The organism is Bacillus safensis FO-36b, assembly GCF_000691165.1.
GTDB lineage: Bacteria > Bacillota > Bacilli > Bacillales > Bacillaceae > Bacillus > Bacillus safensis.
This window is the reverse complement of record NZ_ASJD01000007.1, coordinates 1-57,039: the sequence shown is the minus strand read 5'-3', so window position 1 is coordinate 57,039 and position 57,039 is coordinate 1. Positions and strand designations below refer to the sequence as shown.

Genomic DNA, 57,039 nt, shown 5'->3' with positions numbered 1-57,039 from the left:
TTCAGCCTGCTGAAAACTGGCTGCATCAAAAGCATGATGAGTCATAGACCATTCATTCTGAAAAAGCCTCTTTCCAATTTGCTGATAGACATCTGTCATTTTTCCGCCCAGCGTATATGAAATAAATCTTGTTTTATGACTATGCATTCTGTAGCCATGAATCGTTTTGGGCGGGATATGAATATAATCAAAGGCTGTGGCCATGTATTTTTTACCGTCCAGCATCACTTCAAGCTTTCCTTCCAGCACAAAAATAGTTTCAAATAAGTGCTCATGACAGTGCAGCGGGAAATAAGCTCCTTTCCCCCCTGTGATTAAGGCAAGCTCAAACAGCTGATTCGTTTGATTTGCTTCTGCCAGCATATGAACAAGCTGATTCTCCAGCCCATACAGCTTTCCGGAACCAGACACGGTATAAAAAGAGGTACCTTCGGATTGCTTCATCGATTGCGGTTGCTCCGACATCCCATCACTCCTCGTGACAAATTGACTATCTATATTATATAGACCAATTGATATAATAGATAGACAATATGCGAGAGATTTTACTCATCTCGCATAAATATATGTCTAAGGTAACTTTTTACGTGTTCTAAAGGGGTCGTTTGTTTGAGTGCAGTGGTCATCGATAAACCCCCGATGACCATTGAGTGAAGGAGAGAAGCCAGCTCATCCGCTTTGTTTTCTTCATACCCGCTGTTCATTAGCTTTTCTTTTACAAGCTCCTGCCAGCGGATCATTTCTTGTTTGCATGCAGCATGAAGCTGCGCGTTTTCAGGCTTGGACTCTGCCGCCAGCAAGACAATTGGAATCCCTCTTTCACTTTCTTTCTCCATAAATCCTCGAATGATCTTTGTCATAAAACGATCGATGGCGATATATGGGTCATCCGAATAGGCAAAGCCTTCTTCAATTTGATTAATGACCTTTTGACTAATGTGTTCAACAGATGCAATAGCCAGCTCTTCTTTTCCATTTGGAAAGTAATAATAAAGAGAGCCTTTAGGTGTGCCGCTCACTCTGATAATTTGATTCAATCCTGTCGCATGGTATCCCTGTTTACGTAAAAGAAGTGCTGCCGTTTGAATGATTTTGTCCTTCGTACTCACGTGTGACACTCTTTTCCCTCCATAGACCAAAGTCGCTGATCATGCGTTATCGATTTAATTGACTAGTTCCTTTCCAAATCGAGGATGTCTCCATTTCCGCCGCAAGCCTGAGCAGCCAGTCCTCTTTTCCTTTAGGTGCTGTCACCTGTACCCCTAAAGGCATGCCCGCGCTAGTCAGATGAACAGGAACACTCATTGATGGCTGACCTGTTAAGTTGGCAAGCTGTGTAAATGGGGTGTAGGTCAAGCTCTTGAGGAACATGTCATAAATAAGATCCTGCTGTGCTTGCATTGAAAGGGATGACACACGTAAAAGTGCGGCTGTTTCCTGATCTGAATGCATAAGCTCACCTACCTTTGGAGCTGAATAGGCAGTAGCTGGTGTCACATAGAGATCGTAGGTTTGATGAAATGATGCCATTTGTGCAGCAGCCCGATCCCACGCATCAAGACTTTCTGTATAAGCAGCAGCGGTCACATTCTTGCCAGCCTCCGCCAGCACCCATGCCACGATGTCCGTTTCCTCCGGCTTTACTGGACGCCCTAACGAACGAGCCAAGGAAGTGAATAACGCAGACATTTCTCCGCTGTTCATCACGTAATATTGCTGCATGAGATGAACCCCATCAATTTCTGGCTTGGCTTCTTCTACTTGATGACCCTGCTCACTCAACCATTTCACTGTCTGCTGAACCGCCCGCTTCGCCTCCTCACTGACCTTCGTGCCAACTGGAGATTCTACGCTGTAAGCAATTCGCATAGAAGATGTACGTTTCGCCAGATCCTCTTGGTAACTGCCATCGTATAACGGAGTTTGGAAAGCAGCTTCAGGTTGAATGACTTGAAGTAGATCAAGAAGGGCTGCACTGTCCCGTACTGTTTTTGTGAGTGTAAAGTCGATGGAAGCCCCTTGCCACTGCCTTCCTGCACCTGGGCCTACCGGCGTTCTTCCCCGCGTGGGCTTAAGGCCGAACAAACCGGTAAAGGATGCTGGGATCCGGATGGAACCACCGCCATCACTTGCTCCGCCAGCAGGTACAATGCCGCTTGCAACAGCTGCTGCTGTCCCGCCGCTTGAGCCGCCCGGAGAATAGTCCGTATTCCAAGGATTTCTCGTTGGACCATGTAAAGCAGGCTCTGTCACATTTCTTAAACCGAATTCCGGTGTATTTGTATGTCCAATCATGAGAAAACCAGCCTGCTTCAACCGATCAACAAAGTGCGAATCCGAATTTGCTTTTACATCCTTTAACAGCAAAGCTCCTGCTGTCAGCGGTTCATTTTTAATCCCTTGCGATATATTTTTCAGCACAAACGGAACACCAGCAAATGGCTGATACTCATGTAACTCCTTGATGTCTTTTAAAACTTGTTCTTGTCTCGTCCGTATCACAGCGTTTAGTTCTGGATTGACCTCATTCAATCTATCAAATGCAGCCTGCATAAGCTCCTCGGGCTTTACCTGCTTATTCTGCACAAGTGCTGCCAAGCCAGCCGCATCATACGTCATATACTCTTTTACGTTCATCAGCATGTCCTTCTTTCTCTTATCATGATGTCTCTATTGTCTACTAGAATTCTATGAATTTCAATTTCAGGTTACTTGTAAAAATAACTTTCTGAACAAGACGACAATTCTACTATCCCATCCCTCTGCTTTCTTCGATATAATAGAGAAAAAAGACCGAGGTCATCGGATGAGAGGAGCCACGCATTGAAAAAGAAATTACTTATCGTCATTGCGTTTCTTCTTGCGTTGACAACTGCTTTGCCCTTCCATTCGCAGGCAGCTGCACCGCCAAAAGAAACAGATGTCATCATCGTCTATAAAAATCAAAAAGGAAAACAAACAGCGATTGAGGAAAGTGAGAAAGTGAACGCACAGTACATACATCTTCCCGCTGTCGCTGTGACAGCAGATGAACAAGCGGTCACCTCACTCAAAAAAGACCCAAACATCGCTTACGTCTCAAAAAACGTAAAGGTTAAACTCGCGGCTTCTACTGTGAAGAAAACAGCCGCTGCTACTAATCAGGATGCATTGGTACAAAAATCTTACAATCTGCAAAAACTAAATATCAAGCAAGCAATTAAAGAAGGCGTCACTGGTAAAAATGTAAAAGTAGCCGTATTAGATACTGGCATTTTCTCACACGAGGATTTAAAGGTATCAGGCGGTAAATCATTCGTGAACTACACATCCTCTTATAAAGATGATGAAGGACATGGCACACATGTCGCCGGCACGATTGGTGCGCTTAATAACGATTATGGAACAGTCGGCGTTGCTTCTGGTGTGAAGCTGTATGCTGTGAAAGTGTTAGATAAAAAGGGAGAAGGCGACCTGTATAGTCTGCTTCGAGGCATCGATTGGGCGATTACCAACAAGATGGACATTATTAATTTAAGTTTAGGCTTTGAAGACAATATCCCCATCTTGCGTTCAGCAGTAGATGAAGCCTATAAAAAAGGACTGCTCGTGGTTGCTGCAAGCGGAAATGATGGAAAAAAGAATCATATTAGCTACCCTGCCGCTTACAATAGTGTCATTGCCGTTTCTGCAACGACTGACAAAGACAAACTTGCGTCTATCTCGAATACAGGGAAAGGGATTGAATTTTCTGCCCCTGGCGAGAACGTCATCAGCACTTATTTAAAAAATGAATATTGGTATGCAACGGGGACATCACAAGCTGCACCGCATGTCACAGGAATGCTGGCACTGTTAAAACAGCTTCATCCGAAGAAAACAAATGCACAGCTTCGCACTTTATTGCGCAGCTATACAGTGGATCTTGGTGCAAAAGGGAAGGATCCGCAATTCGGCTATGGCCGCGTGCAATATGTGCCGCAATCCACCTTTTTAAAGGCTGCGGCAAGTGCTGTCAAAAAAGCCGAAACATCTAAAAAGCAGGCAGATGTCAATCAAGCCAAAACGAGAATTGGCCGGCTCACTGCAAGCAAGCAAAAAACAGCACTCACAGAACGGGTGAAGAAAGTCCAAGCAGCCATTGATATCCGCTCGGCACGTGCAAAGGTCAAAGCAGCCGAAAAGAACAAAACACAGAGCGCTATTAAAAGTGCTCAAACGGCCATCAAAAAACTAAACAAAGGCAAAGAAAAAACAAGCCTGCAAAACCGGCTTGACAAAGTAAAAAAACAAGTCGCTTATCAAAAGAAAGTGACAGATGCTAAACAAAAGGTCAAAAAAGCGGAATCCAAACGAACAAAGAAAACAAAAGCAGCGGCTCAAAGCGCTGTCAAACAGCTAAAAGCCTCCAAAACAAAAACCAATTTACAAAAACGATTAAACCGTATTAAGGTCTAACAGAAAAAAACGATTCCTTTCAGCGAGGAATCGTTTTTTCTATCTCAACATCGGCTCAAACAAGCTGTGATGATATTTCCCTTCGGCATCTGCCCTCACTTGATCGAGAATGCTTTCTAACGAAGCCGTCACGCCTTCTAATGCCCGCCGTACTGCGCCGTTCTCAAAATCCGCTAAACTCTCCGGCAATTCATCTTCATCCAGTACATAGACTTCACCAGTCGGAAGAACGAGAAGATCAATAATGAGGTCTTCAAACATGACCAGCTGCCCGTTGAACTGTGTATCTCCCACCATATTCAAATAAGATCCTAGTTCCTTTCCTTGATCATCTCTCCAGAAATATATGTTATAAGGACGATCCTTCCAATAATAGGCGGTCGTATAGCTCCCTTTTGGAATGGTCAGAAAACCAGCACCTGCCCTCATCGTAAATGGGTCTTCAATCTTGTGAAACAGCACAGCCTGCTGTCCCTGTGCATCTAACAGCTGACAGGTATGTTCCACAACTTTCTGATCGTATTTGATTTTTCTCTCGATGACTTCATCCCAACGATTCGCATGCAGCGAAAACAACATGTCACAACTCCCTCTAAACATCTCGTTTCTTTCCAGTATACACCGATTTTTTCTGAAGAAATAAAGGATTGCCTCATTTACTTATGGAAGCCCTATGATAAGGTGAAAGAAATGAACGGAATCACGGTTCTTGAAAACTTTACACAGCTTGGACAAATCATCCTCATGATTTGCGGCTATGTCCTTTATTGGCAGCTGGTGAAAACGAAGAGAGAACGAAAGCTGTCTCCTGACGAGCGCATGTTAAAATTCTTTGTCATGTTCGGTTTCATCTCGTGGGTGGTATCCTATTGGGCGCTGGCACTGTGGGCGTAAATTGAAAAAAGGAAGAGCTTCCCGTGCAGGACTTGCTCTTCCTTTTATTACGCGTGATTTGATGAACCTGCCGGCTGTTCTTTCTTGATCACATATTGATAGCTCTTGACATGTGTACCATTTTGGTTCACAAATTCTTTATCAAGCGCACGCTCAAAGCCCATTCGTTCATATAAGCGAATGGCGGCCTGCATTTTATCAGATGTATGAAGATACAGGACATTTTCGCCCCATGATTGCGTCAGTTCAATACTTTTACGTAGCAATGACTCTGCAATGCCTTTTCCCCTCACATCGGGATCTACTCCTAAAAACCGGACGATGGCTGATGTAATGCCCATTTCGGGTTTATCATACGCTTGCTCTGATGAGCGGAACATTTGAAGCGTCCCTACGACTTTGCCGCCAAGCTCCGCCACAAGCATCAGCTCCATGTTCGGATTATCTACAGCTGCTGCAAGCGCGGCAGAATAATTTTGCCAGCCTTCCTCTGTAAATTGAGGCTCATACTGTGCATAGGATTTGATCAGAACGCGTGTGATAGCCTCATGATCTTCTTTGACTGCTTGACGAATGATCAGCTCTTGCTGCTTCATGTCAGCACCTCCTGCTCTCTATTAATGGATATACGTATCATGCAATCACTGCATGCGATCACCTTACTCTTTTCTCTACTCATTCAATGTAAAGAGTCTCATTCGAAAGATCAATCATTTTGCACGAAATCATCTTTGAAAAATTTTCATTGAAAAGGAACGCTTGATTCATTATGCTGTGTTGAGGAAGTATACGAGGAGTGTTGTCATCATATGAGTTCTTTATCTTATCCCCAAAAATCGAAAAAAAATCGATTTCTCCTTGCCGCATTGCTCGGATCTTTAACCGCCCTTGCTCCGCTGGCAATGGATATGTATTTACCTGCTTTACCTAATATCGCCCGTGACTTTGAAGCAAGCACGGCGTTGTCTCAATTAAGTCTGATGGCTTGTCTCATTGGACTGGCGCTTGGCCAGCTGATTGCAGGTCCGATCAGCGATACGATCGGCAGACGAAAACCGCTGATGATTGGGTTGATCATCTTTATTGCGGCATCCCTTCTTTGTACAGTGGTCACATCGATTTGGACGTTCATTCTTCTTAGATTGATTCAAGGACTTGCTGGATCAGCAGGCATTGTCATTGCACGAGCCATCGTACGAGATCATTATGAAGGATCAGAAATGACGAAATTCTTTGCATTGCTGATGTTAGTCAACGGGGTTGCTCCGGCAGCGGCACCTATCGTGGGCGGACAAATGTTACGGTTCACGACGTGGCAGGGTGTGTTTGTTCTTCTAGGAATCCTCGGAGCGCTAATGCTCCTAAGATCAATGTTTTCATTGAAAGAAAGCTTACCTGCGGAACGCAGACAGACTGGGGGCTTCAAACAGATCCTAGGTGCGATGAAAATTCTAGCGAGCGATCGTCTCTTTGTTGGATATGCCCTATCACAAGGTCTTGTTTTCGCAGCGATGTTTGCCTATATTTCTGGTTCACCGTTTGTGCTTCAAGATATTTTCAACCTTTCTCCACAAGGATTTAGTGCGGCCTTTGCGGTAAATAGTCTTGGGATCATCACGGCTGGACAAGTATTTGCCCGAGTTGCTGCGAAAATTGGTGAAGAGAAAGTCCTTCGCATTGGATTGCTGACAGCTGCATTAGGGGGAGTCACTTTATTTTTCATGATCTCAATTGATGCAGGATTGTACGGTATTCTGATTCCGCTGTTTTTTGTTGTCTCAAGCGTTGGAATTGTCGGCACCTCTGCCCCGTCTCTTGCGATGCAGCATCACGGAGCGCATGCAGGAAGTGCAGCTGCACTGATCGGTGTGGCGCAAATGCTGCTAGGCGCCTGCATGACACCTCTTGTCGGACTAGCCGGAAGCCAAACAGCCTTTCCAATGGGTCTGATCATTATGCTTTGTGATCTAGGCGCACTTTGCTGTTATTTCTTCTTTGTGGCCCGAGCGAAAAAAAGACCCGCATAAGCGGGTTTCAGACTGTTGACAAAGGGCTAAAATGATCTTGATTTTAGCTCTTTGTCTTCTTTTCAGCGTGATAGAAAACCTTTGCAGCCCTAGGAAGGACAAGCATCGGAGCGGAGCGAATTTGACATTCGTGAGCACCGGAGCGCAGAACTGACAAAGAATGCGAAACACTATATATCATATACGGATACTGAGTTTCTACTGGCAAATCAATAGCTATCTCGCTAATTTAGGTCTCAATTTAAAATTGCGTCTGAAGAAAGAATATAGCGAGTTTTGATCTCCATTTTGCAGCTGTGAAGTTTAAAAGTCTCCTTTTACTTCTCTTTAAAGAAATATCATGGTATTTAACGATACACCCTAACATGTCTAAGTACTTCATAAATATGTCTTTTTTTACATCGCTCTTTCTCTTTCCACAACTCTTCTGAATCATTACAAATTATATTCCCCACATAATTTTTGTAACCTCTACACCTTTTACTAGTGATTTAGAATTATTCTCTTAAAAGCAAATACTATTAATAATGTCGATTGTACGGACAATAATTAGGTGTTATTACTCATTTTTGCAAAAATACCAAATAAGGAAGGTAAATATAATATTTACATATAAATAGTTAAATGCAACAAAAATATTAAATAGGAGGCAATTTTTATGTCTAAGAAGAAAAAATCATTCTTGCAATTAATATTGATTTTTTCCCTGATTTGTTTTAGTTTTTCTTCAACTGCAGGGATTTCTGCGAAAGAAGGTGATTCTTCAATTGTTCCAATCAAGGGAGATGCTGCCACTGAAATGGTCAATATAGCGCTTGATACTATAGAGAACGGGGAAGTTAAAGCTGTAGCACCTGTAGATACATACGGATTGAAAAAATCCAGTGTTTATAAAGTGGGTGGTGGAGTTACAGCTGTTACAGTTCCTATAAATGGAGATTACAGCCTTCCTAGTAATATCACTCTTTTCATTGATGAGGATCATACCGTCTTACAGGCAAATGAAATGTTGGTGACAAAGAATGATAAGGGTAATTTCAAGGTTGAGACTTATGTGGATGGTTCTCTTGTAAAGTCAGTTGATACTGAGCTATCTTATATGTCAGATGAAGAATTACTTGCAGAAAATCCTCCTGAAATTCAAACACAGGGCGTAAAAGCAAAAGCAGCTTGCATTGCATCAGTGCTTGGAATTGGTAGTGGTGCGGCTTATTTAATTGCGGTTGGTTGTGCTGGTTCATGTGCAGCTCCAACGCCGGTTACTGCTCCAATATGTGCAGCATGTATTGGCGCATATGCAGTTCTTGGAGCTGGTGGGATGGGTGCAGTAGTTGCTTGTTTCAAATTGTGAGTCTGAGGGTGTTTCTATGAATAAATTATTAGCGATGTCAATATTAGGATTAGGAATTAGTGGTGCGGCTTTAGTTCTCTCGGTCTCTTTGTTATTCAAAGACCCAAACGAAAACTTTGTGCTGATGTTTGCTGCTGGTTCAGCTGGCGCATTCACAGTTTTCACTGTCTCATCCCTAGTTCTTCGAAAACGTTTGAATCACTTAAGTGATAAAAAGTAAATCCTCTCTAAGGGATAAATATACCTTTATAAAAACAGCCAGTTGTCGAAAATCTTTCGATGTCAGGCTGTTTAGTTTCAATTGAATTCAGGTATTGTACAGGGACCTGTATTTCAATAACATTTTTACAATAAAAAAGACACAAGAGGGATCATTCAACGGTAACACATTATCCTACCTCCCCCTTCTCTTTTAAAGTTTTTTGCTTTCTTATATCATGTTCACCGGGTCAAATGGTCATATTAAAGCATACTGTCCAAGATAGAGGGAACAAAGAATATTTGAAAAGGATGAGTAACAAGAAACATCTAAAGAGAGGATTGAAGACAATGGCCAGACAAACCGAAAAATACATGACCAAAAAACAGGCAGCAGCTCTTGTTGCACTTTCTAAAAAAAATAAAATTATTAAGAAGGCAAAATAAAAAAGAGCTTATGCAAGCTCTTTTTTGTTATCTTCATATTCTATAATTTCACTTTACAAGATCCATCATGAACACAGATTTGTTCACCTTATATGCATTGGCAATCTTGCCGGGGTTTGTCTACACGCTGAGACCCGCATAAGCGGGTTTTTTCATTTATTATGGCTTGCTCCAATTGATGGTGCGGAACACGTTACTCTGGTCATTGTTGTAATATGCATCTAAATCAAAGCCTGATAGTCCAAAACCAATTGTCATGACAATTCCTCCGGCAACGGTGAAGATGATTCCCCATTTGATGCATTGCTTTTTTAAATCATTCACGTTCATACTCTCACGACCTTCTTTTTAAACATTCCCATGAATGCCTTAGTGGTTTGAATAGTCATTTGCACAAATAGCTTTGTCAAATACGCCGTGGCTATGCCGCTTAATAATCCGACACCTAATAGAAGAATACCAACGCCAATCTGCGTCACCACCACATGCAAACCGTCCTGAAAAATAAATGGAGAACCAATGATGCTCCAAAAACCGCCGAGCAGACCAGTAAGCGTCAATGCACCTGTCACGAGTGGAATGCACCAAATCACCATATACACAGAAAGAATCAGCAGGAAGACTGTTGCTAGAATACTGCCCCATAACGGAAAGCCTAAAATGAGAATGGAGAGTCTCGTCGCTTTTTCTCCAAACGTCGGCACCTGAACGGTTTTTATACCTTGTTCCTTCATAATCCCTTCAGCGATCAAAGCAGGCTGCCCGACTTGCTGAACCGCTTCCTGTTCACTATAGCCATCTTCCTGATAATCCTCAATCATTTCATCGTAGTATTCGATAAACCGATCACTGTCTTTTTCGCCTAGAAGATGCAGATGCTTCTTTAGGCTGCTCAAAAATTCTTTTTTATTCATTGCCCTGTCCTCCAGAAATAAAGTCGTAAATCGCCATCACCTGATCCCATTCCTCTAAAAACTGCGCCATATGCTCCCGCCCGCTTTCTGTCATGCGGTAGTATTTTCTTAATCGACTGTTATGTTCCTGAGAATAGGTCTCCACATAATTGTTTTGCTCTAAACGCTTTAAAATCGGATATAATGTCGATTCTGAAATCTCAATACAATGGGACATATCTTTAATGATTTGATAACCATAGGAATCGCCTTTCTTTAATACCGCCAGTACACAAAATTCCAGTAATCCTTTTTTTAATTGTGCATTCATGTTTACAACTCCTAACTCTTTATACTATACATTACATAGTATTGTGTGACAAGAGGTATAGAGAATAAAAAAAAGACCCTTTTTCGGGTCTTTTCATTTTTATATATTCACAAATCCTTCTCCGAACACATCGCGTACGTCATGGACAACAACGAATGCGTCTCGATCTATTTTCTTAATAATTTTCTTAAGGCGCATGAGCTCCTGCTTTTGAATGACCGCGTAAAGAATTTCCTTCGATTCCTTTGAATAATGACCGCGTCCGTTTAAAATCGTTACGCCTCGATCTAAGGTGTGATTGATTTCTTCCGCAATATCATCTTTGCATGAAGAAATAATCGTCACTGCCTTTTTCGTGTTAAGTCCTTCTATCACGAAGTCCATCACCTTTGTCGCCACGTACAGCATCACAATGGTAAACATTAATTTTTCCGCACCAATAATAAAATAGGAAGCAAATACAACGATCAGATCAAAGAACAAGATGGCATAGCTCACGTTCCAGTCTAAATACTTGTTGGCAATTCTTCCGAGAATGGCAGAACCCGCCGTTGTTCCACCTGCTCTGAGCACAAGACCAATCCCAATTCCGATGATAATTCCTGCAAAAATCGCTCCAATGATCAATTCATGAACATTCACGACCCATGTTGTGGTCAGGTGCAAAAATAGAGAGTTACTTGCGACGGCAACCACAGTATAAATCGTGGTCTTCTTGTCTAAATACTTATAGCCGACAAGCAGTAAGATGGCATTAAACACGAGGTTCGTCAGCCACGGTGCAATCTCAAACAAATAATAAAAAATAATGGACAGCCCTGTTACGCCGCCTTCACCAAATTCAAGCGGAATGACAAACATGTTCACTGCTGCGGCAAATAAAAAAGAACCAACTAGAATCATCGCTATATCTTTTACACATTTTTTCAATTTCTTCTTTCCTCCTTTTTTAAGCATATAAAAAACCCTCTTTCTGCACGAAAGAAGACAGTCGTTGGACAACATAAAAATCAAAAGACGGCGCCTTTTGATGAAGCTTTCTGAAATCAATCTTTCCATAATATATATCTCTTTTCAGAGGCTGTCAATGACTTGGTTTTCTATTATTTTGACTGCATTTTTATGCATCAAAACCCGCATGTTTTCCGGGTTTTTCCGCCCTATGATGCTTTTTCCTCTCCTTGACAAAAACACTTTAGTCATTTAAACTACTGCCTCATATCATATCCATCATTTCCGATCTAAAAAGGAGGCTGTTTGATTCCGATGAATCCTATTCAAAGCCGTTTACAGGCTCACGCACCTTTGATTTTAGACGGTGCATTAGCAACAGAGCTTGAACGAAAGGGCTGTAACTTAAACGATCGTTTATGGTCAGCCAAAATACTTATTGAACAGCCACAATTGATTCAGCAAGTACACTTGGACTACTTCCAAGCAGGTGCTGACTGCGCAACTACCGCCAGCTACCAAACAACGATTGAAGGCTTTGCTGAAAAAGGCTATACAAAAGAAGAAGCGATTGAACTCATGAAACGCTCTGTCACTCTTGCGAAAGAGGCACGCGATCTTTTTTGGCAGGATGAAGCGCGTCGTGAAGGACGGACAAAACCATTTGTCGCTGGATCTGTGGGGCCATTCGGCGCTTATTTATCTGATGGTTCAGAATATAAAGGAAATTATGGACTCTCAGAGCAGGCTCTTATTGATTTTCACAGACCAAGAATTCAGGCATTAGTAGAAGCGGGTGCAGATATTCTTGCATGCGAAACGATTCCTTGTCTGATTGAAGCAACTGCCATTGCAAAGCTGCTGCAGGATGAATTCAGCGGGGTATCTGCTTGGATCACATTCAGCGCAAAGGATGGCCTGCGCATTAGTGAAGGTGATTCCATTCGAGAATGTGTACAGGCGCTTGAGCCTTATGAACAAATCGCTGCCGTCGGCGTGAACTGTACGCCGCCGCAATTTATTACTTCTCTTATTCAAGAAATGAAAAAGGGAACGAGCAAACCGATTGTGGTATATCCAAACTCAGGTGAAATATATGATCCTGAAGAAAAAGTATGGAACGGAGATACGTCTCATCTTACTTTTGGGGAATGTGCGCATCAATGGTACAAAGACGGCGCGCATATCATCGGCGGCTGCTGCCGGACGACCCCAGAAGATATCAATGACATCTTAAAACGAACCACATCGTAGCATCATGAATCATCACACATACTTCTAAGCAAAAGGGCGGGAAGACATGGAACAAGCAAAAGATCAGTCACAACAATATCAACGAAAAATGACGAGCCGGCACCTGTTCATGCTTTCTCTAGGCGGCGTCATTGGAACAGGGCTCTTTTTAAGCTCGGGGTATACCATCAATCAGGCCGGACCTGCGGGGACCATTCTTGCCTATCTTGTCGGGGCTTTAATTGTCTACCTCGTGATGCTTTGTTTAGGTGAGCTGTCTGTCGCAATGCCGGTCACAGGGGCTTTTCATACGTATGCAACAAAATACATTGGACCTGGTACAGGCTATACGGTTGCTTGGCTATACTGGCTGACATGGACAGTGGCACTCGGTTCGGAATTTACAGCCGCAGGACTATTAATGCAGCGCTGGTTTCCAGACACTTCAGTTTGGATGTGGAGTGGTGTTTTTGCTCTTCTCATCTTTTTACTGAATGCATTTACAGTCAAGTTTTTTGCAGAATCAGAGTTTTGGTTTTCCAGTATTAAAGTGATGGCTATTATTCTCTTTATTATTCTTGGCGGAGCTGCCATGTTTGGTTTGATCCCATTAAAGGGCGGTGAGGTCGCTCCGTTCTTTTCTAATTTCACCGGGGAAGGCGGTCTTTTCCCAAACGGCTTTTTACCAATTTTAATGACGATGCTTGCCGTCAATTTCGCTTTTTCAGGTACGGAGTTGATTGGGATTGCTGCGGGTGAAAGCGTCAATCCTGACGAGACCATTCCAAGAGCAATTCGCACAACCGTCCTGCGTCTCGTCCTGTTTTTCGTTGGAACGATCGTTGTGTTGGCTGGCTTGATTCCAGTAGAAGAAGCCGGGGTGATCAAAAGCCCATTTGTCGTGGTATTTGATCGTATCGGGATTCCTTATGCCGCAGATTTCATGAATTTTGTCATCCTGACCGCGATCTTATCTGCCGCAAACTCAGGATTATACGCATCATCTCGTATGCTTTGGTCGCTTTCTGAGGAACGGACACTTCCTAAAAAACTGGCGAAGCTGACGTCAAAAGGCATTCCTTTGAATGCACTCATTTTAAGTATGATCGGTGGGATTCTTTCTTTGCTATCGAGCGTGATCGCACCAGAAACGGTATACCTTGTCCTAGTGTCAATCTCTGGACTGGCCGTTGTGGTTGTATGGATGGGGATTGCTGCCTCACAATTTATGTTTCGGAAAAGATTTTTACAGGAAGGCGGACAGCTTCATGATTTATCCTTTCGAACACCGCTCTATCCAGTAGTTCCGATTGCAGCCTTCCTCCTATGTCTTGCATCTGTCATTGGCATTGCCTTTGATCCAAATCAGCGGATTGCCCTCATCTGCGGCATTCCTTTCATTGCGCTCTGCTATGCTGCCTATTACGTGACAGCTTGGATTCAGAAAAAGCGAGAAAAACCTGGTGTATAAACATCAGGGTTTTTTCATCTGACAAAAAAGGATATCGCTAGTAAAAGAAGCACACTTTGGTATATGATAGGAATCTATGATTTCAGGATGAACCAAGGGAGTTGTCGTGAATATGGAAATGACCATTACAAGAGCATTAAGTGAACTGAAAATGTTAGATAAAAGAATCAACCGAACCGTTGATGAAGCCGTACTCGGTGGATTGATGATCGGGAAACATATACAGCACGGATTTCAGAATCAAGAAGAGATTGAAAAAAAGGCAAAGGCTGATGATCAATCGATTCGAGCTTTAATCAAACGCCGGAATGCCATCAAATCAGCCATCGTTGTATCAAATGCAACCACAATGATTGATGTGGCGGGTGTCCGTATGACGGTGGCAGAGGCGATTGAACGAAAGACGTCGATAGACTACGATATTCGTTATTTACGGAAAATGAAACAGGTGTACAAAGAGCTGGTCGACAAAGCTGAACAAACGAATGAAGATGTGAAAATGAGACTTGATCAGCATTTAGAGACCTTGTTTGGGAAAGATGGAAAGACACAAGCAGCTGCCAACCAAGAGATCGTGAAGTCTTTTCTAGCTGAAAATGAGGCGGTGATCATCGATCCGCTTCGCCTTCGAGTGAAAATTGAACAGCTTTCGAAAGAAATTGAAGATTTCCAAATGGAAGTTGATTTTTCCTTGTCTGAAAGCAATACACTAACGAAAATACAGATTGATTAATTGATTTTGTTAGTGAGCCGAAAATCGATAGGACTAAACACCTCCGAGGGAAAGGTCATTCCCTCCTCATCTGATGATCATCTTAGGATGATCCTTGATAAAAGCTCAAAGCTGAATGTTCAAGGATCAAAGTTCAAGTGTGAAAGTTCTTATCTATCAAAGCTCAAGATGAAAAGTTAAATGCTCGATCAAATCTGGGAATAACGGCTGATGAGTGTTTGTTTATCGACTCATTCGGTTGCCGCCCAGCAGGTTTGCTAACAAAAAGAAAAGGATGTCACCTGATGACATCCTTTTTTTCTATGAGATTAATAACGTGATGTATATGCCAAATGGTACACACTTGTGACATTTGAAGATAGTTTGATGTCGTTTGACGTGAACGTCACTGGAACGATATCGTAGTAATGTGTTGACCAGCCTGCATTATTGTATGATTGGTAGCCTGCACCTGCAGGAACTTGAAACGTCAGTGAAAACTGTCCATTCTCGTCTGTTGTGCCTGTCGCTGTTTGAGCATAAGATTTGATGGCTGCTTCAAAATAAAGCTTGATCGGCTGATTAGGCATGAGGTTTCCGCTTGCATCTTTGAGTGTCCCTTTAAACGTAGCTGGATAATAAGAACCCACGCGATATTTACTGCCATAGCCGTAATTCACTATTCCACTATCGGCTGCTGTGACACTTGTTACTTCTACAGATGCTGGTACTGCTCCAGTTTCCTCTGCATGTGCAAAGGTTGGGAATACGAGAAGCAATGATAGAACGAAAGCAAACATGATTTTTTTCATCGATAAATCCTCCTTTTTTTTCCTACTATTTTACTATCGACATTAATTGGTATTTTTCCAGTTAAAAACAAAAAAACTTCCCTTTTTTAGAAAGGGAAGTCCTTTTTTTATTTTTTCACAACCACTTTTACCGCTTTGCTTTCTCTTTTTCTCACATCTGATGCGGTCACATACAAAACTGTTTTGGCTTTTTGCGGCTTGATTTGGGCAGTAAATGCGCCCTTGCTATTGGTTTTGACTGTTTTGATGACTTTCTTTGATTTGTTTTTCACTTTAATGGTCAAGCCTGCACCCGCAGTCCCTTTGACCGCTTTACTTTTAATGGTTACTTTGCTCACTTTCGGCTTAGCTGGTGCTTTGCCTTTTTTCACGACGGTTTTGAGCGTCGTAGCGGCCTTTCCTTTTGACATTTTAATGTGAAGGACCTTGTTTTTGTTCTGATGCTTAATCTTCACACTAAAGGTTCCTTTTTTGCCTGCTGTGCCTTTTCCAAGCAGCGTTTTGCCTCTATACACAGAAATAGCAGCACCGGCTTTTGCTTTACCTGTCACCTTTTGATGCTGATCTTCCACTTTGTTCACTGATGCATTCAATTCGACAGCACTTAATGCAGCAAATGCATTCAGTCTGCCATGTCCTGTCATCCAATCAATTCCTGGGATTTTCGGATCGACAATTGGCTCCTCGTTTTCATCATAGAAAACGTCGTCTTTTCCATCAATCGATTTAAATGAGATGTCATCTGCTGTACTTTGCAAAAGATTTCTCACTTGATTTGGCTTTAAGGATGGATTTTTAGAAAGCAGTAACCCTGCTGCTGCTGCCACATATGGTGTCGCCATTGATGTCCCGCTCAGGTATGAGACATTCCCATCAGGCATGAGGCTCGGAATATCCGACCCTGGTGCTGACATGCTCAGTCCTTTGCCATAGCTTGAAAACTCAGCGGCAATATCCATACGGTTGCTTGCGCCAACCGCCATTGCGTATTTTGACGTCGCAGGGTAGCCCATTTCTGGTACGCCATCATTTCCACTTGCCACGACCACTAGTACATTTCTTTGTGCAGCATAATTCATTGCATATTCAATCACTCTGCTGTAATAGCCGCCAAGGCTCATGTTGATCACCTTTGCGCCTTTGTCCACTGCATGTTTGATACCAAGTGCAATATGCTCTGTATCGCCAAAGCCATAGGCATCCAGCACCTTCACCGGAATGATGCCCGTATGTTGGTTAAGGCCTGCCATTGAGTAATGATTATCGGATTTTGCGGCAATGATGCCTGCCACATGCGTACCGTGTCCATTGTCGTCAATCGCATCTTTGTTTCGTCCAATGAGATTCGCACCTAAGTCTGTACGAACAGTCCCGTTTAAATCTGTCAAACGGCTGTCTACACCTGTATCCACAACAGCAATTAATGTCTGCTTCATTTTGCTTGTGCCAATCAGTGTATTCATTTGTTCAAATTTGACGTCAGCGCCTTTTTTCCCGCTGTTTTGCGCACTGTTTTTCAGCGGCCACTGATAACTATACTGCGCGTCGCTGCTTAGCGCACGATAGGTTTGAACAGGCTCTGCAAATTCAACATTCGGCATGCTGGAAAGCTTTCTTGCCGTGCTTTTGATGACCGCTTTGCCTGCTTTTAGTGTCTTTCTAGCTGATTCTTGCCCTGCTGGCACATCATAGACATACATTCCTTTGAATAAAGGACTAACTGACTGAGATGTCACACGGTTTTCTTGGATGCCGTAGCTTTTCATTTTCTTTTTCGCAGATTGAAGTGTTTGGCCATCCTTTAATTTAAAAATGATCTTATTCGTTTTAACCTTCTCTTCTTTTACAAGCTTTTGTTTCTCTAATACATAACCAACTGACTTTCCTTCAAGCTGATCGATGCCCATTTTTTGACTGACGGCTTCTAATTCCTTTTTTAAATATGCCGGACTTGCTTCTTTGAGCATATCAAAAAGAGACCCGATCGCCTGTTGTTCTTTTTCTGTTACGATATGACCGCTAAATGCACCATTTTTCTCTACGTCACTTAGCAGTGTTTTTAATGTGAGCAGATGGTTGTATACCTTTTGCTGCTCTTTTTGATGTTTGATGAGCTTCGATTTGAGAAACGGCTTTGTCTTTTGGAGCAGACGTGAAAGCTTTTGACCTTCTGCCGTTTCATTGAATCGTTTATCTTCGATTGTACGAATCGATTGAAGAATTTCACGCCCGTACTTTTTCTCAATAATGATGATTTCAGGCTCATCTTCTTCAGGAAAAACAGGTTCAGAAGGCGGAAGGTTAGCTCCTTTATATCCGATTGTATATGCCGCATCCTCTTCCTCATCACGGCTGTCTTCCTCCGACCCTAAGTAGAGCACTTTGACATAATAGGGACCTGACCATGCATGCGGGAAGTTGATCTCTGTCTCTCCGCTTGCTGTGTCCACGCGATATCTTGAATATGTGTCATCCTTCATCGCTCTGTCCTTGCTTGGATAGACCGATACGGACAGCACTTGTTTACTTTTCACAGAAATTTGCATGTGGGTATGTTTTGCCACCTCTTGTGCAGATGGCGTGATTTGATACCACGACTCTTCCTTTTCATTCTGTAATGTACCTGAGATGACTTCACCATTTTTTAACCCAATGGCTTCATTGACACTTGTTCCATGAGTGGCAGCTGCTGCCTCGTATCCAGGTAATGCTGCCATACATAGAATGATGGCCATGAGTACGATCACACAGGATTTGACCTGCTTTTTGAACATGAAAAGACCCCCTTATCTTTTATGATACCTTGGAAGAATATCACAGAAATACATTTAGTAGAATCTGTTTTTTACATAATTAAACTCGTTTTAAGCTAGGATTTGAGATATTCAGTCAGCAAGACGGATAGCTTCATAAACTTTTTGCCATTTCAAACGGAAAATGATGCTATTTAACCATGCGGAAAAGTACATTACAATCAACTTGTAAGCGCTTAACAAACAAGAGAGAAGGGATCAGCTTGTTCCAAAAAGATCATGTTTTCACACAAGTAAACGGACGATCAAAGAATGAGGTTTTACAATACATTTCCGAGAAAGCTGAAGACCTTCAGATTACAAACAATCAGGCGGGGCTATTAGCAGATTTGTTGACACGCGAAGACGAAGTCTCAACAGGACTTCAGCAAGGCTTCGCCATTCCACATACAAAAAGCTCCGCTGTACAAACGGCTTCACTTCTTTTTTTAGAACTTGAACAACCCATTGAATGGGGAAGCTTCGACGATTTGCCCACAAGCTATTTATTTACACTGCTCGTTCCACTAGAAGAAGCAAATGTCACACATCTGAAATTACTGTCAGGTATTGCGACCAGTCTAATGGAACCTGCTTTTATCGAGAAGATTCAACCAGGTCAAACAGCTGATTACTATTACGACGTCATTGAACAACAATTGAAAGAGGGGATTACACAATGAAAATTGTCGGTGTCACTTCATGTCCAGCAGGGTTAGCTCATACTCCAATGGCAGCCAAAGCGTTAGAAAATGCAGGTAAACAGCTCGGACACGAGATCAAAATCGAACAGCAGGGGATTATGGGACAGGTGAACGGCATTACAGCAGAGGAAGCGCAGCAGGCAGACCTCTGCATCATTGCCTCAAATCAGCATATCAACGATGCGGAACGCTTCTCAGGCATACCCACTGTACGTGTCGAGATCGGACGTGCCTTAAAAAATGCCGAGCAAATTATCACCAAAGCTGTAGCACTTGTTGAAAAGAAAAAGTCTGAATCTCAATAAACATGAGCAATGCCATATAGAAAGGAGCAAAGCAAAATGAAAGCAAAATTAAAAGTCATTGAAGGCCATCTTATGACCGGTATTTCTTATATTCTTCCTGTAATCATCGGCGCCTCACTAATCGTTGGTTTAGCAAAACTGGTCGGATTAGGGTTTGGCGTTTCAGATTTAAACCCCTATAAGGATGCTGGCGGCATACTGCACGGCGCCTATTTAATGGAGCAGGTCGGCTGGACAGGTATTGGCTTAATGAACGTCCTGCTTGCTGGATTTATCGCCTATTCCATAGCGGATAAATCAGGCCTTGCAGCCGGTTTTATCGGCGGTGCCCTCGCCAGCTCAACCAATGCTGGATTTATTGGTGCCGTCATTGCAGGCTTCTTCGCAGGATATGTTGCTCTTTTTGTAAAAAGAAAAATTCAAATTCAAGACTCTGCAGCCGGGCTCGTCCCTCTGCTCATCCTGCCGCTCATTACCGTTGGCTTAACCGGACTTCTTATGTCAGTTCTGCTGGGCGGACCATTAGGCGCTTTGAACACGGCATTAATTGAATGGATTAAAGGTATGGTCGCTGATGGAACAAGCACACTCGCGCTCGCTCTCATTTTAGGGGCGATGATTGGATTCGATCTTGGCGGACCGGTGAATAAATCAGCGTGGATGGCTGGTAACGCCCTCTTCCTATCAGGTGTCTACCTCCCTGCCATTCTCGTCAATATTGCGATTGTCATTCCACCGCTTGGATACGGGCTTGCGACATTGATTCGAAAACGCAACTTCTCCCCAACCTTTAGAGAAGCCGGACGAGGCGGCCTTGTCATGGGGATTATCGGTATTACGGAAGGGGCGATCCCTTTTACCCTCGTCAATCCTTTGAAATTGATTACGCTCAATGTTGTCGCATGTGCTGCTGGAAGCGGGGTCGCTGCATTATTAGGAGTTCATGACATCATGCCGCCAATTGGCGGGCTATACGGCTTCTTCTCAGTCGGAAACTGGTGGGCTTATTTAATCGGAGCCCTTACTGGCGCACTTGTCATCGGTATTGGCGCCAACCTGCTTGTGAATTTCTCTGAGAAAAAAGAGCCAAAAACGCCGGAACATGATCAGAAGCAGAAAGAAGAAGACGATTTTGACCTTGTGCTAGAAGGATAATTTGAACGAAGAAAGGTGTCGTTGATCAATGACTGTCAATGTACATGTAATTCCACATACTCACTGGGACCGGGAATGGTATTTCACCACCTCCCGCTCCCGTATTTACTTAATGAAAAGCGTAATGGACATCTTAGATACCCTTGAAACAGATGAAAGGTTCCATTACTTCATGCTCGATGCCCAAGCTTCCTTATTAGATGATTATTTGAAATGGCGTCCAGAGGATGAGAATCGAATCAAAAAGCTTGTCACAGCGAAACGTCTCATCATCGGCCCATGGTATACCCAAACCGACCAGCTCGTCATTTCAGGTGAATCGATTGTGCGGAACCTGCAATATGGGATTGAACGCTGTCAGCAGTTCGGCCACGTGATGAAAGTCGGCTATGTCCCTGATTCCTTCGGTCAATCCGCACAAATGCCTCAAATTTATCGCGGCTTCGGCATTGTCGATACGGCATTTTGGCGCGGCGTTTCTGACCATATGACGAACCATACTGAATTCAATTGGCGCGGTGCTGACGGCAGTGAAGTCTTTGCTGTGAATCTGCCATTCGGCTACTACTACGGTGGAAATATCCCTGAGAAAGATGAGGACTTACAAGCCTTTTTATCTGAAAAGATTGGTGCGCTGCAAGCAAAGGCAACCACAAAGAATGTCTATTTCCCGAATGGCTTTGACCAAGCACCGATTCGCAAAAACCTGCCTGACTTATTAGAAAAAGCCAATGAACTTGACGAGCATCACTATGAAATCAGCAGTTTAGAAGATTATATTGCAGCCGTGAAAAAAGAGCGGACATCTTTTGAGACATTACACGGAGAGCTCATTCATGCGAAGCATATGCGGATTCATAAATCTATTTTTTCAACACGAGCGGATTTAAAAATCTTAAACAATCAAATTGAAAACTATCTCGTGAATGTGATGGAGCCCATCCTCACGATCAGCTATTCTCTCGGACACGACTATCCGCATGATACGGTTCGCGATATTTGGTACCTCATGTTTGAAAATGCAGCGCATGACAGCATTGGCGGCTGTAATAGTGACACGACGAATCAAGACGTCTTCTTCCGCTACAAACAGGCAAAGGAAATCGCCGAGAATCTTGTGGACTTGCACATGCGTCTCATCGCTATTCGACTGCAAACAGAGCAAGAAATCACATTCACGTTGTTCAATACACTGCCTTCAAAACGTTCTGAAGTCATTGAAGTCGAAACCTTTATCACGGAACGTCCATTTACGCTAAAGGATGCAAATGGACGAACGCTTCAGTACACAGTGAAAAGCAAAACCGATGTCACAGATTATGTGCTGGCACAGCAAATTTCTCTTAACCCAAGTAAAGAAGTGTACATGCCAAAGCAAGTATGGAAAGCCATTCTGCTGATTGAAGCCATCAACTTACCGTCAGTTGGTTATACACAGGTCATCATGGTCTTCGATGAATCAAGCGAATCGGCATGGGAACAAACTGAAGGACGAGTGATTGAAAATACGTATTACCGCATTGCGGCAAATGACAACGGATCACTGGACATCACAGATAAGCAAACTGGCCGGACATTCTCTGAGCAAATGATCTTTGAAGACAACGGAGATGATGGGGATTCCTACAACTATTCACCCCCTCGTGAGGACCTGTATGTGTCATCCAAGGATCTTTCATCAGCAGACATCTCAGTGGCTAAAAGCGGCCTGCAGCAAGAGCTGACCATCAAGCTTCAGCTCACTGTCCCTTACGACCTAGAGGCGCGCGCTCAGCAATCGGCTGCGACTTCACTTCCGATCACAGCGAAGGTGGCATTAAATAAAGACGATGCTGTCATCCGTTTTCATGTAAATGTCGATAACCATGCATTGGACCATCGCCTGCGCGTTCTTTTTGATACAGGCATCGCATCAAACGTATCACTGAGCGATCAACAGTTTGGTACCATTGAACGCCCAACAGAGCTGACGCAAGAGCTTGAATGGTGGAACAATGAACATTGGGAAGAAAAACCGATCACCATTGAACCGATGCAATCCTTTGCTGCACTTCGTGATGAAGCATATGGTGCCGCTCTGTTGACCGACTGCGTGAGAGAATATCAGATCACAGGAGAAGGCTATACAACGATTGCATATACGCTCTTCCGCTGTTTCGGGAAAATGGGGAAAGAAAACCTTCTTTACCGTCCAGGACGCGCATCTGGGGAAAAAATTGTGGATACGCCTGACGCTCAGCTGCAAGGTGCACTGTCATTCACATTTGGTATGCACTATAGCAAGGATGCAGTCAGCGAGGGACACCTAGCGCAGCTTGCCAAACGGTATACCACACCTGTTCAATGCTACGAGCGGGCAGACTTTTTAAACGGTCGTTTAATTTTCTCTTTCCGAGATGAAAAAGAAGACTTACAATCTACTTATAGCCTGCTTGACATCGAGACAGATGGAGCCATTCTAAGCGCTCTGAAAAAAGAAGAGCACGGAACAGGCATTGTCATTCGTCTCTTCAATCCATATTTAACGCGTCAAACAGCCGCTTCAATCAATAGTTCATCTCTACAACACGGAGAAACAGCGAATTTAGGAGAAACACCTGAAGGACATATACTCAAAGCACAACATGGATCATTACACATTGAACCGCTTACACCTTGTCAGGTACAAACCTACATTGTAAAGAAAAAATGAACATGTAGGGGCGGGATCCAATGGATTCCGCCCCTCTTTAATGGAGGGCATTGATCATGCGAATTGGAGGCATTGAAGCAGGCGGAACGAAATTTGTCTGCGGCTACGGAACTACAGACGGAACGATTGAACACATGACTTCCTTTGCAACAGGGAATCCAGATGAAACATGCCGGCAAGTGATCGATTACTTTACAAAGCATCGTGTCGATGCCATTGGAATTGGGGCATTCGGGCCTGTCGATGTGAAAGAGCAAAGCCCAAGCTACGGGACGATTTTAGACACACCAAAAACAGCCTGGCGCCAATTCCCTTTCCTCTCTACCTTAAAACAAGCCCTCGGGCTCCCGATGAAGCTTGATACCGATGTAAACTGTGCAGCACTCGGAGAAGCCCGTTTTTCAACTGAAGCAGAAAAGCCTGCCTCCTTGGTCTATATTACTGTTGGGACTGGAATAGGCGGCGGTGCCTATATTGAACATCGCCTGATTCACGGATTGCTGCATCCAGAAATGGGTCATATCACCGTTCAGCGGCATCCTCATGACGCTTACGGAGGCTGCTGCCCTATACATCATGACTGTTTAGAGGGACTGGCATCTGGGCCTGCCATAGAAGGACGCTATCATACACTGGCACCCATGCTGCCAGAGGATCATCCTGCTTGGTCACTTCATGCTTACTATCTCGGGCAAATGATTGCTAACCTGCTGCTCACCCTTTCACCAGAACGCATCATTCTAGGTGGAGGCGTGATGAAACAGCCGGCTATGCTGCCGCTTATTCTTGATGAAACAGACAAGCGGCTTCGCGGCTATTTGCAGCTGCCAAAGCCTTTACATGAAATTATCACAAAACCATCCTTTGATGGATTATCTGGTTTAATGGGCGCCATCGCTCTTGGAACTGATGCCTTACAGGCGCAAGGAGCCGCGCAATGATGATGACGGCAGATCCTCGAACCTATCAGCTGATTCAGCGGCTTTTTGAAACGAAGGGGTTCGTGAAGCTGGAGGAGCTCACTGCCTCTTTTCGCTTATCTGACCGCTCTATCCGCAATTTAATCAAGGAAGCAAATGAGTATTTAAAGGAAGCCGGGGCTATGATTAAAACGATCCGAGGAAAGGGATATACTCTTTTAACGAGTGATCAAGACGCTTTCTTACTTTGGCTTCATCAGCAAAAGCTTCCTGCCCGTTCTCTTGTCCCCGTCATGCCAGAAGAGCGTGTACGATTTATGATGAGAAAGCTGCTGCTTCAATCCGATTACTTAAAAATTGACCAGCTGGCTGAAGAACTGTTTATCAGCCGCATGACGGTCAGCAGTGATTTAAAAAAAGGACGAGAGATGTTAGCCCGTTACGGAATGACCCTTGTGTCAAAGCCTGGATTTGGCTTAAAGATTGAAGGAGATGAGCTGCAAAAAAGAACGTGCTATGCAGACTTACTTCTTGAAGAAGAGCCTGCTCTCTCTCATATCACCGAGCGGGAGCAGCTCCATTTTCCTGATATATCTCTTGAAACCATTCGATCTATTGTGTTGACGAACCTGCATCAAGAGTCATTGCTCATTAAAGACATTGCCTTAAAAAATTTAGTCATTCACTTAGCCATTGCGATTCAGCAAACACGAAAAAACCAGCGGATATCCGCCAGTACCGTCCGCACACAAAGATCACCAGTTTTGATGAGAATTGCACAAAAAATCATACAGCAGGTGAGTGACACTTTTTATGTGACTTTATCAGAGGATGAAACAGATTACTTAGTCATGCATCTATTGGCGAACCAAACGTGGAAAGAAGCCGCCCAGCATCAGACGACAGTGGAAGTTCAACAGGCGGTTACAGTCTTTCTACAGCACATTGAAAAAACAAGCGGCCATCGTTTTGCTGATGACAGCATCCTGCAGCAAGACTTGATGCTTCATATGAAGCCGCTATTAAATCGCATCCAATATGGCGTATCATTACAAAATCCGCTTTTGCATGAGATCAAAGCGTCCTATCCTTACCCGTTTGATTTGGCTGTCAGCGGACTGAATGCCTTACAGCTGGTGCGTACGCCAAATGAAGACGAGGCCGCATATGTTGCCTTGCATATCGCTGCTTCATTTGAAAGAAGTCAGCTCGACACCTCGCAAAAAAAGAAAGCTATTATCGTATGCGGGTCTGGACTAGGGACGGCCAGACTGCTTGAAATTAAATTGAAGGCAGCCTTTCAGCACGAGCTTGACATCGTTGAGCTCTATTCCTATCAGGATTATCTCATGAGCACCTCTTTGCCGTGTGACGTCATCATCACAACCGTTCCACTCGCATCAAAGGGGAAACCAGTCATTCAGGTCAGCGCCTTTTTTGAACATCATGATATACAGCGTGTGAATGAAGTCATTCATTTATTAAATGGGCACGGGGCACCCTCAAAAGAGCTGATGGCGTTTTTTCAAGAGCGATTGACTTTCATGAATACTGATCTAAGCAGCAAGGATGAGGTATTAGATATATTATGCAGCCGTTTAGAGGCGCATCAGCTAGTATCGTCTTCTTTTCGGTCCTCGGTGCTTGAGCGGGAGCAAATGTCGTCTACTTATCTTGGCAGCGGCATTGCAATGCCGCACCCGCTTATCACAAATGAAGGCACCTCCTCTGTAGCCATCGCACACTTAAAACAGCCAATTGACTGGCAGGGAGACCAAGTTTCACTTGTCTTTTTATTGGCGATTCATAAGGATGACGCTGCCTGTATGAACCAATTCTTTGAACAGGCCGTCGATTTACTGGACAATCCAGACCGCATTCACTCCCTCAAGCAAGCCAAAACATTTAATGAGCTGATGGATGCGTTATTTCAATAAGATCAAACAAAAGGCCGCCCAGTTCATGAGGCGGCCTTTTTATTTAGATATACATCATCAATCGTATATGACATTTTTTCCTTCTTCACTTAATTTTTTTAAGGAGCTCAGCATATGATTGATTTCTTCATCGGAATGTCTTTCCCAAGAACCTAATTCTGCGACTATTTTCAACGGAGATTTCGATCGATAAGAACGTGTTGGGTTGCCGGGAAATCTTTTGTCAGTCACATTTGGATCATTTTCAAAATCGCCTAACGGTTCTACAATATAAATTCTTTCTTTCGCATCAGACCTAGCTAATTCAGCACCCCATTTGGCCGCGTTTAGTGTTCCGGTGAAATAGATATGGTTCGATTTTTTATCCTGATAATTGGATAAATAAAGCGGTTCAAGCAGATCTCCAATCTTCAATTCCGCTTTTGTCCCATGAAAAAACGGCCCGGGATCTAACACCTTTTGCTTGTCATTCATACAGCCACACCCCTTATCGTTTTTGACTTGCGTATAACAGTATACGGCCTGATCTGGGCGAGAAACAGTCTATAAATGAGATTAAATTCGGGGTATAATGATAGTAGAGAGTTAGATGTGAACAGACATAAGTACTGTAAATAAAAACGGAAATTTCGCATTCACACCAACAATGACGAAAACAAGAATACCTTCCACAGCTGACAGCGTCACAATCAATCCATGGTTCATTGGATATTCCTTCGCAATTAATTTCTGTCCTATATAATTCAAACCATAAAAAATCAAAAACAATGTGAAGAACATAAAAAAAATCGTCATCATATAAACAACCCCTTTCTGATAATGGATTTTTATCCAATTTTTACAATATATCATCAGACTATCATGTTAGAACAACTCGAACAATATGATCTTGCCAATAAAGTGAACGAAGAAAAAAAGCCAACCACCCGCATAAGGTGATTGGCTTTTTCATCATTTACTTCCCGATGTTCTCTCCATTTTGCTGAATCAATGTTTCATACCAATAAGAGCTCTTTTTGCGAATTCTTTTGAGATCTTTTAGGTCAAATTCGTCGCGATTGACGTAGATGAACCCGTAGCGCTTGGAGCATCCTTGGTGTGTGCTGATTAAGTCGATGGCTGACCACGGGCAGTATCCGAATACCTCGACGCCGTCTGTGATCGCCCATTTGATTTGTTCGATATGTTTTTCTAAATAATCAATTCGATAATCATCTTGGATTGAACCATCTTCTTCTAACTTGTCGAAAGCACCCAATCCGTTTTCCGTGATAATAAGCGGCAGCTGATAGCGGTCATAAATCTCGCGCATCGTTGAACGGAAGCCGACAGGATCAATCTCCCAGCCAAACGCATTTTTGCTTAAGAATGGGTTGTTGCCGCCTTTGTAGACGCCATCTTCACCGGATTTCAAATGCTGATCTCCGCCGCGTGCAAATTCGTCGTTGCCATCTCCTTTACTCGCTTCAACCGTTTGAGAAGTGTAGTAGTTAAAGGCAATGAAGTCTGGCTTCGCGCTTTTCAATATATCCATATCTCCCTCTTCGATGACAGGAAGAATGTCTTTTTCTTTCATGTACGCCCAAGCGAGGTTGTTATAACGGCCGAACACCGCCATATCAAGATAAAGCCAGTTTCGGATCGCATTGTAATTCGCCGCAGCAAGCACATCTTCAGGCTTTGGAGAAGCCGGATAAATGAGCGCGATGTTTGGCGCTGGTCCAATTTTCGCTTCAGGCAGCATTTGATGACAAAGCGTCATGGCTTTTGCCTGTGCAACGAGCATATGATGATTCTGCTGATACAGTTCTTTTTTCGGATTTTCTAAATTTGGATCAAGTGTACCGAGCGCTGATCCATGTAAGATCATCATGTTTTGTTCATTAATGGTCAGCCAATATTTTACCTTCTGACCATACTCCTTGAATAGCACCTCTGCATAGCGTTCAAACGCATCCACTGTCCCGCGGTTAGACCACCCGCCCTTTACTTGAAGCGCATGAGGCAGATCAAAATGATACATTGTCACGATTGGTTCAATGCCATAGCGGCGCAATTCATCGATGAGTGAATGATAGAATTCAATCCCCTTTTGATTGATCTCCCCATCTCCATCTGGAATGATCCGTGTCCACGCAATGGAAAAGCGATAAGCCTTCAAGCCCATTTCCGCAAACATCTTCACATCCTCTTTATAACGGTGATAGTGATCGCTTGCGACTTTAAAATCCGTTGTCCCTTCAGGATAGCTTGCTCTCATGTCAATGACAGAAGGCCCCTTGCCATCCTCGTTCCACGCACCTTCTACCTGATAGGCGGAAGTAGATCCGCCCCAGAAAAAGTCTTTTGGAAATGATGCTAGTGTTGAATATCTCATGATTTCTTCCTCCTTTTGATTAAACTAGATGTAAAAATGATTGCCCTGGTGTGATTTGTTTCTCTTCTGTTTCAATGATATCGCTAAACTCACCTGAATTGGTAATAATCACTGGTGTTGTGACGGACAAGCCGGCTGCTTGGATGGCTTCTATGTCAAACTCAGCAAGCAGTTCGCCTTCTGTGATGGTTTGCCCCTGAACAACCTTCGGGGTAAAATGTTTTCCGCCTAATTGTACGGTATCCAGTCCAATGTGAATGAGTACTTCTGCTCCGCTTTCAGAGGTTAGACCATACGCATGGCCTGTTGGGAAAACTGTTGTCACAACTCCTGATACTGGTGCAAACAGCTTGCCTTCTGATGGAATGATGGCTGCGCCCTTTCCTAGTGCACCAGATGAGAATGCCTTATCCTGCACTTCCTCCAGCTTGATGACCTCGCCCTTTAAAGGACTTTTCACATGAGCGGCTTTGACCCCATGTTCGTTTTCAATTACCGGTGCAGAAGCGGCCGGCGTTTCATCTTCATCTACTGGATCTTTAAATCCAATCAAATAAGTTAAGATGATAGAAAGGACAAACGAGACCGAAATTCCGATGATAAACCCTGTAAATCCTTGACCGTAGAAAATCGGCAGTGTCAGTAAACTTGGAAGGCCTGACGCAATTGCAATACTTTGTGAATAACCGATAATCGCACCGCCGACCCCAGCAGAGATAACAGCTGCAATAAATGGTTTTTTCAAACGAAGTGTGACCCCGTATACAGCTGGCTCTGTGATCCCAAACACAGCAGAAACTGCTGTCGATCCAGCCAGTGATTTCAGTTTTTTATTCTTTGTTTTCAGCATAACACCGATGGAAGCACCGGCTTGTGAGAATACAGCTGGCGCAGTGGCCGGCTTGATATGATCTTTCCCATGGACTGCGATATTATTTAAAATCACTGGCACAAGTCCCCAATGGATACCGAAGATGACAAGAATCTGCCAAGCCATCGCAATTAAAGCACCTGCAAGTGTAGGACTAAAGGAGAATACTTTCAGCAAAACAGCTGCAATGCCATTCCCTGCATACACACCAAATGGTCCAAATACGATGAGTGTCAGCGGAACAACCGTGACAAGCAAAATCAGTGGAGTAATAAAGTTTTTGACACTTTCATGAATGACTTTGTTAAAGAAACGTTCGATATATCCCATGACAAACACTGCCAAAATGATTGGGATGACCGTAGATGTATAAGACATTAAGACGACTGGAATCCCGAAGAATGTCACATCTCCGCCGCCTTTTGACAATTCTTGAATGGTTGGGTAAATAAGTGCACCTGCTATCGTCACAGCGACAAACGGATTCGCTTTAAACTTCCTAGCAGAAGTGAATGCGAGCAATAATGGCAGGAAGTAGAACAAGCTGTCAGATGCAGCAAATAAAATTTGATACGACGTATCTTCAGGAGATAACCATTTTGCGTTGATACAGATGCCTAAGAGACCTTTTAAAATACCTGCACCCGCCATGACACCGAGAAGTGGTGTGAAAATCCCCGATACAATGTCGACGAATTTCCCGAAAAGGCTTGTGCTCTCTTCACCTGATTTTGCAGATGAAGCAGCGGAATCCTCTAATAGATTCGTAAACTCTCCAATTTCTCGATATACCTCTGGTACGGTATTGCCAATGACCACTTGAAATTGGCCGCCGCTTTCCATAACGGTAACGACACCATTTAATTTTTCAATGGCCGCTTTATCTGCTTTTGATCTGTCATTTAAGGTGAAGCGAAGCCTTGTGGCGCAATGCACCAATGAATGAACGTTTTTCTCTGTGCCAATGTGTTTGATAATGTCTTCTGCTAACTGACGATAGCTCATGCAAAAACCCCCTTTTTTTCAAAAAAATACGTTTTTGGGCAAAATAAAAACCTAAACGGGCACCAAAAATAGTCGCAGCTTGCTGTTGCGCTTTTTCAGTGAACGTTTAGGTTTTGCCTGCCGAACAGTCACAATCCTCTAAGACGATCATTGTGAAACCGTATTCTTTTATGTTTATGAGCAAATAGTACCACTCACCTTTTCTCATGTCAACGCTTTCTTTTAAAATCTATCTTTATTTTTCTCGTTTGATCAGTCGATTCAAATGAATTGATAGATACAGCATCTCCTCTGATGTAAGATCTCGGTGATAGGTTTGATAGACATATTCTGCGATTTTCTTTGCGCAATCGTAAGCTTTCGGATATTTCACTTTGATCAGCTGATATAAGTCCTGATCTTCGCTGACAAGGAGTGTTTCATTGATCAGACGCTGGACGAAAAAGCGCAAATGCGTGAGAAAACGGTAAAAGTTAAGCGAGTCCTCATCAAATTCCATGTTGAGATGATATTTCACAATGGTGAGAATGGCATTAACTTCCTTTGTGATATTGACCGTCGTATTCATATCCTCATTGAGCTCTGCGTTAATGATATGCATGGCAATAAAACCTGCTTCATCCTCAGGCAGTTCAATATGAAGACGCTCTTCAATCATCTCAAGACAGTCCTTTGCCACAAGAAATTCATCTTTGTATAAGCGTTTAATCTCCCAAATAAGCGAATTCTCAATCAGATGATTTTTCTTCAGCCGTTCGATGGCGTAATGAATATGGTCTGCCAGCGATACATGCAGACTTTCGTTTAATCTTCGGTTCAGCTTTGTATGTGCATATTGGATCATTTCCTCGGTCACCTTGACCACATCATACGGAACCTCTTGAAGCAGCATTTTCATCCGCTCGTGAACGGAATGATCCTCCAAGCGGAAGACTTTATCAATCAACGATTCGTCCACCGGGTCCCCGGGACGTCGCTGGAAAGCGATGCCTCTGCCCATGACGACGATTTCTTTTCCATGTTCATCTATGACACTAATGACATTATTGTTTAGAACCTTTTGAATCTGCATTTCCAAACACCTCCGTCTATGACCAACAACTTTACTCAAAATATGCTCTCATCTTAACACAATTGTCAAATCACTTGGTGCTTTTATCTGACTTTTGCAATAGATTTCACCATGATTCTACCCTTTCATAGATGGTCTGTTCCTTCAATTGCCTGCATACAATACTCCTGAGGAGGTGACCTTCTGTGAAATCTTTTTTCTGGTCTGCATCATTTTTATTCTTGCTCATGTTTACCCTCATCATTCTAGGCATCGTATTCTGGCTGAGTGGACAAGGCTTAGGCCAGCTTTGGAGATATGTGCTCATTTCACTTGTCACAGCGGCCGTTTTGCGCGGCGTCACCACTTGGCTGAAACGGCATGTGATGCACCTTTCCTCCAAATAAAAACGGCTGCCCCGAGTGTTCAGGCAGCCGTTTCTTTATTCTTTGGTTGCTGCAGCTTCCTTCTGAGAAGCACGCAGCTCATCATTGATTTTTTTCGCATCCTCTAAAAACTCTGTTTCATATCCACTTTTGAGTGCCCACATATAAAATAGCAGAGCTACCACCGTAATCAGTGCCATGTCCCAGCCATAATGAATGATGTTATAACCGCCGAATTTATCACTGCCAAGACAGGAAATCGTCATCATCACAAGCAGGTACACAACCATCCAAGCACCCGCCTTAAAGTTGCGGCCGAAGCCTTTCCACTTCGCTTTTGCTTGATAGTAAAAATAGATAGGAAGACCAATGAGAATAATGAACAGCACCTGACCTGTTAACGGCCATCTTGCCCAATACAGCGTCAATGAGGCAAAGACAAAACCGAGAGGAGCAATGATGCTAAGTCCTTTTATTCGGAGCGGTCGATATAAATCTGTCCCTGTCTTTCTCAGCGTCATGACGGTCACTGGTCCAGTCAGATAAGAAATGAGTGTAGCGACCGAGATAATTTCAGCAAGTACACCCCAGCCTCTAAATAAAAACAGAAAGATAAACGATACGGCTAAGTTAAAAAACATTGCTGGACGAGGCACGCCGTAAATAGGGTGCAGACGGCCAAGCACACTTGGCATGTATTTGTTTTTTTCCATTCCATAAATCATACGAGACGTCGTTGCGGTATACGTAATTCCTGTACCAGAAGGCGACACAAACGCATCCGCATATAAAATCAGAACAAGCCAGTTAATCCCAAGTGCAATGGCAAGGTCCGCAAATGGCGAGTTGAAATTCAAATGACCCCATCCATTCACGATCATAGATGGATCAACAGCACCGATAAAGGCGACTTGTAAAAGGACATAAATCACAGTTGCAATGAAAATCGATCCGACAATGGCAATTGGAATCGACCGGCCTGGATTTTTTGCCTCACCGGCCATATTAATCGGGCTTTGGAAGCCATTGAAGGCAAACACAATCCCAGATGTCGCAACAGCTGTCAGCACACTCGCCCAGCCGTTAGGGGCAATACTTGTTCCAGAAGTAAAATTCTCACTATGAAAACCTACGAATAAGAGCGCACCAATTGTTAATCCTGGAATGACAATTTTAAACACGGTAATGAATGTATTTGCTTTTGAAAATAACCCAACTGTCCAATAATTAAGCAGAAAGTAAATCACAAGCAGCACACTGGCAACCATAAGACCTTCTGTCGTCAATACCCCTTTTGTAACCAAATGAGACGTCCACTTTGCCCACTCCCAAGGCCATGAGCTCATGTACTGGACGGAAGCAACCGCCTCCACTGGTATCACCGAGACAATGGCGATCCAGTTCGCCCAAGCTGCAATAAACCCAATAAAAGATCCGTGTGAATATTGCGTATATTTCACCATTCCGCCTGCCTCTGGAAACATCGATCCGAGTTCACTATAAGACAAAGCGATAAATAAAATCACAACCATCCCAATCAACCAGGATAAAATAGCAGCAGGACCGGCGATTTGAGCCGCACGCCAAGCACCGAAGAGCCATCCTGAACCAATGATTGAGCCAAGACCTACCATCATTAAAGCGAAAGTTCCCATCCTACGATGCAAATGATTCATGTTCATAACACCTTTCGATTAAAATACAGAGCATGTGTCAAGCAAGCGTCTTTCTTTCAAAGCAGCTCACTTTTCATTTTACTGGCAAATATTTCTTCTAATAAACATTTACCCTTGTTCATTTTTTCGCCTGTTATATTATCTCTCAATTCTTCATTTTCTGAAATAGCCGAACATGCTTATTTCAAAAGAAAGCGCTTTTTCACCTGTTCAATCTATTAGACTGAATAACTACCTTTACCCTTATTTTGAAAAAAACAAAACAAAAAAGATAGAGGAAATGACTTCCTCTCCCTTCTAACCCACGCCATGTAAAGAAAAAAAGGATAAAGGGGGGTTCCCTCTATCCTTGTGAAATCGCTTGTTCTTTTTCAATAACAGCTAGTCTTTCTTGAACTTCTTCTTCAGATAAATTGTGCTGTTTCACATACAGGTTCCGTTCGCTTGTGCGGCATTCATGACTGCAGCTGCGCATATACTTATGCTCACTCTCTTCAGTGGCAATCATCTTACGGTTACATGCAGGGTTCGCACAGTTCACATAACGCTCGCAAGGCTCACCAGTGAAGAAATCTTTTCCGACAACCACATGCTCTGTTTGATTCACTGGTACTGTTAAGCGATTATCAAACACATAGCATTGACCGTCCCATAGCTTCCCTTGTACTTCTGGGTCTTTTCCGTAAGTGACAATTCCGCCGTCAAGCTGAGAGACATCTTCAAAGCCTTCACGCTTTAACCAGCCTGAAAACTTCTCACAGCGTACGCCGCCTGTGCAATAAGTCAGGATTTTTTTGCCTTCAAGAATCTCTTTATTGTCACGAATCCACTCAGGTAATTCACGGAATGTCTCAATATCAGGACGAACTGCCCCTCTGAAGTGACCAACATCAAACTCGTAATCATTACGCGCATCAATCACAACAGTATCAGGTGATTGCATTTGCTCGTAAAATTCAACCGGGCTAAGATGTTTCCCCGTTAATTCCAACGGATTCACATCATCCTCAAGGCTGAGGTTCACTAGTTCATTCCGATGACGGACGTGCATTTTTTTAAACGCATGACCATCCGCTTCGTCAATTTTGATCGGCATAGACGCAAAGCGCAGATCTTCTTTTAACGCTTGCATGTACTTGTCCGTTTGCTCAATAGTTCCAGAAACCGTTCCGTTCAAGCCTTCTGCTGATACGAGGATACGGCCTAACAAACCAAGCTCCTTACAGAATGCTAAATGCTCTGCTGTAAACGTCTCTGGGTCCTCAATGGGGACATATTGATAGTAAAGTAAAACGCGATATTGTTTTTCCATCTATATAAACACCTCTTAAATTTAATCAAAACATACCATTCTTTATCATACAGGAAATACATACCTAAAGGCAATGTCGGCGGCTTAATTCCATAAAACGGAAGGGCCTTTCTTCTCATATATTTGACTATTTGACAGAACTTTCTGTAAAATGAGATGATTTATGAACAATATGATGTGTAAAGGAGCAATGATCCATGATCCAGCCAGAAGATATTGTCAGAAGCGGCCCTAACCAATTTATTTCTCAAAAGGGAATCTATCATGAACTTGAATCCCTTGTTTCTCCTTTTCAGTCACCTGCTGTAGTGACAGGATATGATTCATACCAAGCTTTTTCACAATACACAAAGCTGCCGTCCGAGTGGCCTTTCATTCAGCACAAAGGATACAGTTCACCTAATGCGGTCACACAGATCGCAGAAGAGCTTAACGGGTCAGATGTGATCATCGGCATCGGGGGCGGAACGATTTTAGATACCGCAAAATCAGTTGCAGACGTTCTTCAAATCGAAGTCATCATGGTGCCAACGATTCCCGGCACATGTGCTGCGTCTACACCTCTCAGCGTCATTTATGATGACAAAGGAAATTTCATGAGAGTTGATTATCATAAACGATCCAGCTACCTCACCTTAATTGATCATACTTTTTTGCTTTCCTCTCCTCTTTCCTACTTTCAAAGCGGAATTGGTGATACGCTGGCAAAATGGTATGAAGCAGAAGCGATTATTCGTAACACAAAAGGCGCCTTGCCGCTCATGGTACATGCAGCACTAAAGCAGGCGGTATATGTTCGAGACATTCTTCTTTCTCATAGTGAAGAAGCTGTCAACAGCTTAAAAACAGGTCAGCTTTCACAAGCATTCGCAGATGTGACAGATACGATTATTACGTTAGCAGGAACAGTCGGCGGCTATGGGGGACGCTATGGAAGAATGGCAGGAGCCCATGCCGTTCATAATGGATTGACATTTATTGAAGAAACGCATCATGTGTTACATGGACAAAAAGTAGCTTATGGCATCCTCGTCCAGCTTGCCGCAGAAAACCGAATGTCCGAGGTTGAGGAATTACTTGAACTCTACCAAACTCTCGGATTACCTAGAAATATGCGCGATCTTGGTATGACAACTCAACTGGAAGAAGCGGCACTTACGGTAGCAAACCATGCGGCACGTAAAGATGAAACCTTTTGTTTAATTGGGGACTATTCTAAAGAACAGATTGTTGACGCCATTCAAATCATTGAGACCTATCACCCCCAAAAATCTGTCTAAAGATGAGGGAAATAAAAAAGCACAGGCATCGCACCTGTGCTTTTCTTTCGATTAAAAATCAAAGTTATCTGGATCTGGACCCGTGCGCTCATCTTCATTGAGCTGATCAATGACACCCATCTCACGTGCGGACAGCTCGAAATCGAAGACTTGTGTGTTTTCGATGATTCGGCTCTTCGTCACAGATTTTGGAATGGTGATAATGCCATGCTGCAAGTCCCAGCGAAGAATCACTTGCGCTACTGACTTGTCATGTTTTTTCGCGATATCTTGGAGAACAGGATGGTTTAGAAGCTTCCCGCTGCCTAATGGCGACCACGCCTCTACATGAATTCCTTTCGATTTGCAGTAGTCTCGTAAAGGCTCCTGCGTCAGCTTTGGATGCAGCTCGATTTGATTCACCATTGGCACAACTTCTGCCTCTTCCAATAAATCCTCTAAATGATGCTGATGGAAATTACACACTCCGATCGCTCGAACGCGTCCATCCTTATATAGTTTCTCTAGCGCTTTCCATGTTTCTTTATATTTGCCTTCAACTGGCCAATGAATTAAATAAAGATCTAATACATCTAGCCCCAGTTTGTTCATACTTGTTTCAAAGGCTTCGAGTGTTGATTCATAGCCTTGATCATTATTCCAGACCTTTGTCGTAATGAATAGATCATCGCGCGAGATACCTGATTGCTGAATGGCTTTGCCTACCCCTTCTTCATTTTGATAGGCGGCTGCTGTATCAATGCTGCGGTAGCCCGCTTCAAGAGCGTCTTTGACGGCATTTACAGCCTCATCCCCATCTTTTACCTGCCATACACCAAAGCCTAGCTTCGGCATTTTTACTCCGTTTGCTAATGTGACTGTATCTGTTAATCCACTCATCAAACAAACCTCCGCTTCCTTTTTACTTACCAAGCACTATACCCGAATTTTCGATTGATCATGCATGACATTCTGGCTGAGCTATTTGATATATTTTCCTATATCAACTTGATTGGTGTCAACGATTTGATATTCGCTGGTTTGATCTTTTGTTTTAGAAAAATCATATGTTTCTAAAAATGTTTGATCGTAAAAAGTCAGACCATATGTTTCCTTCTCATTCTCATACACTCTGATCCAATAAGACTCTTTTGAAGTTTTTTTAGTTTCATTCGTTTTCTTTAATTTCATACCCGAAAATTCCTTGAGTAACTTTTGAATATCTGCTTTCTTTTCCACCATAACACGCTCATTATCATGCTCAATTTGAATCGAAGTCACCTTGTTTTGATCAATTGAGGCCACATTATCAAAAGAGTATGTTTTTGCATTGATTAGAAAATAAATACCAATTCCTAATAAAATAATGACGACTAAACCAATCATCCACTTTTTCAACCTAACTCCTCCTTCTATTCACACCACACTTATAAAAACAGTGAAGTCCAATCATCCTCCTCAGAAAATACCTGAATTCCGTGCTGTTTAAGCAAGACGGATGTCACTCCATCTCCAGCTTTTGTCCCCCCGTTAAAATCTCCGCGATAAATCATCCGGCTGCCGCAGGAGGGACTGTACTCTTTTAACACAACCGCCGTCGCTTTCAGAGACTGAACCTGTTCCAGCGCGGCCTTCGCGCCTTTTACATACATCTCCGTAACATCATTTCCATGTACATCGATCACGGAGGCGAGGCCCTGTAATACATCATGTCCGTCTCCGCCAATGATTTCTGCGGGAGGCCTTGGCGTGGAAAGGCCGCCAAGCAGCTCAGGACAAACTGTGACCGCCTTTCCCTCCTGAAGAAGCTCCTCAATTCGCTGATCTAATCGATGGCTGCCATTATAACGAACCTTCAATCCAGCAAGACAAGCACTGACGACAATCATGTATGTTCCTCACTTTTTTTGCTGACTTTAAAATAAATACATACAGGCAAGAAACATATCGTATTCACCAAAAAGGGCAGAGCACAATACAAAGCAGCAGCCCAAATTGGTTCTCCAGGTCCTGCAATACCAAAAAAATAAACAAATAATATCAAGCTGACAAACAATCCCACAAATGGCATGATGAATACGTATTTTTTATAATTTTCTATCATTTCTTTCTCCAATGAGCTCCCTCCCTTTCTTCATGGCTAAGAACAACGTCAATATATGTTAATTTTACCATAAAAAAACCGAAACCATCACCTCCCTTTGTGCGATGGTTTCGGTTTTTTAACTATATCTTTTCTTTCCAAGCCTTTAAGAAGCGCTCAATCACTTGTAATTCATCCTCATGAAACTGCTGAAGAAATTCTAAATAGGACGTGACTGCTTTTTCATGCAGCTCATCATGAAGCGCTGCCAATTGCTTGCCTTCCTCTGTCAAAGAATAATAGACAGATTTCTTATCACCCTGCCGGTGGCAATAGTCCACCATGCCTTTTTCAATTAGTTTTTTCACAGCCTTTGTAATAGCTGGCTTTGATAGTTTTAGTTGTTGAGATAGAAATGTATTGTTTGATTCGTTTGGATTGGCTTGAATCATCGATAAAATGTGAAGCTGTGTGAGTGTCCATTCTTGTTTGAGTGTATCAGTCGTGGTAATCAGTGGATCTGTTGGATCATTCCGTCTCTTTTCCCTATGCATAATCAGATCTTGAATCGCTTTTAATACAATCTGCTCTTTTGTTTCCATCTGAACCTCCACTCTTAACTGGTTAATAAAATGGTACTAATAATGAAGAAAGGAGTCAAAAGAAATGTGGTTGTTAGTAAAATAATAGGTCATAAGACCTTAAAATTGTATATGTACTTTTATACTAGATTCCCCTCATCCTGTCACATGCTATAATCATGGGGATGTCATCCAATTTATCATAATGAAAAGGTGAGCTAAATGAAACCTGAACAACTAATGGCCATTCGCCAATTAGAAGAAAAGATACATCTGTTTTCCTCTGCTGTGAACGGAACCTTCCTTGCATCGGACGATTTCGTTCTATCCAATACTCAAATATCGACTGACACGTTCAATTTGCTCTTACCGACATCAGCTCAAATCCAAGATCCAAAAAAAGTGAAAGCTGCCATTGAACACATGCGGTCACAGAAACTCATCTTCAGCACATGGGTCGATCACCGTTTACTCCATCCTGATTGGGCTGATTTATTAAAGGAATATCACCTTCAAGAGGTCGAACGCAATACCATCATGATGCTTGAGCATACAGGTGACATTGATCCAGTCACATCCTCATCACTTACAATCAAGGAAGTACTTGATGAGCAGACACTATTTGATTACAAACATATCTTTATTGAACTATTCAAAGGATCGACTGAGGCCGCCGCCTTAGAAGACTATTTCCAGCATTTTTCGATTAAAAAATTACACTCAAAAGCTCGCATGTTCGTGGGGTATGAACACCACAAGCCGGTCACAACAGGCTTATTATTCGAGACAAACGACAGCTACGGTATTTATGATGTCATAACAAAGGCAGAACACCGCGGAAAAGGACTTGGCAATGACATGTTTCATTACCTTTTGACCAAGACAGAGAATAAACAAAAGTGTGCTATCTTACAAGCATCAGCTGACGGTAAAAATATTTATCAACGTGCCGGCTTCCAACCAATCGGTGAAATGGCCGTCTTTGAATAGAAAGGTACTTTTCTTGTGAATTTGAAATGAACATAAAAAAGCTGCCTAAAGATAGGCAGCTATTCAGCATGATGCTGACGATCCATATAAAGCGGCGGTCTCTTCAGCGAAATCACCGCACAGCTAAAGGCAATCAGTACAAACACAGCACCGAATTTAGCCAGATCAACAGAGGAACCGGTCATCGTAAACATGACTCCGCCAACCGCAGATCCAATCGAAATGCCGATTTGCAAGGCAGATGTATTTAAGCTCTGCTGAATATCAGACGTGACAGGATCTGTTTGAATCAAATAACTCTGCAAAGCAGGCGTCAGTGCCCAGCTGAGCGCTCCCCAAAGGACAACCATGACCATAAAGAGCGCGAACACCCCCGCTGTATAAGGAAGGATAAACATGACGATCGCAAACGCCATAGTCACAAGCAAAATGGCTTTTCCTGAACCCAGTTTGTCACTGAGCCAGCCGCCAAACCCATTCCCGCCTATAGACGCAAGTCCGAAGATCAAATAACAAATACTAATCCAAAACGGGGTCATATGCAGAACTTCCATCAGAAATGGAGTGAAATAAGAATAAAGCATATAATGGCCTGCAAGCATAAACAAACTGATCAAGTGTGCACTAAAAATTTTCGAATGCCCTAAAGAACGAATCTGCTCTCTAAGAGGCGTCACTTTTTCAACAGGCATTTTTTCCAATAGAAAATAGATCAGCACCATCGATATGGCAGAAAGAATACTGATTCCTAAAAACATCACTCTCCAGCCAAAGCTCTCTGTAATAAAAATACCGATCGGTACACCGAGAACAAGTGAGGAGCTAATACCAATAAAAATCAGCCCTAATGCTTTCGCACGATGCGCTGGTTCCACCAATTTGGCAGTGATCGTCAAAGACAACACCACCACAAGCGCTGTACTCATCGCAATCAACACCCTAGATATCATGACAAGGGCAAAGGTCGAACTAAAATAAGTGAACACATTTCCTATTGTAAACACCAATAACGCGATTAAGTAAAGGCGCTTTCGTTCGATTTTGGCTGTCGCAGTCAGCAGCACGGGTGCTGAAATGGCATACACAATCGCAAATACCGTAATGAGCTGTCCGGCTGTTGCAAGAGACACATTCAAATCCTCTGCAAGACTTGGCAGAATGCCACCAACCACAAGCTCAACTAATCCAACCGCAAAAGTAGAAACGGCTAATAAATATACTCTCCAGTTCATGTCTAACATCCCTTCTGTATATCATCGCTTTCACTTTTGATACAGGGTGCAGACAAACAAAAAAACCCTGATTACAAAAAAGGAAAGCGCGCTTTTGTAATCAGGATTTATCGGATCCTGGTAGAAACCCTCAAACCATATTATTGAGGTTATACAAGTCTATTTTTTTCTTCACATATATTAGCATAGCCTTACATAACTCGCAAGCTGCTACAAAAGATAGCAGTACTTAATTTTAATTGGAAATTTAAAAATGGACTTAAGAAAATACATTCTTAGCTCTTTTAATATTATTAAAAATTAAAAGGAAAGCTCACCTTCACGAGATGAGCTTTCCTTTTTTACGAACTATGTTTAATTTGTTTGCGTTTATAGAGTAAAAACACACTATAAAAAATGCTTACGACAATACAAGCTGATCCCCACTGATTTCCTTGAGTCATTAATCCTATCCCTAACAAAATCAATAAACCAATAACAATATTATTTAACATTTTCATTACGCATCCTCCTCTAATTTATCTAATTTATTTTTCTTTGAATAGAGCACAACAAAGTATAGTGTTTGACCGATAAATAAAATGAGAAATTGTAAACCTAATTTTCCAGTTACAACAAAATCATAAGCTAACCAAATAAACAATGCAGCTGTATAAAATACGAATACAAATTTTAAAGCCTTATTAGATTGATATGTCTCAAATTCATCTGCTTTTTTAAAAATATTATCGCCTCCTCATCTCTAATCAGTAATATTTTCATGTAATGTAAAGATAGCTTCCACTGGTTCATTAAAATATTTTGCTAATTTCAATGACAATTCCAAGCTTGGATAGTAGTAGTTATTTTCAACAGCTACTATAGTCTGTCTTGTTACATTCAATGCATTAGCCAAATCTTTTTGGGAAATTTTCCTTTTCTTTCTTAATAATTTAATGTTATTTTTTATCATACCCTGTCCTTCTGGATTGTTTTGTTAAATTCATTATAACAAGACAATCCAAAAAAGTAAAGATATCTTGTCATTCATAAAAGAACATTTTACTCATACATCAATGATTCAGATGGATGATGACGTGCAGCTCTACTCGCTGGAATTATCCCAAAGATTACACCAATAAAAATAGACAACATACTACTTAAGATAATTGAAGGTACACTAACCAGCACTGGGAATTCGGTAAAATAAGATACAATAACACCACCAGTTAATCCTAACAAAATCCCAATTATCCCTCCTGTGAATGAGATGACTAATGACTCAAACAGAAATTGAGTTAAAATTTGTCCTTTAGTTGCACCTAATGACATTCTTAACCCTATTTCCCGTGTTCTTTCTGTTACTGTAACCAACATCATATTCATAATACCAATGCCACCTACAATTAATGAAATACCAGCAACACTGCCTATGATCAAAGTCAAAATACTTGTCACCGCAGAAATTCCCTTTTCTACATCCTTAATATTAAAAATTTGATATTCTCCTGCCAAAAAAGTAGGCTTTGTTTCATTCAACCATTTAGCTACTTCATTAGCAGTTTCAACTAAGTCATTAGAATCTTCAGTTTTTATTGAAACTGATTGTATCTTATCTGTATTAAAAGTTAATGGCCAAGAATAAAAAGGCATTATGATTTCAGGAATACTCAAACTACCACCATCAGACTCATATACTCCTGATATTATGTATGGTGTATCTCTTATTTCTATTATTTTTCCAACAACATCATCAGAGTTATATAATTCTAATGCAGCATTTTTACTAAAATAAACACTATTTTGCATTTGATTAAAGTTTTCCTCTTTTATATTTCTACCATTAATCATCTCTAATGAATTGATCTGAATGTAATCATAATTTACTCCAATTACATTTAACCTTTTATCATTATTCTTATCATCAATAAATAATTCAACACTATTGTTTTTAATAATGACGTTTTGCAATTGAAATTTTTGTTTCATTTCTAGTAACTTATCTTCTTCAAAAATAGGAGTATCTTGATTATCATAAATGGAAGTTAAATTTTCATCCAGGTATTGAATTCCAATTGTGCCATCGCTATTTCCAATAATGTTCTCTTTGAGTAAATGCTCCCCACCTTTTCCAATAGCTACGATTAATAAAATAGAACTTATTCCTATTATTATTCCAAGCATCGTGAGGATCGTTCTTAGTTTATGTGCCATAATAGAACTATAAGCCATTCGGAAATTGTCTAAAAACAAACCTTTCACTCCTTATTTTTAGAATCAAATAAAATTTGACCATCTACTAAAGTAATTCTTCTTGTTGCATAATTAGCTACATCCTCTTCATGAGTAACTAAAATAATTGTAGTTCCCTTTCTATGAATTGACATTAAAAGATCCATAATAATCGTTGTATTAATAGAATCTAGTGATCCCGTTGGCTCATCTGCAATTAAATAATGCGGTTCAGTTACAAGAGCTCTAGCTATAGCAACCCTCTGTTTCTGTCCACCCGACAACTGAGTAGGATATTTTTTCTCCATTCCTCCTAAACCCACTCTATCTAAAGCATTTAGGGCCAATATTTTTCTCTTTCTTTTTTTTATCCTCTTATATATTAATGGCAAGATAACATTATCTAAAACACTTAATCTAGGTAATAAATTGAAATTTTGAAATATAAACCCGATTTTATCTTTCCTAACCCATGATAATTGGTTATTGTTATAGTTAGTGATATCTTCATTGTTAATATAAATATGTCCACTTGAAGGTTTATTAAGACAACCTAGAATATTTAATAATGTTGTTTTACCTGAACCTGAAGGGCCCATTATACTTAAAAATTCATTCTGCTTTATATCAAGATTAATATTATGTAATATATTTATTTCTTCTTCCGCTGACCGATAACTCTTTGATATGCTTCTAAGACTAATCATTTTACCTTTTCTCCTTCTCTTGTTTGCGAGGAGGGATTTTCTAGAACTTCATCTGTATCGTTTAGACCACCAGTGATCTCTGCCCAATGCTGATCTGTGTACTTCACTTTCACTTCCTTCTTAACCAGCTTATCTTTATTCAAAACGAATACATAACTTGTTTTACCTGTTTTGATCAGACTCTTAATCGGCACAACATTTAATTTTTCCTTAGAAGTAATAATTTCTAATATCACGTGGTAACCATTCAATAAATTCTCAGCACTGTCAATCGATACTTTCATACTATACTCAGATAGATTAGATTTTATTTCTATTGTATTTTCATTAGGGAAATCTGATATTTCAATTACTTTACCACTCCATGATTTATCCTTCATTACTTTAGAGGTGATTTTCACCCGATCCTTTTTCCTAATCGAGGGCTTTTGCAGTTCAGTAACTTGACTTTCCACAATTAAACCTTTACTCATTATATAAATAGCAATTATTTTATTTGTTTCATCTTTTTTCAATTGAATATACCCAGGAATTCCCGCATTGATTGTTGAATTATTTAAATCATTTATTTTATCATTTCTTGAACTTTCATTGCTTTTAAGATCTAAACTTAGTATCTCCTTTTGATGCTTGTTTTCATCCAATTCTTTCTTTAATTGGTCATAAACAGGATTTTTCTCATCATTTTTTTTCAATTTACTATTTAACATTTCGATGTTTTTATTTATAATCTGTAAATTTCGACTTATTTTTTGGTTTTCAATGCTCAACTTTTCCAGTTCTCTCTTAAATTCATCTTTGTTATATTCCAGAATTTTTTGACCTTCTTCTACATAATCGCCATTTTTCACCAAAATTTCATTTTTATTATTCTCAATAAAATATGAAGCTGTATTCTTTGGTTTAACAATTCCACTCAATAATTGCGTTTCATCGAAATTTTTTGTAGTTATTTTGGTAAACTTATAAGGCACTTTACCTTCTTTTCCTTGATTTTTAGACATATAAATATTAATCGTTGCTAAGAAAAATATAAACACCAAAATGATAATAATGATTACAAAAAATACAAGTTTGTTATTTTTCTTTATCTCTGTTTGAAATTTAGTATTCATTTTTCGCTCCTCTTTATCCTAGTAAATTTCCAGACAAAACAAGCTTACAAAAAAAAAAAAAAATAGTCAAAAATAACTTTTTATTACACTTTTGGGTAAAATTATGTTATATTAGACGTGTGTACGTACACCATAAAATTTAACTACTAGGAGGAAAAAGTATGAGAGCGAGTCTAATTCTTGACCATTTAAATCTTTCAAAATTTGAATCAATTATTTTAGCAGGTTTTTTCGCTACAGCTGTGTTAATTGGGATTACATTAAACCTAAATCTGATTGCTGACTTTTTTGGAATTAAAATTGCAGCAGATTGGTATCGCCAATTAACTGACTGGTTAGCTGCTGGTGGAAGTTTAACTACTTTTGCAGCCATCGTTATGGGTGTAACTCTACCTGCTTGGCTCGCTGCTGCTGCTACTGCTCTTGGAGCGTATGCTGCATAATAATAAACTACTAAAAAAGATTATTATCATTTTTAGTACATCAGTTTTAATAGGTTATATTTATGGGAAGATTTTTTTATCGCCATCCTCTATAACCATAAGAGAGATTGACTATACTTATTTTATTTCACACATCACAATAAATAATCTGATGTGTATACTATTAATGATTTTAATTTCTTTTTTGGGATCAATTTTTGTAAAAACGTTTATTATCGCAAACGGGATTTTAATTGGACTTGTAATATCGAAATTTCAATCTCTATCATATTTGTTATTATTAATCCCACACGGATTAATAGAAATCCCTGCTCTATTGTTTTTAGCATATGTACTTCTACAGACTTTAGATAGGAATAAATTTGATAAGAGAACCCTTAAAGGAATTTCAGTCTCTGTTGCTCTTATACTTCTAGGGGCTTTAGTAGAGAGTTTTATAACTCCCAATCTCGTTATCAGTAATTTCTCTTAATAAAACGAACGTAAACAACAGAATATATTATGTATATTCTGTTGTTTCTTTATAAAAGGAGAAGTATGAATAGAAAATATATACTAATCTTAATAATTATTGCTTACATATTCGCTTATATGACTTATAGTCATCAGGTAGCCTTAACAATTGGTGATATTGCTAATGTGATTAATAAATTTAACATACCTAAACTATTAATTTCATCCGTAGGATTAGCTTTTAATTTCTTCGTAATTCTTATAATGGTAAACCTTTTTTGGCTTTTCACATCTCTTGGTATTACATTTAATAAAGGAGAAAACTTGAAAGACTATGAAGTTAAGAAAGCTGATTATTTTATAGTTTTCTTTGGGGTGTATAGTTTACATTTTGCAATACTAACGCTAAGTTCTATTTTCCTTGGGGAAACAATTTCAGCAGAAATAAGCGGTTTATTAAAATACTCGAATATTACAGTTGTCTTTGTAACTTTTTTAATTGTAATGTGGTATCAATTTAAGAAAAATATACTCACAAAAATATCAACTATTTCAATAACTGCACTCACTATTATTAATGTTGCTTACACACTAATTACTCAATAAAAATAGAAACAGACACTATCCTTAAAGTGTCTGTTTCTTTAATACTAATTCAACTTTTCTGAATTTGAACATTTCAGACAAATGACAACATCTGATATCTTTTTCAATACTGCATCCATCGTTCCATAGGGTTGCTTGTATGAACTGGGCATAGTCATAATGGCTACAAATTTATCATTAGTTTTAATTACACCGTTACATTTCGAACATTTTATTTCATTGCTCCTTAAAAACATTGGAAGCTCCTTTCACAATATCATACTTTAAAACCTCAATTTAATAATTCAATCCAAAATACAATTTACCTTTATTTGTTTTTTGGCATCAACTTGCTTTCTCCCCCATTTACAGGTAAACTGATGGAAAATCAACGAACAAGGATCAACGTAGATCTGGAATAGTAGCTTGAATCGATCTTTAACAGAGAGGGAACGGTGCTGAGAAGTTCCTACTGACATCTTCAAGTGAACCTGCCGATTTAGTTCTGTTTCATACAGCGGTTCATACCGTTATCATGATTGAGTGTAAAGCTGTGCTTTAAATTAGGGTGGTACCACCAGGAATGGTCCCTAACTTAAAGTACAGCTTTTTTGTTTTAAAAAAGGAGGAACCTGCAATGTCAAAAAAACAATTTGTTGAAAAAATTACAAGCATGGAAGACGACTTTGCCCAGTGGTATACAGATGTTGTCACAAAAGCGCGGCTCGTCGATTATTCAAGCGTGAGAGGCAGTATGATCATTCAGCCGTACGGCTTTAAAATTTGGGAGAATATTCGCGACGAACTTGACCGCCAGATTAAAGAAACGGGTCATGAGAATGTCTATATGCCCCTCTTTATCCCAGAGAGCCTGCTGCAGCAGGAAAAAGATCATATCGAAGGCTTTGCTCCTGAAGTGGCGTGGGTCACACATGGCGGTGAATCCAAATTACAAGAAAGGCTCTGCGTCAGACCAACCTCTGAAGTGCTGTTCGCTGAGCATTACAAAAACATTATTCATTCCTACCGCGATTTACCAAAGCTATATAACCAATGGGCCAATGTCGTCCGCTGGGAAAAGACAACACGTCCCTTCCTTAGAACCCTTGAATTCCTATGGCAGGAGGGACACACGTGCCATGAGACTGAGCAAGAAGCGATTGAAGAAACAGAAAGAATGCTTCACACTTACGCTTCTCTTTGCGAAGATCTCCTCGCCATTCCTGTCATTAAAGGGAGAAAAACAGAGAAGGAAAAATTCGCTGGCGCTCGCTTCACCTATACGGTTGAAAGCTTGATGCATGACGGAAAAGCGCTTCAAACTGCCACTTCTCATTTCTTCGGGAACGGATTTGCCAAAGCATTTGGCATCGAATTCTTAAACCGTGAAGGAAAACTAGAGCATGTCCAGCAAACCTCTTGGGGTTTCACAACAAGAATTATCGGCGCTATGATCATGGTGCATGGCGATGACAGAGGGCTCGTCCTCCCGCCAAATATTGCACCAACCCAAGTGCGTATCGTGACAATCGCTTCTCATAAAGAAGGGGTGCTGGATCATGCCTACGAATTGAAGGATCGCCTCGCCCGCATCGCACGTGCTGACATCGATGCAAGCGATAAACAGCCAGGCTGGAAATTCAACGAATGTGAAATGCAGGGTATTCCGCTGCGTGTAGAAGTAGGACCAAAGGACATCGAAAAAGGACAAGTGATGCTCGCACGACGAGACACTGGTGAAAAGCAAGCTGTCACATTAGATGCACTTGAACAAACCATCACAGCAACGCTTGAAGACATCAAGCGGACCATGTTCGAAAAGGCGAAGGAACGATTACATGAAAAAACATCACAAGCCCTCACAATCGAAGACATCGAGCAAATTCTTGCGGAAGAAAACCGATTGATTAAAGCCATGTGGTGTGGTGACGAAGCCTGTGAAAACGACATTAAAGAAAGAACAGGTGCGACCTCACGCTGTATTCCATTCGAACAGGAAACCATTTCTGACACATGTGTCTGCTGCGGAAAGCCTGCATCTGATATGGTGTTCTGGGCGAAAGCCTATTAAGAATATGAACGATAAAGAAGCATCTCTCATGATGCTTCTTTTTTGTTAAAAAGACCCAAACACCCATTGACCTCACCTGCATGATCCCCTATAATTCATATTAATATAATCGGTTTTTAAGACTTTAACTGGAGTGGTGATATATGAAACGCTGGCCCTCATTCTTTGCCGAACGCTGCCCTAAATGTAGAACAGCATTAGAAGTCTCAAAGTCCAATGCCCTGCAAGGCAAAGTCGTGAAAACATGTCCCAACCTTCATTATCAAAAAGAGTACCACCCCGCACTAGAAACGTATATCGAGCACGATGACGTCAAATAAAAAAGACCAACATGTTTGCTCTGTTGGTCTTTCTTTTATAAAATATCCAGCCAAATTTTGACCGCTGTCGCTGTAATCATTACAGCAAGGGCCCATTGCAAATAGACGGCATTGATTTTCTGACCGACCTTCGCACCAATCGGAGCTGCCACCAAACTTGCCGCCATCAGCACAACAGCAGGAAGAAGCATGACCTGACCCGTCAATACCTTTCCAGTCGATGCGCCTATCGCAGAAAGAAACGTAATCGCAAGTGACGATGCAATCGTCATCCGTACAGGAATTTTTAAAATAGACAGCATCACAGGCACTAAAATAAATGCGCCGCCTGCACCTAATACCCCGGAAACACTGCCAATCACAAAGGCAATACCTGATGCCAGCCCTTTATGAAAAGTAACTTCTCCCTCTGCGTCTGCACGCTGTCCTTTTTTCGGAATCAACATGAGAATAACCGCCACAATGGCGAGTAATCCATAGACGAGGTTCATCCCTTTCTCCGGCATAAAATGTGATACATAACTGCCTAATAAGCTGCCCGCCAATATACTGCTTCCCATATATAAAATCAGCGAGCGATGTAAAAATCCGCTTTTCCGATAAGCGAGTACACCGCCCAGCGTCGAAAAAAGCACTTGAATGGCGCCAATCCCTGATACCTCGTGTGCTGATAGTGCCATCACACCAAAAAGAGGCGGGATATAAAGCAGCATGGGATAGTTGATCACAGATCCGCCAATCCCCACCATTCCTGATAAGAAGGAACCAATACATCCGATGATAAAAAGTGTAATCAATAACGCAAAATCCACGCTGGTCTCCTCCTTTGCAAAAGGAAAAGGGGATCTTCAGCAGATACCCCTACATCCTTTAGGACCCTTTTCTCACCCAGAACTTCAGCACGTGACCTTCTTCTGTCTGCGTGATCAATTCATGTCCGCTTGACTTCGCCCATGCGGCCAAGTCAGCTTTAGCCCCTTTATCTGTTGCATGTATTTCTAAAACTTGACCTTCCGCCAAGTCGTTCATTTTTTTCTTCGTTCGAATAATCGGCATTGGGCATGCGAGCCCTGTTACGTCTAAAATTTGATCTGATGTCATTTGATTGTTCCTCTTCTCTTATTTTATTGGACATTACCGAATCGCACAACGGTTTGGACCCATTTCCATTTCCCGCTGCTCTTCCATATCTGGGTTCAGCTTCCCCATATTGGCTTGACGAATCTCTTGAAAGGCATGCGGCTGTGCAGGCAGACCTTCCGTCACCATCTTTCTAAACACATGTTGATCTTCAATATGAAGCCCATGATTTTCTTTTAAAAGTGAGCCGAGCTCCTTCCAAACACTGCCGTCTTCATTCATTTCTTCTTTGGTCATGAAGTGCGCAGGCAGAACGATGTATTCCTTTGAAAACGCCATATACCGTTCATAAAGCGTCTCTCTCAAATCATCTACCCAGTCCTCCGCCATTCCAGCAAGATCAGGTCTTCCAATTGAATCAATAAACAAAATATCACCTGAAAGAAGATATTGATTGTCTACGATAAAAGATGTTGAGCCGATCGTATGTCCCGGGGAATAAATGGGTTGAATATCAATAGAAGCTGTTCCAATCGTTATCCGCTGTCCTTCATCAAGACGTTCATATTCAAAGGTTACCTCTTCTGCATCTTTTGGCGGCAGCCAGTAGGCAGCACCAGTTTGTTCAGCCAGCTTTTTCCCACCAGAAATATGATCTGCATGAAGGTGAGTATCCATCACATGCGTCACAGAGACATCATGCTTTTTCGCAAAATCGATATAGACCTCCGTCATTCGAGCTGCATCCACAACCGCGGCTTCTCCATTGGACATGATCATATAGGATAGACACCCTTTGCCCATCCGTACAAATTGATACAGCTCTCCGCCGCCCCTTAAATCACCTATTTTCACTGGCTCTAGATGCTCACTCCATGCCTTCATGCCGCCCTGTAAATAACGAACAGGCACGCCAGCCTCTGACAGCATCTCCGCCACCAGGATAGAGGAACCTTCCTTGGCACAAACCACCAGCACTTCACGGTCACTAGGAATGTGCTGTAAAAGGCCCTCTACTCCGTCAAGCAGATCAAAATAAGGCACATTCATATCAACGATTGCTTCCCCTTCAATCTTCCAGTCCTGCACATCTGCTTGGTTTCGCACATCTAGCAAAAAGAGCGGCTCTTTGCCCACGATCTTTTTTGTTAACTGCTCTGCAGTCATGGCTTTTACCGTCATGTTTTATTCAGCTCCTATTTTTCAATGGCTCCTGTCCAGCTATTCATGCCTGGCACCACATTGATTAATTGTTGAAATCCTCTCTCTTTTAGCTTTTGCGCAGCTAATTCACTTCTTCTGCCTGAATGACAGATGAGATAAATGTCCGATTCTCTTGTTAACTCCTCTGCACGATCTTCCACCTCACCAAGCGGGATATGAACGGCTCCTGGGATATGCCCCGCTTCGTATTCATCCAGCTCCCTTACATCCAAAATAAACAGAGATTGATCTTCTTTTACCTTCTGTTGAAAGGCATTCAAAGATATTTCCGAAATCATGGGCTCCCCCTCTTCTTCTTGCGCTCCGCCTTTACGAATCAAATGATGAAGCACCTGTCCTTCTACTCTTGTTCCTAAAAACTCATGACCGGCACTTTTTGACCAAGCCGCTAAATCCGCTGTTGATCCTTTATCGGTAGCTTGCACTTCAAGCACATCTCCTGGCAAAAGCTCATTCATTTGTTTTTTTGTTTTCACAATCGGCATCGGGCATGCCAATCCTTTTGCATCTAAAATGACTGTTGGTTGCTGCATGTGATGTCCTCCTTTATATAGGGGTGGGGGTATATTTTTATGCGTGCTTAATGCCAAGCATTCATACCACCCTTGATGTTTGTAATATGAGTAAATCCTTGCTTCTTCAATATTTTCGCTGCCTGCATACTTCTCATTCCACTTTGACATATGACATAGATCTCTTCATTTTTCTCAAGCTGAGAAGCTCGTTCTTTTAACTGAGGTAAAGGAATGTTTCGAAATCCTTTTATATGGTTTGTTTGAAATTCTACTGGAGATCGTACGTCAATGAGCTGTTGACCTTTGCTTTTCAGCTTTTTTTTCATATCGGCTGCATCCATTTGGTTAACACCACGTACTGGTAGGAACCGGCTCACGAGTAAGCCAATCACCAGGATGAACAAAATCGTTTGAATCATTTCATCACCTCACTAAATAAATAAATTCACATTCCCGATTTCAGCCTCTGCTAAATACGCCGCCACACCAGCATATTGAATGTCATCTAATAATTCTTTCTCCTGCAGCCCTAAAAGGTCCATCGTCATTGTACATGCTACGAGATTAATCTCCTGTTCCTTCGCCATATCAATGAGCTGCGGCAGTGTCATGGCATTGTGCTTTTTGATGACGTGCTTAATCATCTTCGGACCCATTCCAGCAAAATTCATCTTTGAAATGCCCATTCGATCAGCCCCGCGCGGCATCATCTTGCCAAACATTTTTTCTAAAAAACCTTTTTTCATTGGCACCATCTCATCCTTGCGCAAGGCATTCAGCCCCCAAAAGGTATGAAAAATCGTCACCTCATGATCATAGGCTGCTGCACCATTTGCAATAATGTAAGCCGCCATCGCTTTATCATAATCTCCACTAAATAGCACAATCGTTGTGCGTTTTTTCTGTTCTGCCATCTTGCTCCTCCTTCACAATTACCCACGGGGGTATATACAAAATAAAAAATATATACACATACCGGTAAGGGTATATTATAACAAGTAAAAAAATCCGTCAACCTTCAAAGGCTGAAGAATTTCTTACCGGCTTTTCACCAATAGCTCAACCGCTTCTTTCACAAGACCTTCTGTATCCTTGCCCTGTTCAAGACTTTCACGAACACATTGCTCAAGATTTGTACTCACAATCACACCCATTGCCCGATCAATGGCATTGCGTGATGCAGACAGCTGCGTCACCACCTCGCGGCAATCCTTTCCCTGCTCCATCATCGCAAGAACCCCTTTAATCTGCCCCTCAATCCGGCGAAGACGGTTCTTCATCTGCTGATTATATTCCATGCACAAGTACCCCTTTCTATTCTTTCTATGAACAGATAGTATACCCTAAGAGGTATTTAGTCAAACGACTTGCCCTACTCTTTTGTAGAGAATGTATGTGAAAAGAATTGCACATTCCACCATTTATTGATAAAAAGAAAATAATCAACGAACGAGAAATCATTGAAGAAAAGAGGACAGCCCATGACTTTACATCATTATATTGGATCAAACAAAGAACTGCCGCTTGGTACCATTGGTCAAAATCCTACCTATAAACCATTCTCTGAACTCAATATCAACATGTTTGATAAAAAACAAAAAAAGCCAAAAACCTATCAAAAAGAAGAACTTTTGATAGAAGTATTTGAAACAGAAGAGGATTTCGAAGGCATTCACATTGATTATCTAGATCCCGTCTATGAAGCGGTAAGAAACAAATTCACGCATCCTTTTGTTTATGAATTAGGCATCATTCATTCTCTTCGTGCACTTTTTAAATTCATTGAAAAAGAGCTGTCAAAAGGAGAAAGCATCGAAATCTATTCTTGTCTAGATGAACTGGAAACGAAAGAAAAGGACGATCAATTGGATGTAGAAATTGACCTAAGCAAAAAACGGTTTGGAAAACATATCGATTTTAAAGAGATCGATGAACTGATTGATATGTTTGAATTAGAAAACTTACAATATGTGTTGGTGAAGAAATAGACCTCCTGCGGTAAAAGTATAGAGAAAAGGGGACATTATAATGAACTTGACATGTGAATCTAAAAATTTTGATGATTATTTATGTGAACTAGCTGAAGTTGATTATTCTCATCCTCTTATTCGAGCAAAATCAAATGAACTTTTCAACCCTTTGCAGACAGAAATAGAAAAAGCAAAAGTAGCCTATGAGTTTGTTCGAGATGAAATTCCCCATACATGGGATATTCAATCCAAACGAGTGACTTGTCATGCATCAGAGGTATTAACATTTAAAGAGGGAATTTGCTACGCAAAGTCCAACCTATTAGCTGCTCTATTGCGCTCACAAGGAATACCCACAGGTTTCTGTTACCAGCGATTAATGTTGTTCGATACGCCAGATAAAGGATATTGTATTCATGCATTAAATGCAGTATTTCTGCAATCACTTAATAAATGGATTCGATTAGACTCTCGCGGCAACAAAACAGGAATTGATGCTCAATTTTCACTTGATCATGAAAGATTAGCTTTTCATACCCAACAAGAATTAGATGAAGTCGACTATCCTTTGATATATGTTAAACCACATCCAAAGACAATGAGCGTTTTAAAAGAACATACAGATGCTATTGAGATGTATAAACATCATTTACCAGAAACGATATAGGCTTGGGGGCAAAAAGACTTTCGACAATGCCAAACGTGAAAATAAACCGGTGCTTGTCAGCATCGGTTATGCCCCTTGTCACTGATTTGCATAGGATCTATTTTATATTAAATACACTCAATAACTTCATCCAAACGATATCTACCCTTCAATTAAACGTTTTAACTTAAGCTCCGTATCAGTATCCTCAACCGGAGTATAGACACTGCATCTTAAATCAGTATCCCCATACACTTGTAATGAAGTGAGGTTAAACAACATTTTACCTGCCTTAGCATGACGAAATTCAATTAATACTTCAGGCGCATAGCTGATCTCATTTTCATTCCAAATTTTACGAAATTCAGGATATGCCTGCTCCATTTCTTCTATAAATTGCTCATACCAGTCATCCGCCACATACTGTCCATAATACGTTCTAAATATGGCGATATATCCTCTAACAAAATGCTCCCAATTCACCGCTAAACTTTTAAATTCCTTTCTTGCGAATAGTAAGCGTATGATATTCCTTTCAGCCGGATTGATTTGTTCAAAGTCCAAAAATACATTAGCTGCTGCTTGATTCCAGCCAACAATCTGACTTCTTCTATCAGATACAATCGTCGGGCAATAACGAAGTTCCTGCAACATTTTCACTAAAGCCGGACTGATTTCCTGCTCATTCTCAATGATAAAGGATTGTTTCACTCCTTCCTCTAACGCTAAAGCGTACAAATATCTCCTTTCATCGTTATTTAATTGTAATGCACGAGAAATAGCATCTAATACCGAAGTCGATACTTTTATATCTCTGCCTTGCTCTAACCATGTATACCAAGTAAGACTCACACCGGCTAGTTGAGCCACTTCTTCTCTTCTGAGTCCTGGTGTTCTTCTGCGGGTTCCTACAGGTAAACCAACCATTTGGGGCGTAATTTTCGAACGTTGGTTTTTTAGAAATTCTGATAACGCTTGAAGTCTAGTTTCAGGTTTCATTTAGATCTCCCTTTAAAAGAGTATTAATTATACTAGGATAAACAACAACTTGTAATAGGATAACACAATGGATAAAGTTAATAAAAACAAGGAGGGAATGATCATGAAAAGAGTTGTCATTACTGGAATGGGAATTATTTCTCCACTTGGAAATGATGTAAATAGCTTTTGGAATCAACTAATCAACGGACAATCGGGAATATCTCTCATTGATTCTTTTGATACAACTGATTATAAAACAAAAATAGCTGGAATCGTTCGTGATTTCGATGCAGATGAAATATTGGGAAGAAAAGAAGCAAAACGTTTAGATCGTTTTAGCCAGTTTGCCTTAGCAGCAGCCGAACAAGCATTAAAAAATTCGCAATTACAGTTAGATCAAGTTGATCTTGAACGTTTAGGCGTATATGTTGGTTCAGGAATCGGGGGAATCCAATCGCTTGTTGATAATGTCAATGTTTTAGATAAACGTGGTCCCTCAAGAGTAAGCCCCAGCCTTGTCCCCATGATGATTTCAAATGCAGCTGCGGCCCAAATCAGCATTAAATTAGGGGCACAAGGGCCATCATTGTCACCAGTCACAGCTTGTTCTATTGGGAACACCTCTATTGGCGAAGCTTTCAATGCGATCCGAAATGATGATGCAGATATTATATTTGCCGGAGGAGCAGAAGCTGCCGTCTCACAGATATCTTTGGCTAGTTTTGGAAACGCACATGCACTATCTACTAGAAACCAAGACCCAAGCCTAGCCAGCCGTCCATTCGATACAGATAGAGATGGCTTTGTGATGAGTGAAGGCGCAGGTATCTTAGTATTAGAATCATTAGAAAACGCGATTCTTAGAGATGCGCCGATATTATGTGAAGTAGTGGGGTACGGAGCTAGTTCAGACGCTCATCATATGGTAGCATCCCACCCAGAAGGTAAAGGTGCCTACTTAGCCATGAAAAAGGCGTTGAGAAGTGCAAACATATCAACAGATGATATTGATGTTATTAGTGCACATGCAACAAGTACACAAGTAGGTGATCGTTCAGAAGTTCTAGCTATTAAGAAATTATTTGGTGAACGTTCAGGTGAAATTCCAACAACGGCAAACAAATCAATGACAGGGCATATGTTTGGTGCTGCCGGCGGAGTAGAAGCCATTGCTTTAGTGGAAAGTTTGAGACGAGGAATGATTCCGCCAACTATTAATGTAGAGAATCAAGATCCAGACTGCAACTTAGATGTTGTATTAGAAGCGAGACAGCTTCCTTTGAAATACGGGCTATCCAATTCTTTTGGTTTTGGAGGACATAATTCAGCCATCTTGTTAAAGCATTACGATTGATGTAGCTATCAAGGGTTTATAGCCCTTGATTTTTTTACATTTTGGGAATACCTCACAGACAAATTATGAAGGGCCTCAATCTGATATATTAACCCCACAGATTTATACTATTATACTATATTTACATTAATTGTAATATATTAGATCAAAAAGCCATTTACAATTCTTAATGTAAAAAGGTACATTTTGGCTACGCGCAAGCAATTTGATTGCATTTCTTTGCTGCAATAGCAATACTTTCATGTCTTGACATGATAGATGTTGAAATGCAAAAAAAAA

Annotated in this window: 62 protein-coding genes, 1 riboswitch and 1 other annotated feature (1 of these 64 only partly in view); of the genes, 25 read left to right on the top strand and 37 right to left on the bottom strand. The window is 41.4% G+C overall.

The annotated features are described in order from the left end of the window. The 3 genes from BA81_RS14485 to BA81_RS14475 form a co-directional block, all read right to left on the bottom strand. A protein-coding gene (locus tag BA81_RS14485) for a quercetin 2,3-dioxygenase (RefSeq protein WP_034283168.1) crosses the window boundary here: on the bottom strand, window positions 1–465 show its 5' end (the start). The gene continues 558 nt to the left of window position 1, outside the view; only the first 465 of its 1,023 coding nucleotides appear in the window; it begins with the start codon at window positions 463–465; its stop codon lies off the left edge, out of view. A gap of 80 nt (window positions 466–545) precedes the next feature. Then, window positions 546–1,118 carry a TetR/AcrR family transcriptional regulator gene (locus BA81_RS14480; RefSeq protein WP_227001695.1) on the bottom strand — a complete coding sequence of 191 codons (573 nt, stop codon included), beginning with the start codon at window positions 1,116–1,118 and terminating at the stop codon, window positions 546–548. A 37-nt stretch (window positions 1,119–1,155) separates the two neighbouring features. Continuing rightward, window positions 1,156–2,637 (bottom strand): amidase, encoded by a 1,482-nt coding sequence (locus BA81_RS14475; RefSeq protein ID WP_034283336.1) that lies wholly within the window; start codon window positions 2,635–2,637, stop codon window positions 1,156–1,158. 186 nt (window positions 2,638–2,823) lie between these two features. Here BA81_RS14475 and BA81_RS14470 point away from each other — a divergent pair, with 186 nt between their 5' ends. Beyond that, window positions 2,824–4,437, top strand: coding sequence for a S8 family peptidase (locus tag BA81_RS14470; protein ID WP_034283165.1), 1,614 nt, complete (start codon window positions 2,824–2,826; stop codon window positions 4,435–4,437). Window positions 4,438–4,476: 39 nt separating this feature from the next. Here the strand turns inward: BA81_RS14470 and BA81_RS14465 are convergent, their stop codons facing one another. Next, window positions 4,477–5,016: a ribonuclease FAU-1 family protein gene (locus tag BA81_RS14465; RefSeq protein ID WP_169737559.1), complete on the bottom strand. Its 540-nt coding sequence runs from the start codon at window positions 5,014–5,016 to the stop codon at window positions 4,477–4,479. Window positions 5,017–5,127: 111 nt separating this feature from the next. Between BA81_RS14465 and BA81_RS14460 the strand changes: the two genes are divergently transcribed. Further along, window positions 5,128–5,331, top strand: a complete 204-nt coding sequence (locus BA81_RS14460; protein WP_034283163.1) for a hypothetical protein — start codon at window positions 5,128–5,130, stop codon at window positions 5,329–5,331. Between the two features lie 47 nt (window positions 5,332–5,378). On the opposite strand, the gene BA81_RS14455 is transcribed toward BA81_RS14460, so the two are convergent. Continuing rightward, window positions 5,379–5,927 carry a GNAT family N-acetyltransferase gene (locus BA81_RS14455; protein ID WP_034283161.1) on the bottom strand — a complete coding sequence of 183 codons (549 nt, stop codon included), beginning with the start codon at window positions 5,925–5,927 and terminating at the stop codon, window positions 5,379–5,381. Window positions 5,928–6,140: 213 nt separating this feature from the next. On the opposite strand from BA81_RS14455, the gene BA81_RS14450 reads away from it, so the two are divergent. The 3 genes from BA81_RS14450 (at window position 6,141) to BA81_RS14435 (ending at window position 8,929) form a co-directional block, all read left to right on the top strand. After that, the gene (locus BA81_RS14450) at window positions 6,141–7,358 is read left to right on the top strand and encodes a multidrug effflux MFS transporter (protein WP_034283159.1); all 1,218 of its coding nucleotides are present in this window, start codon (window positions 6,141–6,143) and stop codon (window positions 7,356–7,358) included. A 658-nt stretch (window positions 7,359–8,016) separates the two neighbouring features. After that, window positions 8,017–8,709, top strand: coding sequence for a hypothetical protein (locus tag BA81_RS19865; protein WP_211253651.1), 693 nt, complete (start codon window positions 8,017–8,019; stop codon window positions 8,707–8,709). A 16-nt stretch (window positions 8,710–8,725) separates the two neighbouring features. Beyond that, on the top strand, window positions 8,726–8,929 hold the full coding sequence (locus BA81_RS14435; protein WP_034283153.1) for a hypothetical protein: 204 nt from the start codon (window positions 8,726–8,728) through the stop codon (window positions 8,927–8,929). Window positions 8,930–9,513: 584 nt separating this feature from the next. Here BA81_RS14435 and BA81_RS19815 read toward each other — a convergent pair. The 4 genes from BA81_RS19815 to BA81_RS14420 all read right to left on the bottom strand — a co-directional run bounded on the left by BA81_RS19815 (window position 9,514) and on the right by BA81_RS14420 (window position 11,508). Then, a complete protein-coding gene (locus BA81_RS19815) occupies window positions 9,514–9,684 on the bottom strand; it encodes a hypothetical protein (protein WP_169737558.1) in 171 nt (56 codons plus the stop codon). Next, the gene (locus BA81_RS14430; protein ID WP_034283151.1) at window positions 9,681–10,268 is read right to left on the bottom strand and encodes a DUF1700 domain-containing protein; all 588 of its coding nucleotides are present in this window, start codon (window positions 10,266–10,268) and stop codon (window positions 9,681–9,683) included. The genes BA81_RS19815 and BA81_RS14430 overlap by 4 nt, the downstream gene beginning before the upstream one ends. Then, entirely contained in the window at window positions 10,261–10,578 is a 318-nt protein-coding gene (locus BA81_RS14425) for a PadR family transcriptional regulator (protein WP_024424392.1), read from the bottom strand. Before BA81_RS14425 ends, BA81_RS14430 begins: the two co-directional genes overlap by 8 nt. A gap of 99 nt (window positions 10,579–10,677) precedes the next feature. Beyond that, window positions 10,678–11,508, bottom strand: coding sequence for a YitT family protein (locus BA81_RS14420; protein WP_034283328.1), 831 nt, complete (start codon window positions 11,506–11,508; stop codon window positions 10,678–10,680). 336 nt (window positions 11,509–11,844) lie between these two features. Here BA81_RS14420 and mmuM point away from each other — a divergent pair, with 336 nt between their 5' ends. The 3 genes from mmuM (at window position 11,845) to BA81_RS14405 (ending at window position 14,966) form a co-directional block, all read left to right on the top strand. Beyond that, complete coding sequence (gene mmuM, locus BA81_RS14415) at window positions 11,845–12,783, top strand: homocysteine S-methyltransferase (protein ID WP_034283324.1); 939 nt, start codon at window positions 11,845–11,847, stop codon at window positions 12,781–12,783. A 46-nt stretch (window positions 12,784–12,829) separates the two neighbouring features. After that, a complete protein-coding gene (gene mmuP / locus BA81_RS14410; protein ID WP_034283148.1) occupies window positions 12,830–14,233 on the top strand; it encodes an S-methylmethionine permease in 1,404 nt (467 codons plus the stop codon). 112 nt (window positions 14,234–14,345) lie between these two features. After that, entirely contained in the window at window positions 14,346–14,966 is a 621-nt protein-coding gene (locus BA81_RS14405; RefSeq protein ID WP_024427434.1) for a hypothetical protein, read from the top strand. 308 nt (window positions 14,967–15,274) lie between these two features. Here the strand turns inward: BA81_RS14405 and BA81_RS14400 are convergent, their stop codons facing one another. Both BA81_RS14400 and BA81_RS14395 read right to left on the bottom strand, forming a co-directional pair. Beyond that, window positions 15,275–15,757, bottom strand: coding sequence for an Ig-like domain-containing protein (locus tag BA81_RS14400; RefSeq protein ID WP_024424397.1), 483 nt, complete (start codon window positions 15,755–15,757; stop codon window positions 15,275–15,277). Between the two features lie 107 nt (window positions 15,758–15,864). Beyond that, complete coding sequence (locus tag BA81_RS14395) at window positions 15,865–18,531, bottom strand: S8 family peptidase (RefSeq protein WP_034283147.1); 2,667 nt, start codon at window positions 18,529–18,531, stop codon at window positions 15,865–15,867. A 242-nt stretch (window positions 18,532–18,773) separates the two neighbouring features. Between BA81_RS14395 and BA81_RS14390 the strand changes: the two genes are divergently transcribed. Genes BA81_RS14390 through BA81_RS14365 form a run of 6 tightly spaced genes read left to right on the top strand, consistent with a single transcriptional unit; the run spans window position 18,774 to window position 26,262 of the window. Beyond that, the gene (locus BA81_RS14390; protein WP_034283145.1) at window positions 18,774–19,232 is read left to right on the top strand and encodes a PTS sugar transporter subunit IIA; all 459 of its coding nucleotides are present in this window, start codon (window positions 18,774–18,776) and stop codon (window positions 19,230–19,232) included. Continuing rightward, the gene (locus BA81_RS14385; RefSeq protein WP_024424400.1) at window positions 19,229–19,558 is read left to right on the top strand and encodes a PTS fructose transporter subunit IIB; all 330 of its coding nucleotides are present in this window, start codon (window positions 19,229–19,231) and stop codon (window positions 19,556–19,558) included. Before BA81_RS14390 ends, BA81_RS14385 begins: the two co-directional genes overlap by 4 nt. A gap of 36 nt (window positions 19,559–19,594) precedes the next feature. Continuing rightward, on the top strand, window positions 19,595–20,713 hold the full coding sequence (locus tag BA81_RS14380; RefSeq protein WP_034283143.1) for a PTS fructose transporter subunit IIC: 1,119 nt from the start codon (window positions 19,595–19,597) through the stop codon (window positions 20,711–20,713). 28 nt (window positions 20,714–20,741) lie between these two features. Further along, a complete protein-coding gene (gene mngB, locus BA81_RS14375; RefSeq protein WP_034283141.1) occupies window positions 20,742–23,405 on the top strand; it encodes a mannosylglycerate hydrolase in 2,664 nt (887 codons plus the stop codon). A 56-nt stretch (window positions 23,406–23,461) separates the two neighbouring features. Beyond that, window positions 23,462–24,346, top strand: a complete 885-nt coding sequence (locus tag BA81_RS14370; protein ID WP_034283139.1) for an ROK family protein — start codon at window positions 23,462–23,464, stop codon at window positions 24,344–24,346. After that, window positions 24,343–26,262 (top strand): BglG family transcription antiterminator, encoded by a 1,920-nt coding sequence (locus tag BA81_RS14365; protein WP_034283136.1) that lies wholly within the window; start codon window positions 24,343–24,345, stop codon window positions 26,260–26,262. The genes BA81_RS14370 and BA81_RS14365 overlap by 4 nt, the downstream gene beginning before the upstream one ends. Window positions 26,263–26,319: 57 nt before the next feature. On the opposite strand, the gene arr is transcribed toward BA81_RS14365, so the two are convergent. From arr to licT, 5 genes are all read right to left on the bottom strand, one after another. Then, window positions 26,320–26,736: an NAD(+)--rifampin ADP-ribosyltransferase gene (gene arr, locus BA81_RS14360; RefSeq protein WP_034283133.1), complete on the bottom strand. Its 417-nt coding sequence runs from the start codon at window positions 26,734–26,736 to the stop codon at window positions 26,320–26,322. 111 nt (window positions 26,737–26,847) lie between these two features. After that, a complete protein-coding gene (locus BA81_RS14355) occupies window positions 26,848–27,060 on the bottom strand; it encodes a hypothetical protein (RefSeq protein ID WP_024427440.1) in 213 nt (70 codons plus the stop codon). Window positions 27,061–27,217: 157 nt separating this feature from the next. Next, a complete protein-coding gene (locus BA81_RS14350) occupies window positions 27,218–28,639 on the bottom strand; it encodes a glycoside hydrolase family 1 protein (RefSeq protein WP_034283130.1) in 1,422 nt (473 codons plus the stop codon). A gap of 19 nt (window positions 28,640–28,658) precedes the next feature. Further along, window positions 28,659–30,515: a beta-glucoside-specific PTS transporter subunit IIABC gene (locus tag BA81_RS14345; RefSeq protein ID WP_034283128.1), complete on the bottom strand. Its 1,857-nt coding sequence runs from the start codon at window positions 30,513–30,515 to the stop codon at window positions 28,659–28,661. Between the two features lie 235 nt (window positions 30,516–30,750). Then, the gene (gene licT, locus BA81_RS14340; RefSeq protein WP_024424409.1) at window positions 30,751–31,587 is read right to left on the bottom strand and encodes a BglG family transcription antiterminator LicT; all 837 of its coding nucleotides are present in this window, start codon (window positions 31,585–31,587) and stop codon (window positions 30,751–30,753) included. A gap of 185 nt (window positions 31,588–31,772) precedes the next feature. Between licT and BA81_RS14335 the strand changes: the two genes are divergently transcribed. Beyond that, window positions 31,773–31,973, top strand: coding sequence for a hypothetical protein (locus BA81_RS14335; protein WP_034283125.1), 201 nt, complete (start codon window positions 31,773–31,775; stop codon window positions 31,971–31,973). Between the two features lie 35 nt (window positions 31,974–32,008). On the opposite strand, the gene aimA is transcribed toward BA81_RS14335, so the two are convergent. Continuing rightward, window positions 32,009–33,628 carry a glutamate/serine transporter AimA gene (gene aimA / locus BA81_RS14330; protein WP_034283122.1) on the bottom strand — a complete coding sequence of 540 codons (1,620 nt, stop codon included), beginning with the start codon at window positions 33,626–33,628 and terminating at the stop codon, window positions 32,009–32,011. Window positions 33,629–33,971: 343 nt separating this feature from the next. Continuing rightward, window positions 33,972–34,940 (bottom strand): oxygen-dependent tRNA uridine(34) hydroxylase TrhO, encoded by a 969-nt coding sequence (gene trhO, locus BA81_RS14325; RefSeq protein ID WP_034283120.1) that lies wholly within the window; start codon window positions 34,938–34,940, stop codon window positions 33,972–33,974. Window positions 34,941–35,137: 197 nt separating this feature from the next. Here trhO and BA81_RS14320 point away from each other — a divergent pair, with 197 nt between their 5' ends. Further along, window positions 35,138–36,220 (top strand): iron-containing alcohol dehydrogenase family protein, encoded by a 1,083-nt coding sequence (locus tag BA81_RS14320; RefSeq protein ID WP_034283117.1) that lies wholly within the window; start codon window positions 35,138–35,140, stop codon window positions 36,218–36,220. Window positions 36,221–36,271: 51 nt separating this feature from the next. Here the strand turns inward: BA81_RS14320 and BA81_RS14315 are convergent, their stop codons facing one another. The 5 genes from BA81_RS14315 to BA81_RS14295 form a co-directional block, all read right to left on the bottom strand. Continuing rightward, the gene (locus BA81_RS14315; RefSeq protein WP_034283114.1) at window positions 36,272–37,099 is read right to left on the bottom strand and encodes an aldo/keto reductase; all 828 of its coding nucleotides are present in this window, start codon (window positions 37,097–37,099) and stop codon (window positions 36,272–36,274) included. Window positions 37,100–37,180: 81 nt separating this feature from the next. Continuing rightward, window positions 37,181–37,597, bottom strand: a complete 417-nt coding sequence (locus BA81_RS14310) for a DUF5301 domain-containing protein (RefSeq protein ID WP_034283111.1) — start codon at window positions 37,595–37,597, stop codon at window positions 37,181–37,183. A gap of 29 nt (window positions 37,598–37,626) precedes the next feature. After that, window positions 37,627–38,088 (bottom strand): 2-thiouracil desulfurase family protein, encoded by a 462-nt coding sequence (locus BA81_RS14305; RefSeq protein ID WP_034283108.1) that lies wholly within the window; start codon window positions 38,086–38,088, stop codon window positions 37,627–37,629. After that, window positions 38,085–38,315: a hypothetical protein gene (locus tag BA81_RS14300; RefSeq protein WP_034283107.1), complete on the bottom strand. Its 231-nt coding sequence runs from the start codon at window positions 38,313–38,315 to the stop codon at window positions 38,085–38,087. The genes BA81_RS14305 and BA81_RS14300 overlap by 4 nt, the downstream gene beginning before the upstream one ends. A gap of 110 nt (window positions 38,316–38,425) precedes the next feature. Beyond that, window positions 38,426–38,884, bottom strand: coding sequence for a MarR family transcriptional regulator (locus tag BA81_RS14295; protein ID WP_034283105.1), 459 nt, complete (start codon window positions 38,882–38,884; stop codon window positions 38,426–38,428). Window positions 38,885–39,085: 201 nt separating this feature from the next. Between BA81_RS14295 and BA81_RS14290 the strand changes: the two genes are divergently transcribed. Continuing rightward, window positions 39,086–39,853: a GNAT family N-acetyltransferase gene (locus BA81_RS14290; RefSeq protein WP_034283103.1), complete on the top strand. Its 768-nt coding sequence runs from the start codon at window positions 39,086–39,088 to the stop codon at window positions 39,851–39,853. Window positions 39,854–39,912: 59 nt separating this feature from the next. On the opposite strand, the gene BA81_RS14285 is transcribed toward BA81_RS14290, so the two are convergent. From BA81_RS14285 to BA81_RS14265, 6 genes are all read right to left on the bottom strand, one after another. Next, window positions 39,913–41,085, bottom strand: coding sequence for an MFS transporter (locus tag BA81_RS14285; RefSeq protein WP_034283101.1), 1,173 nt, complete (start codon window positions 41,083–41,085; stop codon window positions 39,913–39,915). 77 nt (window positions 41,086–41,162) lie between these two features. After that, a riboswitch (purine riboswitch) is annotated at window positions 41,163–41,262 on the bottom strand. A 164-nt stretch (window positions 41,263–41,426) separates the two neighbouring features. Next, window positions 41,427–41,585: a hypothetical protein gene (locus BA81_RS19610; protein ID WP_155267120.1), complete on the bottom strand. Its 159-nt coding sequence runs from the start codon at window positions 41,583–41,585 to the stop codon at window positions 41,427–41,429. Window positions 41,586–41,827: 242 nt separating this feature from the next. After that, the gene (locus tag BA81_RS14280; RefSeq protein ID WP_034283098.1) at window positions 41,828–42,037 is read right to left on the bottom strand and encodes a helix-turn-helix transcriptional regulator; all 210 of its coding nucleotides are present in this window, start codon (window positions 42,035–42,037) and stop codon (window positions 41,828–41,830) included. A gap of 89 nt (window positions 42,038–42,126) precedes the next feature. Continuing rightward, on the bottom strand, window positions 42,127–43,317 hold the full coding sequence (locus BA81_RS14275; RefSeq protein ID WP_051627362.1) for an ABC transporter permease: 1,191 nt from the start codon (window positions 43,315–43,317) through the stop codon (window positions 42,127–42,129). Between the two features lie 5 nt (window positions 43,318–43,322). Continuing rightward, window positions 43,323–44,003, bottom strand: coding sequence for an ABC transporter ATP-binding protein (locus BA81_RS14270; protein WP_034283095.1), 681 nt, complete (start codon window positions 44,001–44,003; stop codon window positions 43,323–43,325). After that, window positions 44,000–45,118 carry an efflux RND transporter periplasmic adaptor subunit gene (locus BA81_RS14265; RefSeq protein WP_034283093.1) on the bottom strand — a complete coding sequence of 373 codons (1,119 nt, stop codon included), beginning with the start codon at window positions 45,116–45,118 and terminating at the stop codon, window positions 44,000–44,002. Before BA81_RS14265 ends, BA81_RS14270 begins: the two co-directional genes overlap by 4 nt. A 161-nt stretch (window positions 45,119–45,279) precedes the next feature. Between BA81_RS14265 and BA81_RS14260 the strand changes: the two genes are divergently transcribed. From BA81_RS14260 to BA81_RS19810, 5 genes are all read left to right on the top strand, one after another. Then, window positions 45,280–45,561, top strand: coding sequence for a class IIc cyclic bacteriocin (locus BA81_RS14260; protein ID WP_034283090.1), 282 nt, complete (start codon window positions 45,280–45,282; stop codon window positions 45,559–45,561). Next, on the top strand, window positions 45,551–46,033 hold the full coding sequence (locus BA81_RS20210) for a stage II sporulation protein M (protein WP_034283087.1): 483 nt from the start codon (window positions 45,551–45,553) through the stop codon (window positions 46,031–46,033). The genes BA81_RS14260 and BA81_RS20210 overlap by 11 nt, the downstream gene beginning before the upstream one ends. A gap of 65 nt (window positions 46,034–46,098) precedes the next feature. Beyond that, complete coding sequence (locus BA81_RS14250; protein ID WP_034283085.1) at window positions 46,099–46,620, top strand: hypothetical protein; 522 nt, start codon at window positions 46,099–46,101, stop codon at window positions 46,618–46,620. Window positions 46,621–46,998: 378 nt separating this feature from the next. Then, window positions 46,999–47,194 (top strand) — a binding site (T-box leader). Between the two features lie 42 nt (window positions 47,195–47,236). Beyond that, the gene (gene proS / locus BA81_RS14240; RefSeq protein ID WP_034283080.1) at window positions 47,237–48,670 is read left to right on the top strand and encodes a proline--tRNA ligase; all 1,434 of its coding nucleotides are present in this window, start codon (window positions 47,237–47,239) and stop codon (window positions 48,668–48,670) included. A gap of 143 nt (window positions 48,671–48,813) precedes the next feature. Continuing rightward, window positions 48,814–48,990, top strand: a complete 177-nt coding sequence (locus BA81_RS19810; protein WP_164512187.1) for a hypothetical protein — start codon at window positions 48,814–48,816, stop codon at window positions 48,988–48,990. Between the two features lie 35 nt (window positions 48,991–49,025). On the opposite strand, the gene BA81_RS14235 is transcribed toward BA81_RS19810, so the two are convergent. The 7 genes from BA81_RS14235 to BA81_RS14205 form a co-directional block, all read right to left on the bottom strand. Then, the gene (locus BA81_RS14235; RefSeq protein WP_034283077.1) at window positions 49,026–49,802 is read right to left on the bottom strand and encodes a sulfite exporter TauE/SafE family protein; all 777 of its coding nucleotides are present in this window, start codon (window positions 49,800–49,802) and stop codon (window positions 49,026–49,028) included. Window positions 49,803–49,860: 58 nt separating this feature from the next. After that, on the bottom strand, window positions 49,861–50,091 hold the full coding sequence (locus tag BA81_RS14230; protein ID WP_034283076.1) for a sulfurtransferase TusA family protein: 231 nt from the start codon (window positions 50,089–50,091) through the stop codon (window positions 49,861–49,863). Between the two features lie 33 nt (window positions 50,092–50,124). Continuing rightward, entirely contained in the window at window positions 50,125–51,252 is a 1,128-nt protein-coding gene (locus tag BA81_RS14225) for an MBL fold metallo-hydrolase (protein ID WP_034283075.1), read from the bottom strand. Between the two features lie 14 nt (window positions 51,253–51,266). Further along, window positions 51,267–51,827, bottom strand: coding sequence for a sulfurtransferase TusA family protein (locus BA81_RS14220; RefSeq protein ID WP_034283073.1), 561 nt, complete (start codon window positions 51,825–51,827; stop codon window positions 51,267–51,269). 47 nt (window positions 51,828–51,874) lie between these two features. Then, a complete protein-coding gene (locus tag BA81_RS14215; RefSeq protein ID WP_034283071.1) occupies window positions 51,875–52,228 on the bottom strand; it encodes a rhodanese-like domain-containing protein in 354 nt (117 codons plus the stop codon). 12 nt (window positions 52,229–52,240) lie between these two features. Continuing rightward, window positions 52,241–52,723 carry a DsrE/DsrF/DrsH-like family protein gene (locus BA81_RS14210; RefSeq protein ID WP_034283069.1) on the bottom strand — a complete coding sequence of 161 codons (483 nt, stop codon included), beginning with the start codon at window positions 52,721–52,723 and terminating at the stop codon, window positions 52,241–52,243. 123 nt (window positions 52,724–52,846) lie between these two features. After that, window positions 52,847–53,107, bottom strand: coding sequence for a metal-sensitive transcriptional regulator (locus tag BA81_RS14205; protein WP_003217059.1), 261 nt, complete (start codon window positions 53,105–53,107; stop codon window positions 52,847–52,849). 183 nt (window positions 53,108–53,290) lie between these two features. On the opposite strand from BA81_RS14205, the gene BA81_RS14200 reads away from it, so the two are divergent. Both BA81_RS14200 and BA81_RS14195 read left to right on the top strand, forming a co-directional pair. After that, on the top strand, window positions 53,291–53,797 hold the full coding sequence (locus tag BA81_RS14200; RefSeq protein WP_034283066.1) for a hypothetical protein: 507 nt from the start codon (window positions 53,291–53,293) through the stop codon (window positions 53,795–53,797). A gap of 40 nt (window positions 53,798–53,837) precedes the next feature. Continuing rightward, window positions 53,838–54,446: a transglutaminase-like domain-containing protein gene (locus tag BA81_RS14195; protein WP_034283064.1), complete on the top strand. Its 609-nt coding sequence runs from the start codon at window positions 53,838–53,840 to the stop codon at window positions 54,444–54,446. A gap of 141 nt (window positions 54,447–54,587) precedes the next feature. Here BA81_RS14195 and BA81_RS14190 read toward each other — a convergent pair whose 3' ends face one another. Next, window positions 54,588–55,424, bottom strand: coding sequence for a helix-turn-helix transcriptional regulator (locus BA81_RS14190; RefSeq protein WP_034283062.1), 837 nt, complete (start codon window positions 55,422–55,424; stop codon window positions 54,588–54,590). Window positions 55,425–55,527: 103 nt separating this feature from the next. On the opposite strand from BA81_RS14190, the gene fabF reads away from it, so the two are divergent. Beyond that, window positions 55,528–56,760, top strand: a complete 1,233-nt coding sequence (gene fabF, locus BA81_RS14185; protein WP_034283060.1) for a beta-ketoacyl-ACP synthase II — start codon at window positions 55,528–55,530, stop codon at window positions 56,758–56,760. Window positions 56,761–57,039: the final 279 nt, after the last annotated feature.

What these genes read in the sequence shown, in the direction of transcription:
- BA81_RS14370 (WP_034283139.1), top strand. Translation starts at nt 23,462, where the DNA reads ATGCGAATTGGAGGCATTGAAGCAGGCGGAACGAAATTTGTCTGCGGC.
- BA81_RS14355 (WP_024427440.1), bottom strand. Translation starts at nt 27,060, where the DNA reads ATGATGACGATTTTTTTTATGTTCTTCACATTGTTTTTGATTTTTTAT.
- BA81_RS19810 (WP_164512187.1), top strand. Translation starts at nt 48,814, where the DNA reads ATGAAACGCTGGCCCTCATTCTTTGCCGAACGCTGCCCTAAATGTAGA.
- BA81_RS14450 (WP_034283159.1), top strand. Translation starts at nt 6,141, where the DNA reads ATGAGTTCTTTATCTTATCCCCAAAAATCGAAAAAAAATCGATTTCTC.
- BA81_RS14365 (WP_034283136.1), top strand. Translation starts at nt 24,343, where the DNA reads ATGATGATGACGGCAGATCCTCGAACCTATCAGCTGATTCAGCGGCTT.
- BA81_RS14210 (WP_034283069.1), bottom strand. Translation starts at nt 52,723, where the DNA reads ATGGCAGAACAGAAAAAACGCACAACGATTGTGCTATTTAGTGGAGAT.
- proS (WP_034283080.1), top strand. Translation starts at nt 47,237, where the DNA reads ATGTCAAAAAAACAATTTGTTGAAAAAATTACAAGCATGGAAGACGAC.
- BA81_RS14225 (WP_034283075.1), bottom strand. Translation starts at nt 51,252, where the DNA reads ATGACGGTAAAAGCCATGACTGCAGAGCAGTTAACAAAAAAGATCGTG.
- BA81_RS19610 (WP_155267120.1), bottom strand. Translation starts at nt 41,585, where the DNA reads ATGAAAATGTTAAATAATATTGTTATTGGTTTATTGATTTTGTTAGGG.
- BA81_RS14455 (WP_034283161.1), bottom strand. Translation starts at nt 5,927, where the DNA reads ATGAAGCAGCAAGAGCTGATCATTCGTCAAGCAGTCAAAGAAGATCAT.
- BA81_RS14220 (WP_034283073.1), bottom strand. Translation starts at nt 51,827, where the DNA reads ATGCAGCAACCAACAGTCATTTTAGATGCAAAAGGATTGGCATGCCCG.
- BA81_RS14285 (WP_034283101.1), bottom strand. Translation starts at nt 41,085, where the DNA reads ATGAACTGGAGAGTATATTTATTAGCCGTTTCTACTTTTGCGGTTGGA.
- BA81_RS20210 (WP_034283087.1), top strand. Translation starts at nt 45,551, where the DNA reads ATGCTGCATAATAATAAACTACTAAAAAAGATTATTATCATTTTTAGT.
- BA81_RS14205 (WP_003217059.1), bottom strand. Translation starts at nt 53,107, where the DNA reads ATGGAATATAATCAGCAGATGAAGAACCGTCTTCGCCGGATTGAGGGG.
- BA81_RS14200 (WP_034283066.1), top strand. Translation starts at nt 53,291, where the DNA reads ATGACTTTACATCATTATATTGGATCAAACAAAGAACTGCCGCTTGGT.
- aimA (WP_034283122.1), bottom strand. Translation starts at nt 33,628, where the DNA reads ATGAATCATTTGCATCGTAGGATGGGAACTTTCGCTTTAATGATGGTA.
- BA81_RS14380 (WP_034283143.1), top strand. Translation starts at nt 19,595, where the DNA reads ATGAAAGCAAAATTAAAAGTCATTGAAGGCCATCTTATGACCGGTATT.
- BA81_RS14435 (WP_034283153.1), top strand. Translation starts at nt 8,726, where the DNA reads ATGAATAAATTATTAGCGATGTCAATATTAGGATTAGGAATTAGTGGT.
- BA81_RS14190 (WP_034283062.1), bottom strand. Translation starts at nt 55,424, where the DNA reads ATGAAACCTGAAACTAGACTTCAAGCGTTATCAGAATTTCTAAAAAAC.
- BA81_RS14305 (WP_034283108.1), bottom strand. Translation starts at nt 38,088, where the DNA reads ATGATTGTCGTCAGTGCTTGTCTTGCTGGATTGAAGGTTCGTTATAAT.
- BA81_RS14430 (WP_034283151.1), bottom strand. Translation starts at nt 10,268, where the DNA reads ATGAATAAAAAAGAATTTTTGAGCAGCCTAAAGAAGCATCTGCATCTT.
- mmuM (WP_034283324.1), top strand. Translation starts at nt 11,845, where the DNA reads ATGAATCCTATTCAAAGCCGTTTACAGGCTCACGCACCTTTGATTTTA.
- BA81_RS14290 (WP_034283103.1), top strand. Translation starts at nt 39,086, where the DNA reads ATGAAACCTGAACAACTAATGGCCATTCGCCAATTAGAAGAAAAGATA.
- BA81_RS14270 (WP_034283095.1), bottom strand. Translation starts at nt 44,003, where the DNA reads ATGATTAGTCTTAGAAGCATATCAAAGAGTTATCGGTCAGCGGAAGAA.
- mngB (WP_034283141.1), top strand. Translation starts at nt 20,742, where the DNA reads ATGACTGTCAATGTACATGTAATTCCACATACTCACTGGGACCGGGAA.
- BA81_RS14350 (WP_034283130.1), bottom strand. Translation starts at nt 28,639, where the DNA reads ATGAGATATTCAACACTAGCATCATTTCCAAAAGACTTTTTCTGGGGC.
- BA81_RS14265 (WP_034283093.1), bottom strand. Translation starts at nt 45,118, where the DNA reads ATGAATACTAAATTTCAAACAGAGATAAAGAAAAATAACAAACTTGTA.
- BA81_RS14460 (WP_034283163.1), top strand. Translation starts at nt 5,128, where the DNA reads ATGAACGGAATCACGGTTCTTGAAAACTTTACACAGCTTGGACAAATC.
- BA81_RS19865 (WP_211253651.1), top strand. Translation starts at nt 8,017, where the DNA reads ATGTCTAAGAAGAAAAAATCATTCTTGCAATTAATATTGATTTTTTCC.
- mmuP (WP_034283148.1), top strand. Translation starts at nt 12,830, where the DNA reads ATGGAACAAGCAAAAGATCAGTCACAACAATATCAACGAAAAATGACG.
- BA81_RS14195 (WP_034283064.1), top strand. Translation starts at nt 53,838, where the DNA reads ATGAACTTGACATGTGAATCTAAAAATTTTGATGATTATTTATGTGAA.
- BA81_RS14260 (WP_034283090.1), top strand. Translation starts at nt 45,280, where the DNA reads ATGAGAGCGAGTCTAATTCTTGACCATTTAAATCTTTCAAAATTTGAA.
- BA81_RS14315 (WP_034283114.1), bottom strand. Translation starts at nt 37,099, where the DNA reads ATGAGTGGATTAACAGATACAGTCACATTAGCAAACGGAGTAAAAATG.
- BA81_RS14345 (WP_034283128.1), bottom strand. Translation starts at nt 30,515, where the DNA reads ATGAGCTATCGTCAGTTAGCAGAAGACATTATCAAACACATTGGCACA.
- BA81_RS14465 (WP_169737559.1), bottom strand. Translation starts at nt 5,016, where the DNA reads ATGTTGTTTTCGCTGCATGCGAATCGTTGGGATGAAGTCATCGAGAGA.
- BA81_RS14425 (WP_024424392.1), bottom strand. Translation starts at nt 10,578, where the DNA reads ATGAATGCACAATTAAAAAAAGGATTACTGGAATTTTGTGTACTGGCG.
- BA81_RS14215 (WP_034283071.1), bottom strand. Translation starts at nt 52,228, where the DNA reads ATGATTCAAACGATTTTGTTCATCCTGGTGATTGGCTTACTCGTGAGC.
- BA81_RS14475 (WP_034283336.1), bottom strand. Translation starts at nt 2,637, where the DNA reads ATGAACGTAAAAGAGTATATGACGTATGATGCGGCTGGCTTGGCAGCA.
- BA81_RS14295 (WP_034283105.1), bottom strand. Translation starts at nt 38,884, where the DNA reads ATGGAAACAAAAGAGCAGATTGTATTAAAAGCGATTCAAGATCTGATT.
- BA81_RS14280 (WP_034283098.1), bottom strand. Translation starts at nt 42,037, where the DNA reads ATGATAAAAAATAACATTAAATTATTAAGAAAGAAAAGGAAAATTTCC.
- BA81_RS19815 (WP_169737558.1), bottom strand. Translation starts at nt 9,684, where the DNA reads ATGAACGTGAATGATTTAAAAAAGCAATGCATCAAATGGGGAATCATC.
- BA81_RS14405 (WP_024427434.1), top strand. Translation starts at nt 14,346, where the DNA reads ATGGAAATGACCATTACAAGAGCATTAAGTGAACTGAAAATGTTAGAT.
- BA81_RS14395 (WP_034283147.1), bottom strand. Translation starts at nt 18,531, where the DNA reads ATGTTCAAAAAGCAGGTCAAATCCTGTGTGATCGTACTCATGGCCATC.
- BA81_RS14385 (WP_024424400.1), top strand. Translation starts at nt 19,229, where the DNA reads ATGAAAATTGTCGGTGTCACTTCATGTCCAGCAGGGTTAGCTCATACT.
- BA81_RS14230 (WP_034283076.1), bottom strand. Translation starts at nt 50,091, where the DNA reads ATGACATCAGATCAAATTTTAGACGTAACAGGGCTCGCATGCCCAATG.
- licT (WP_024424409.1), bottom strand. Translation starts at nt 31,587, where the DNA reads ATGCAGATTCAAAAGGTTCTAAACAATAATGTCATTAGTGTCATAGAT.
- BA81_RS14250 (WP_034283085.1), top strand. Translation starts at nt 46,099, where the DNA reads ATGAATAGAAAATATATACTAATCTTAATAATTATTGCTTACATATTC.
- trhO (WP_034283120.1), bottom strand. Translation starts at nt 34,940, where the DNA reads ATGGAAAAACAATATCGCGTTTTACTTTACTATCAATATGTCCCCATT.
- arr (WP_034283133.1), bottom strand. Translation starts at nt 26,736, where the DNA reads ATGAATGACAAGCAAAAGGTGTTAGATCCCGGGCCGTTTTTTCATGGG.
- BA81_RS14400 (WP_024424397.1), bottom strand. Translation starts at nt 15,757, where the DNA reads ATGAAAAAAATCATGTTTGCTTTCGTTCTATCATTGCTTCTCGTATTC.
- fabF (WP_034283060.1), top strand. Translation starts at nt 55,528, where the DNA reads ATGAAAAGAGTTGTCATTACTGGAATGGGAATTATTTCTCCACTTGGA.
- BA81_RS14320 (WP_034283117.1), top strand. Translation starts at nt 35,138, where the DNA reads ATGATCCAGCCAGAAGATATTGTCAGAAGCGGCCCTAACCAATTTATT.